Here is a 54,855-nt window from a genome sequence, read left to right on the forward strand (position 1 = left end):
CACAGGGTTGGATGTCCGCGACGATCTCGGGGGACTCAATCTCTCAACCGTCCCCAAGGTCTTCGTCGAATGCGGCAATATGCGTGATCCGAAGGACGCACAGCTGCTCACGTCGGAGACATGGCGGCAGAAGGCGGCCCAGGGGATCGCGGACGGCATCGCGACCTACCTCAAGGGGTAGAACCCGCGGGCGATAGATTCGCTCCGTACGATGGGGCAGCTCCGTGCCATCCCCCGTGCCATGACCCGAGCGCCACCCCGACGCGACGACCCGACGAAGGACTTCTTACGTGAATATCCGCTCCCTCACCCGAGGCGATGGCGTGCTGATCGGTGCAGCGGTGGTGCTGTTCATCGCCTCGTTCCTCGACATCAGCGGCTGCGACGCCGCCCCTGCGATCTGCGACCAGGTCCCGACCACGAACTCCTGGGAGATCTCCTACCTCGGCTGGGGCTCCTTCTTCCTCGGCATCGCCGGTGCCGCCCTCGTGATCGTCTCCCGCGGCCTGCCGCAGCAGCGCAAGGTGGCCGGCCTGGAGCTCGGCCAGGTCGGTGCCGCGTTCACCGTCGCCGCCGCGTGGACCCTGCTGATGTGGATCTTCGAGTCGGAGAACTCCGGCGCGGGCCTGGTCCTCGGCCTGATCGCCTCCCTGGTCCTGGCCGGTGCCGCCGTGGCCGGCCCGATGGTCCCCGCCCTCCAGGCCCCGCTCGTCGGCGCGCCCAAGCCGCAGACCCCGCAGCCGTACGGCATGCAGCCCGGCCAGCCCGGCCCGCAGGGTGTTCCCGGCGGCTACGGCTACCCGGGTGCGCAGCAGCCCTTCGGCGGACCGCAGGACCCCTCACAGGGTGCGGGCCAGCCGTTCGGCGCGCAGGCCGCCGCCGCCCCGCAGCCGCAGGCCCCGCAGCAGCCCGAGCCGCAGGCCCAGGCTCAGGCCCCGCAGGCGCCCGCGGCCGCGGACTTCACGCCGTTCTGGTTCGCGGTCCCGGTCGGCCGTGCGCTGTACGCGGAGGACGGCTCCCAGGCGCCGATCGCCGAACTGGCCCCGGGTACCTGGTACCTGGCGGTCGAGCAGCGCGGTTCCACCCTGGTGGCCCAGACGCAGGACGGCCGTCGTGGCGTGCTGCAGGACACCACGGGCATCCAGCGCGGCTGACCCGACAGACGGCTTCACGGCCCCTCGTCCGGAATCCCTTCCAGGCGGGGGGCCGTTGGCGTACAGTCCCCGCATCGCCTGAACTGACGGATCGTCAGAAAGGATGCGGGGCATGCGACTCGGACTCGCCCTCGGCTACTGGGGCCGCGGCCCCTCCGCCGCCCATCTCGACCTCGCCCGCGAGGCAGAGATGCTCGGCTACGACTCCGTGTGGACGGCGGAGGCCTGGGGCTCCGACGCCTTCACCGCGCTGACCTGGATCGCCGCCCACACCAGCCGCATCAGGCTGGGCACCGCCGTCGCGCAGATGGCCGCCCGCGCCCCCACTACCACCGCGATGCACGCGCTCACCCTCGACCACCTCTCCGGCGGGCGGGTCATGCTGGGACTCGGCCTTTCGGGGCCGCAGGTCGTCGAGGGCTGGTACGGGCGGCCCTTCCCCCGCTCCCCGCTGACCGCGACCCGGGAGTACGTGGACGTGGTCCGCCAGGTCCTGCGCCGCGAGGCCCCGGTCCGGCTCGACGGGCGCCACCACTCCCACCCGTACACCGGCGCGGACGGCACCGGCCTCGGCAAGGCGCTCAAGCCGATCACCCACCCGCTCCGCGCCGACCTCCCGATCCTGCTCGGCGCCGAGGGGCCGAAGAACATCGCGCAGACGCTCACGATCGCCGACGGCTGGCTGCCGCTGTACTGGACCCCCGACCGCTGGTCCGAGGTGTACGCCCTGCCCGAGCGGCTCCCCGAGGGCTTCCTGGTCGCCCCCATGGTCCGCGCCCAGGTCTGCGAGGACGTGGCGGCCGGACTGCTGCCGGTCAAGGCGATGCTCGGCTTCTACATCGGCGGCATGGGGCACGCGGCCCGCAACTTCCACGCCGACCTGATGGGGCGGATGGGGTACGAGAAGGAGGCGAGGCGCGTCCAGGAGCTGTTCGCGGCCGGGCGGCGCGAGGAGGCCGTCCTCGCGGTGCCGGACGCCTTCGCGGACGAGATCTCGCTCGTCGGCCCCCGGGAGCGGATCGCCGAACGGCTCGACGCATGGCGGCGAGGCCCGGTGACGGACCTCCTGGTCACCTCACCGGACCCCGCGACGCTCCGCCTGCTGGCCGAACTCAACGGCTGAACGGACGGATCAGCCGCCGCTGAGCTGCGAGGCGCTGGGCACCTTCTCGACGACCTCGGCGCCGGCGCTCTTGCCCGCGTCCTTGACGCTGTTGATGACGCTCTCGAAGGCGCCGACGTCCGCGTCTCCCACCTCGCCCTTGCGGAGCTTGGTCCCGAGCTCCTTGAGCGACTCGATACCGGCCGTGAGCGGCGCGACCGCCTTCGAGAGCAGCGGGTCGCCCTTGGCGTTGTTCACCGCCGCCTTGAGCCGGTTGTACGTGAACGCGCCCGCGAGGCCCGCCTTCACGAGGGCGAAGGTCCGGCCGTCCGCGCCCTTCTTGAACTTCCCCTCGCGGTACGGCTTCACGATCCACTGGTACGCGGCTCCCGCGGCCAGACCCGCGTTGGCCACGAACCGGGTCTTGGCGAGCTTCTGCTGCTCGAAACTGCTCGAAGCCGTCGGGGTCGCGCCCCCGCTCGCACCCGCGTCGTCGTCACCGTTGCAGGCGGCGGTGGTCAGCAGCAGGGCGCAGGACAGCAGCAGGGCCACGACACCACGGGACACGGACCGGGGTATGGATCTGGGCACGACGGGACCTCCCTGGGGGTAGTGGCGCCAGCCTCTCCGCAGCCCCACCGGGTCGCCACCCGGACGGCTCCGAACGGGTCCCGGCCGTCCCCGGATCTCCCCGGCCGTCCCAGGGACACCGCCGCACCTGGCCTTTCCGTCGACGGGGATCCGAAGGTGATGCCCAGCAGCCCTTCCGGGCCTCCTCCTTCCTCATCCCCTGGAGCACCCCATGAACAAGGCCCTGGCAGCCCTCGCGGCCGCCGGCATCGCCGCCACCTCTCTGATCGCCGTCGCGCCCACGGCCTCGGCCGCCGGGTGCGTGACGAGCCCGATCTGGACGGGCTACAAAGCGCCGGGCACGGTGGCGTACAAGGCTGCCAGCGCTTGCAGTGACCTGAACCTGACGTACGCCGACGACCAAACGATCGGCAACTGGGACGCGTACGCCGGTTTCTACAAGAACGCCTCCGGCGTCTGGACCATCGGTTCGCGCGGTTACATCGCGATAGCCGACAGCTCTTACGCCCTGGACAACTTCGTGCTGGTCTCCGACCTGACCCCCGGCCGGGCCTTCAGTGTCGCCAGCGCCAGTGAGGGCGGCGACTACGTCGAGATCACCCACTGACACCGGCATGGGCCCGCCGCACGACGCGGCGGGCCCACCGCCGTTCCCTCCTCGCACCCCGAGCCTCACGGAGAGAGCACCGACCATGCCTCGCGCCGCCCGCCGCCCACGCCGCCTCGGCGCCCTCGTCCTGTGTGCCGCCCTGGCCCCCCTCGTCGGCGCCTGCACGAGCACCCCGAACGCGGCCGGCCCGCAGGAGCGGCGGGCCTCCCCCGTGCCCGCCTCGGTGTCGTACGCCATGCCGGCGGACGTCGCCTCCCTGGTGCTGCCGACGACAGGAGAGGGCACTCGGTGGACGCAGGGCCTGGACGCCTTCGGCAGACTTGCCGCCGCGTGGGCGGTCGACGGCTGTGCGCGCCGGCTCGGCGAGACCGTGCCGGACTCCCCTCCGCCGATGTTCACCCGGTACTCCGGCCTTCCCGACCTGGACTTCCTCAGGACACACGGCTTCGGAGAGGGCACCGCCGTCCCGGGCACGCCGCCCGTGACGCACCCCACGACGGACCCGCCCACGGCACCGGGCCCGCGGCTTCAACGGTGCCTCGCCGAGGGAAGGACCGTCGGGCAGGAACTCACCCAGGTCTACGCCCGGTTGCACATGAGCTGGTTCGCGGAGATCGCACCGGTCGACCGCGCACCCGAGGTACGCCGGGCCTACGCCGGCCTCGGGCGGTGCCTTGCCGCACACGAGGTGAACGCCCGCGACGAGGCGGCCTTCTTCGCCCTCGTCGACCGGCGCCTGCAGGCCGCCGACACCGCCGGCACCCGAAGGCTGGGGGCCGTGTACGCGACGTGCATGAAGCCCGTGGAGGCCGCGCGGGTGCCGCTCCGCGAGAAGGCAGCGGCGACGTTCCGGGCCTCACACTCCGCCGAGATCGCAAAATTGCGCACCGAACTCCCCAAGAAAATCGGGGAGTTGGAACAGCGTTACCGCATCCGGATCTCCTTCCCCCAGGCCTGACCGCCGCGCCGGGACGGATCGGTACAGGGCCTGCCGTCCCACATCAGTCCCCCGGTGTCCCCGGGACGGCGGGAGGCCTGGCCGGACGACCCCCCGCGCCCCGAGGGTGAGGAACGCACCCGGAAGCGATCCGGATGCGTACGGGACCAGGAAGGGTCGCCTCACACCATGAGCGAGAACAAGGGCCTCCGCAGAAGGCTCGCCGCCGCCGTCACGTCCACCGCGCTGCTCTTCGGCGCCGGAGTCGCCACCGCGAGCACGGCCGCCGCGGCGGAGGGGCCCGAATGCGACGCCGGCTATCACTGCGCCTTCTACCTCTATGTCTTCGGCGGTGCCTCGCACCAGTACTTCAACAGCGACGCCAACTTCACCAACGACACCTTCGACGTCCACAACCAATTCGAAGGCTACGGATACGGCCAGGGGGTGAACGACCGGGTGTCGGGGGCCAGCAACTCCAGTACCGGCGGATACGAGAGCCACTACTACCGGGACATCAACTACGGCGGCGGGCTGGCCTTCTGCGTCAACCCTGGCAGCTCCGTGAGCAGCACCTCGATGTCCTCCTCCCAGATCAACGTGGCCAGCTCCCTTCTGCTGCGGCCCACGACCAGCGTCCATTGCTATTGATCCACCCCACCGAGGGTCCGGCGCGCAGGCGTGCGCGGGGCCCTCGCTCCTCCCTGTTCCGCAGAAAGGCAGCCGTCGCCATGCCCGGACCTCGCCGACACCGCCGTACCGCGCTCGCCCTCACCGCTGTCCTCGTCGGCGGGGCGGCGGTCGTCGGCGCGCGGGCCCTCATCGCCCCGCCCGACGCCGCTCGGGTCCCGACCGCCGCCACCGCGCCGCACGCGCTGCCTCCGGTGACCGAGCGCCTCTTCAGCTGGACCGATGTCGACTACCGCAGCGCCGAGGCGCAGCGCCGGTACGCCGTCGCCTGCATGGCCGAACACGGCTTCCGGTACGCACCGCCGGCCCCGCCCCAGCCCGGCATGAGCACCGACCAGCGGCCGCAGCCCTTCGGGCAGGAATCCGCGGCGCCGTCGGCCGAGACCCCGCCGCCCGCCGCGAAGCCGCCCGTACCCGGCAGCCCCGAGACCACGAAGGCGTACGGCCTGGCCCTCTTCGGGGACGAGAAGAAGCGGGTGAGCGCCAAGGGCAGCGGCCGGATGAAGGTCTCCCGGCCGGGGAACGGCTGTCTCGCCGAGGCCGAGACCAAGGTCCTCGGAGACGGCCGGATGCGCTGGCTCCAGGTGCGGATCATGCTGTTCGAGGCGCAGGAGGAGGCGCGCGGGAACCTGGAGAAGGACCCGGAGTTCCGGGCCCTGAACGGCCGCTGGCGGGCGTGCATGAACGAGGCCGGGTTCCGCGACGTGACCGATCCCGCGCGGCTGCTCGCCTCGCTGCGCACGGCGGACGCCCGCCGTGCCGACGCCTCGCTCGCCGCCGACCTGCGCTGCAAGGAGTCGACCGGCTACCTGCCCACGGCATACGCGCGCCTCGCCGTCGCCCAACAGCGCTGGCTGGACAGGCACCCGGACGTCGACCGCGACGGGACGGCCCTGCTGCGCCGCCAGGACGAGGCGACGCGCACGATTCCCGTACCGAAGGCCTAGGGCGCCTCGCGACACGACGGGAAGCCTTCTGGGCACGACGGGGCCTCCCCCGGGGACAGTGCCGCCGGCCTCGCCCGCGGCCCTCCAGCCCACCACCGGTGTGGCCCCGTAGGCGTTCCTCCATCCCCCGCTCCCGGCATCTTCCCAGGTCAGGACCGTGGGATATCCCTCCACGTCCCTGGGACGCCGCCGACCCTGGCACCGTCTCCCCGCCCTCCCGACAGTGGATCCCGCCCCGGGACGGACCCGGGCGCGAGAGTCCGAGGAGTCGATGGTGAGACGCCGCGTCTGTACGGGGGGCGGCCGGTGCCAGTGGTACTACGGGAGGCCTGACGCCCGGCTGGGGCCGGGCATCGGCACGTACCGGGGGTTCCGCTCGACGGCGGGCGTACCGCAGGAGCGGCTGGTGGTGCCGAGCGGGCGGGTGTCGCTGCTGATCGGTTTCGGCGGCGAGCTGAGGGTGCGCGGCGCGGGCCGGCACGCCTCACTGGTGTCGGGGTTGCACACCCGTGCGCGGGTCCTCGGGCACGGCGGCGACGTCCACGGCGTGGAGCTCGCCCTCGCCCCCTGGGCGGCGCACCGGTTCTTCGGCGGCACCCCGCTCGGGGAGCTCGCCGACGTCCTCGCCGACCCCGCCGAGGTGCTGGGCGACCGCGCCCGAAGCCTGTGCGAGGCCCTGGCGGACGCCCCGGGCTGGGCCGAGCGCTTCGCTCTGCTCGACGAGACGCTGCTGCGATGGGCCGCGGAGGCGGACACGGACGGCGGGCCCGCGCCGGCCGTCCTGGAGGCATGGCGACTCCTGGAGCAGTCCGCCGGGTCTCTGCAGATCCGCGAGGTCGCGGCGGCCACGGGCAGCAGCATGCGGCACCTGGAGCGCCGCTTCCGGGAACAGATCGGCCTCAGCCCGAAGCGGCTCGCACGGATCCTGCGCCTGAACCGCGCGATCCGGCTGCTCTCGGCGGGCGACGGGCCCGCCGACACGGCCGCCCGGTGCGGCTACTACGACCAGGCCCATCTCAGCCTCGAATTCAAGGCGATGACCGGGATGCCTCCCGGCCGTTTCCTCGCGGACCGGGGGACGTCGAGCACCTGGATCGCGGGCTGAGCCTCCGGATCCGGCGGTTTTCTCCAATACGGGACGGGGCGCCGGACGGAAGTCTTACGCCCGCGTGCGGTCGCGTACGCAACGTCGACACGAACAGAAGGAACGAAGCATGAGCATGGCCACGGGGCTCCGCAAGAAGGCCGCGGTCGTCGCCGCCACCACCGCGCTGCTCGTCGGCGGTGGTGTCGTCACCGCCACCTCGGCCTCCGCGGGCTACATGTGCGGCGCCGGCTACCACTGTGTGTTCTGGGGCAACCTGGGCGACAGCGCCTCGCACGACTTCTACAACAGCGACACCAACTTCACCAACGACTACTTCAGCAACACCGACTCGACGCCCGGCTCCGGTGAAGTCGTCAACGACAACGTCTCGTCCGCGAGCAACTCCAGCACCGGCGGCTACGAGAGCCACTACTACCGGGACATCAACTACGGCGGCGGCCTGCTGTTCTGCGTGAACCCGGGCAGCCAGGTCTTCATGGGCAGCCTCAACGCCACGCAGAGGGACTCCGCCAGCTCGCTCCAGATGCGCCCGTCGACGACCATCCACTGCTTCTGAGCCACCCCGCGCACCGCGCGTGAACGGGGCCCGGTGCTACTGGGGTGCACCGGGCCCCGCCCACCCCACCGCCGACGAAAGGCATCCGTCACCATGCCCGGCACCCGCCGCCCCCGCCGTGTCCTGCTCACCCTCACCGCCGTCCTGGCGGGCGGAGCGGCCGTCGTCGGCGGCACACTGCTGGCCTCCGCCGAAGGCGCGCCTCCGGTCTCCGACGAGGCCTACGCGTCGACGGCCGCCCTGGAGCGGCTGCACCGGCTGCCGCCCGTGACCGACCGCCTCTTCGCCTGGACCGACACCCAGGCCCGCAGCGCCGAGGCCCAACGCCGGTACTCCATCGACTGCATGGCACGCAAGGGCTTCCGCTACGCCCCGAAGGCCACTCCCCCGGCGGGCTCCGGCGAGGACGAACGGCCGCGTCCCTTCGGACTGGAGACGCCCCCTTCCTCGACCGCGCCCGCCCCGGCACAGCCCGGCGAGAAGCCCCCGAAGCCCGGCAGTCCCGAGGCCTCCCCCGCGTACGCGAAGGCACTCTTCGGTGACGAGAGCAAGCGGGTGACGGTCAAGGGCACACAGGGAACGAGCGTGTCCCGGCCGGGGAACGGCTGTCTCGCCGAGGCCGAGACACGCATGCTCGGCGACGGCCGGACGCGTTGGCTCCGGACGCGGATCCTGCTCTTCGAGGGGCAGGAACAGGGCCGTGCGGACCTGGAGAAGGACCCGCGGTTCCGGGACGCGACCGGCCGCTGGCAGCAGTGCATGGACCGGGCGGGCTTCCCGGGGCAGACCGACCCGCCGGCGCTGCTGAAGACGCTGCCCACCCAGCGGGCCCGCCTCAGCGGCCGCGACGTCCTGCGGGCCGATCTGCACTGCAAGAGCGAGACCGGCTATCTGAGCATCGCCTACACCCGGCTCGCCGCCGTCCAGCGGGACTGGCTGGACCGCAACCCGGCCCTCGCCAAGGACTGGACCGCACTGCTGGCCCGCCAGGACAGGGCCGCGCGCGAGGTGCTCGCGACCAAGGGGTGACGTGGCGAGGCCGCGAGCCCGGCCTGATCGGCACGACACCCCTCAGGGCTGCTGCGCCTTCTCCTCGCTCGGGATGAAGCGGCCGGTGCAACTGCGCCGGACGTCCTTCGGGAGGGCCGCGCACACCCAGACCGAACCGTTGTCGGGCGCCGCGATCAGTGGTGTGTAGACGTCCCGGTCGTAGTGCACGACGTCGGCCTGGGCGGCACCGTCGGAGTTGTTGACCACGACGGTGGCCCCGACCTGTGCGAAGGAGATCCGGCCCCAGGCGGCCCGGCAGGCCCGGCTGTAACGGAGCTCGATGACGAGGTCCTTGGGGATGGAACCGGTGCGCACGGTGACGGCGTCGGCGCCGCAGTTCATCTTCTTCGGGTCACGGCCCTCGCAGGCCGTGAGGGTGCAGCCGGTGGCCGGTCCCGCGACCGTCACGACGGGCTTCGGGCGAGGGGCGGCCGGCGGTTCGTCGGAGCCGGAGAGGGCGGCGTAGGAGATCGCGCCCACCCCCAGGAGGAGGGCCAGCACGAGCGACGCCCACTGGACGCGTCGCTTCCGGGGCGTCTCCGGCCCGGACTCCGCTCCGGCCTCGGATTCGGCCCCGGCCCCGGCCTCGGATTCCGGTGCCGCGCGCCGGGCGTCCTCCTCCGCCCAGAGGGCGAGCAGCGGAGCCGGATCGGTGTCGCAGAGCCGGGCGAGCCGCTCGACGGCGTCGCGCGGCGGGAACTGCTTGCCGTTGACCCAGCGTTCCCACGACGACTTGGCGTAGTGCGTCTTCTCGCTGAGCTGGACGAAGCTCGAACCCGACGCCTTCTTCAACGCGAGCAGCTCGCTCGCCAGGTCCTTGACCGACCCCGCACGGTCCATCTGTGACCGATTCCCCCTGATATGCATGTCCATGCCAGCCATGAACGTGCATATCCTAGAGCTCCGTAAGGGGTGCTCCACGCAATCGGACATACCTGCGCCAAGCGCCCATCAGGCCGGAATCAGCCGGGTGTTCAGGCGCAGCAGTCGGGACCCAGCCCGCTCGGCAGCCGCTCGCCGCCGAAGACGGCGACGGTCGCCTCCTCGCCGCCGAGGGCCGCCACCGCGAGGAGGAGGGAGCCGGCCGTCCAGGCCGTCTGCTCCTCGGGCCACATGGCCTTGTCGCTGTCGGTGTCGCCCTCGAAGACGTACCCCGTCCAGTACATGCCGTTCTCGGCGCGCAGGTGCTGGATGTCCTGGAGGATCGTGAGAGCGCGGTCCGATTCCCCCATCGCCCAGAGGGTGAGGGCGAGTTCGCAGCTCTCGCCGCCGGTGACCCACGGATTGGGGATCACGCAGCGCACGCCGAGGCCGGGCACGACGAACGCGTCCCAGTCGGCCTCGATACGGGTCTTCGCCTCGGGTCCGGTGACCGCGCCGCCGAGGACCGGGTAGTACCAGTCCATCGAGTAGCGGGACTTGTCGAGGAAGCGCTCGGGGTGTCGGCGTATCGCGTGACCGAGGGCCCCGGTCGCCAACTCCCAGTCGGGCTGCGGCTCTTCACGGGTCTCGGCGATGGCGAGGGCGCAGCGGAGTGCCTGGTGGATCGAGGAACTGCCGGTGAGCAGCGCGTCGTTCACAGGCGTGCCGTCGGGCTCGCGCTTCCAGCCGATCTGACCGCCGGGCTGCTGGAGTCCGAGGACGAACTCGACGGCCGCGTAGACGGTGGGCCACATGCGGTCGAGGAAGGCGTCGTCGCCGGTGGACAGGTAGTGGTGCCAGACGCCGACCGCGATGTACGCGACGAAGTTGGACTCCCGGCTCCGGTCGGTGACCTGGTCGGGCTCGCCGTCGTGGTAGGCGGCGTACCAGGAGCCGTCGCTGTTCTGGTGGCGGGCGAGCCACTCGTAGGCGCGGGCGGCGGCCGCGTGCTCGCCGGCCGCGTCCAGGGCCATGGCGGCCTCGGTGTGGTCCCACGGGTCGAGGTGGTGGCCCCGGAACCAGGGCAGGGCACCGTCCTCGCGCTGCACCGCGAGTATCCCGGTGACGGTCTCGGCGGCCTGCTCGGCCGTGAGCACTCCGGGCAGGACGAGGTGCTCGGCGATGCGCTCGGGAGAGGTCACTGGGTGTCGGCCTTGGGCAGGTGGGGCTTGGTCGCGTACGCCACGAAGCTCTTGCCGACGACCGGGTTGAGCAGTTGCTCGGTGACCCGGGTCAGGGCGGGCTTCTTCATGATGTCCCAGACCAGGAGCTTGTGGTACGCGCGGACCGGCAGCGCCTTGTCGTTGTCGACGCCGAAGGCGCACTTCAGCCACCAGTACGGCGAGTGCAGCGCGTGCGCGTGGTGGGTGCCGTACGGCTTGAGGCCGGCCTGCCGGATCTTGCCGAGGAGTTCGTCGGCCTTGTAGATGCGGATGTGGCCGCCCTCGACCTCGTGGTACGCGTCGGAGAGCGTCCAGCAGATCTTCTCGGGGCCGTAGCGCGGGACGGTGATCGCGATCCGGCCGCCCGGCTTGAGGACGCGGACCATCTCGGCGAGGACGCCCTTGTCGTCCGGGATGTGCTCCATGACCTCGGAGATGATGACGACGTCGAAGGACTCGTCGGGGAAGGGCAGGTTGAGGGCGTCGCCCTCCATCGCGGTGGCGGTCGCGCCCGCCGGGGCCTCCCCGGCCTCCTTCATGGCCGCGAACCACTTGGCGACCTCGCGGATCTCCTCGCCGTTCTGGTCGAGCGCCACGACCTGCGCACCGCGCCGGTAGCACTCGAAGGCATGCCGCCCCGCACCACAGCCCAGATCGAGCACACGGTCGCCGGGGGCGAGCGGGAAACGAGTGAAGTCGACGGTCAGCACGAGATCCTGCTTTCGCGGTTGGGGAGTCGGGGTGGGCGGGCGCCGCCGGGTTGTGGGCGGGTGTCGCCGATGACGGCCGGTTGTGGGCAATCGTTCCGCGGGGCGGAACGGGTGGGCACAACCCCACCACCGGGGTTCACCCGGCAACGGCGGCGAGGTGTCACCGGCGGGCTCCGGCTCCCTGACGGGCGACCGCCTCGCGGTACAGGTCAGCGGTGCCTTGGGCGGCGCGCGCCCAGGTGAACCGGGACAGCACCCGTTCCCGCCCGGCAGCGCCGAGCCGCGCCCGCAGGGCAGAGTCCCCCAGCACCCGACCCAGCGCCGCGGCCAGCGCCCCCGCATCCCCCGGCGGGACCGCAAGACACGTCTCGCCGTCGACCCCCGCGACCTCGGGAATCGCCCCGCCGGTCGTGGCGACCAGCGGCGTCCCCGTAGCCATCGCCTCGGCCGCCGGCAGCGAGAACCCCTCGTACAGCGACGGCACGCAGGAGACCTGCGCCGACCGCACCAGGTCGACGAGCTCCGCGTCGCTGATGCCCTTGACGAACTCGACGGCGCCGTCGAGCCCGTACCGCTCGATCGCGGCGGCGACGGGGCCGTCCTCGGCGCGCTTGCCGACGACGACGAGGTGCGCGTCGGGGTTCTCGGTGCGGAGCTTGGCGAGCGCCTCGATCAGGTGGATGAGGCCCTTGAGCGGGACGTCGGCACTGGAGGTGGTGACGATCCGGCCGGGGATCTCGGCGACGGAGGGGTCGGGCGACCAGAGGTCGGTGTCGGCGCCGATGTGGACGACCCGGATGCGGTCGTCGCGTACGCCGAGGTGGTCGACGATCTCCTGCCGGGAGGTGCCGGAGACGGTGAGCACGGACGGCAGCCGGCGGGCGACGCGCTTCTGCATGCGGGTGAAGGCGTACCAGCGGCGGACGGACGCGCGCCGCTTCCAGTCGGCGGCGGCGTCGATCTCCAGCTGCCGGTCGACGGTGATGGGGTGGTGGATCGTGGTGACGAGCGGGGCGCCGATCGCGCGCGGGCCGCCGAGGAGCCCGTACCCGAGGGTCTGGTTGTCGTGGACGACGTCGAAGTCGCCGCGGCGGGCGGCGAGCGTGCGCCGGGCCCGCAGGGAGAAGGTGAGGGGCTCGGGGAAACCGCCGGTCCACATGGTGGCGACTTCGAGCGCGTCGATCCAGTCGCGGTACTCGTCCCGCTTCGGCGTCCGGAAGGGGTCCGGCGAGCGGTAGAGGTCGAGGCTGGCGATCTCGGTGAGCGTGAGACCCGCGAGGTCCTCGCCCTCGTCGAGGACGGGGTACGGCTGGGAGCCGATGACCTCGACGCTGTGCCCGAGGCGGGCGAGTTCGCGGGAGAGGTGCCGGACGTAGACGCCCTGACCGCCGCAGAAGGGGTTCCCCTTGTACGTGAGGAGAGCGATCCGCAACGGACCGTCACCGGCAGCGGTGACGCCCTGTCGGGGGCTTGCCTCTATGGCCTCAGCGGTCATGCGCGACCCCCTTCGAGCGTGAGTTTCGCCGGAGCGTAACCGCTCGCGCTAATCTAGAACAAGTTACAGACTTGATCGTTCTTGATCTCTGGCTTGATCTCCTTGATCCTTCAAGGAGGACAGAATCTACCGGCAGGTAGCTCCGTGGTGAGAGCCGGAACAGGTGATTCGCGCCACGGCGCCCACACCGCCATACTGTCGCTCCCCACCGCACGGAACGGGACCTCATGACCGCAGACAACAGAGCGGACCTCAGACCCGCGTCGCCGCCCCTCACGGAGCGCCAGGAGGCGCGGCGCCGCCGCATCCTGAACGCCAGCGCCCAGCTCGCGGCGCGGGGCGGCTTCGACGCCGTGCAGATGCGGGAGGTCGCCGAGGCGGCCGGAGTGGCTCTGGGGACGCTGTACCGCTACTTCCCCTCCAAGATCCACCTGCTCGTGGCGACCATGCAGGACCAGCTCCAGCACATGCACACCACCCTGCGGAAGCGGCCGCCGGCGGGCGCCGACCCGGCGGAGCGGGTCGCGGAGACGCTGATGCGGGCCTTCCGCGCGCTCCAGCGCGAACCGCAGCTCGCCGACGCGATGGTGCGGGCGCTGACCTTCGCGGACCGCGGCGTGAGCCCCGAGGTCGACACGGTCTCACGCCTGACGACGGCGATCATCCTGGACGCGATGGGGGCGGAGCACCCGACGCCGGAGCAGCTCTCGGCGGTCCGGGTGATCGAGCACACCTGGCACTCGGCGCTGATCACCTGGCTGTCGGGGCGCGCCTCGATCGCACAGGTGAAGATCGACATCGAGACGGTCTGCAGGCTGATCGACCTGACGGCGCCGACACCAACGCCGTCGTAGTCGCGGCACAGTCGGGTCGCACGGGCGCAGTCGCCGCCCGAACTCCACCCCCACGCCCGTCCCCGCCGCGGAATCCATGGCGCGGAATCCATGGCGCGCCGATGACCGTCCCGCTCGCGCCCCCGGCGGTTGGCGCACCGGGGACGCGAGCGGCACCGGGTCAGGAGGTCTTGGCCTTCGCGTTGGCCTCCGCGATGACGGCCGCGCACGCCGGGCTGCTGTCGACGGCGACGAACATCACCAGCTTCAGCGGACCGGCCGAGTGGTTGCTGGCCTGGAGCTGCCAGCTGCTCTTCTTCAGGGACTTGATCACCGAACCGGCCGCCCCGGAGCTCCGCTCCTCGTTCCAGCCACCCTTGGTCAGGGTCGCGACCGTGGCCGTGTAGGACTTCGCCGGGTCCGTCGCCTTCTCACCGTCGGCCGTCCAGCTGACCATGCAGTCCTTGGCCTCGGCCGGGATCTGCTCGCCCGAGGAGTCCTGCGTGAAGCCGGCCCCCGTCGCCGCGTCGGTGATCTCCTTGGTGACCGCGGTCCCGGTGAGCCGCTCGTCGCCGCCCGAACCGCCGGAGCCGCCCGTGGCGCTCGAACCCGCCGACGACGAGCCGCCCTTGGCCGTACCGCCGCCCTCACTTCCGCAACCGGCGACCAGCAGAACCACTCCGGCGGCCGCGGCCACCCACTTCGCCTTGCGCACGACACTCCCAAAAAGGCATGTACGACGGCCTCTTGCCCCCGTTTTCAACGGCACAGTTTTGCACGTGGGAACGGGCGACGTGCGCAACGGCGCCCTATGTCAGGACTGTTCGGCGTCCGGCCCGAACAGTGTCTCCCGCTCCCCCTTGCTGAACTTGGCCATGCACGCGTCCTCCGAAGCCTGCAGGGAGATCATCTCTATGCTCATCGCCTGCTGCGCGCTGGTGTGACGGGCGTACAGCGTCCAGCCACGCTTCTTGAGCGAGACGAAGGTCAGGGTGCCCCCGTGCTCGTCGAGCTTCTCCACCTGGCGGTTCCCCTCGGTCCACTTCTCGCCGACGAGGGCGGCGACCGCCTTCTTGAAGCTGTCGCGCGAGCCGTCGACGGGAGGGCCGAGGTACTGCCATGCGGCGGTGCAGGCGGCGGCGCGCTCCGCGAGCCGCTCCCGCTCCGTGGACGGGGTGGGACCCGGCGTGGAACCCGTGGGGGTCGGCCCGCCGAGCCCCGGAAGGTCGGACTTCGGCAGTCCCGACTTCTCCACGGCGGCGACGATCTCCGCGTGCGCCGCCTCACGGCCGAAGGCGGAGGACCCGCCCCCGGCCCCCGCGCCGGTCCCGCATCCCGCCCCGAGGAGGAGCACCGCCGTCGCGCCCGCGACCGTCGCCCACCGTCTGTCCCGACCCCACATGCCTGCCCCGCTCCCTGCGCGTACGTACGTGTGCCGAGGGAGTGTCACACACGCGGTACGCGCAGGTCACGGCGGTTCCGGCCCGGAGGGTCCGGGGCGCGGCCGGGCCGGCTACTCCTCCGGTGGGAACACCGGCTCCCCGCTGTCCGCGACGGTGATCAGGATCGCCTCCACCGGGCACCCCTCGGCCGCCGCGAGCAGTGCCTCACCCGCGTCCGACTCCGCCTCCGCCGGGTGGGACTGGCGGGCGGTGTCGAGGCGGAAGCCGTCCGGGGCGTGGTTGACGCACATGCCGGAGCCGATGCAGATGCTCCGGTCGACCTCGACGTGCCAGCGGTCGCCCATCACGCGCCGCCCTCGTAGCCGCCCGGCAGGTGGATCATCTTGTGCTCCAGGTACTCGCCGAAGCCCTCGGGGCCGAACTCCCGCCCCAGGCCGGAGTTCTTGTAGCCGCCGAAGGGGCCGAGCATGTCCAGGCTGAAGGTGTTGACGTTGAAGGTGCCGGTGCGCACGCCCCGGGCGAAGTCGATGCCGTGCTCCACGTCCCCGGTCCAGACGCTACCGCTGAGACCGAAGTCGGAGTCGTTCGCGATCCGGTGTGCCTCGGCCTCGTCCCCGTACGGCAGGAGGCAGATGACCGGGCCGAAGATCTCCTCGCGGGCGATCCGCATGGAGTTGTCGACGCCGCCGAAGAGGGTCGGCTCGACGTACCAGCCGCGATCGAGCCCGGCGGGGCGTCCGCCGCCGGAGAGGACCTTGGCGCCCTCCTCCTGGCCGATCCGGATGTAGTCGAGGGAGCGCTGCTGCTGGCGCTGGGCGACGAGCGGGCCGACCTGGGTGGCCGGGTCGAGCGGGTCGCCGACGACGAGCGCGCCGGCCGCCGCGGCGAAGGCCTCGGCGATCTCCTCGTACCGGGAGCGGGGGACGAGGATCCGGGTCTGGGCGACGCAGGCCTGGCCGTTGTTCATCCAGGCGGCCGGGACGATCCCGGCGACGGCGGTCGCGAGGTCGGCGTCGGGCAGGATCACGGCGGCCGACTTGCCGCCGAGTTCGAGGGTGACGCGGGTGAGGTTGCGGGCGGCGACCTCCATGACGCGTTTGCCGGCGGCGACCGAGCCGGTGAAGGAGACCTTGTCGACGCCGGGGTGGCCGACGAGGTACTCGCTGACCTCGCGGTCGGCGGGCAGGATGCTGAGCACGCCCTCGGGCAGCCCGGCCTCGGTGGCGATGTCGGCGAGGATGTACGAGTCGAGGGGCGACTCCGGCGACGGCTTGAGGACCACCGTGCAGCCGGCCAGCAGTGCGGGCCCCAGCTTGGCGGCGGCGGTGAACTGCGGCACGTTCCACGGGACGACGGCCGCGACGACACCGACCGGCTCGCGCCGCACGAGCAGCGGCCCGAGGATGCCGCCCCGCCGCTCCTCGTACGTGAAGTCGCGGGCGACGGTGATCGCCGCGTCCCAGACCATCATCGCGCCGAGCGCCTGGGCGAGCACGGACCAGGAGTACGGGGAGCCGTTCTGCGCGCTGATGGAGCGGGCTATCTCCTCGTGGCGCACGGCGATCGCGTCCTTGATGCGGCTGACGACCGCGATCCGCTCCTCCACCGTCATCCGGGGCCAGGGCCCCTCGTCGAAGGCCCGGCGGGCGGCGGCCACGGCCCGGTCGACATCGGCGGCGGAGGCGTGCGGGACACGGCCGATGACCTCCTCGGTGTGCGGGGAGACGACCTCGATGACGTCCTCGCCGAGCGGGTCGGTCAACTCCCCGCCGATGAACAGCTTTCCGTGCTCCACAAGCTCGGTCATGACCGCCGCCTTCTGAGGGGAGTTAATTCCTGACGATGTCTCAGAACTGATACCAGTTCTAGTTATGATGGGCAACGGTCGAGCACGCTCCGTACCGCCGCGGAGAACTTCCGCACCGCCGTGGAGAGATGAGGATCCATGCAGGGACCCATGCCCCAGGTGACCGAGCACGGCGGAGGGGTCTGGTCGCTCCGGGTGCCCATCCCCGACAATCCCCTCGGCCACACGCTGGTCCACGTCCTCGACACCGACCGCGGTCCGGTCCTCGTCGACACCGGCTGGGACGATCCCGCGTCCTGGTCCGAACTCACCAGCGGACTCGATGCGTTGGGGATCTCCGTGCGGGACGTCCACGGCGTGGTCATCACCCACCACCACCCCGACCACCACGGTCTCTCCGGCCGGGTCCGCGAGGAGTCCGGGGCCTGGATCGCGATGCACGCCGCCGACACCGCCGTCGTCCGCCGCACCCGCGAGGCCGAACCCGGCACCTGGCTCGGCTACCTCGCCCGCAAGCTCGCCGCCGTCGGCGCCCCCGAGGACCACCTCGCCCCGCTGCGGGCCGCCCGCGACTCCGGCCGCATGCGCACCTTCCCCGGCCTGCGCTCCGCCCTCCCCGACCGGGAGATCGTCCCCGGCGAGCTCCTCGACCTGGCCGGGCGGCGACTGCGCGCGATCTGGACCCCCGGCCACACCCCCGGCCACGTCTGCCTGCACCTGGAGGAGGAGCACCCCTCCCGGCTGCCCGGCCACGGGCGGCTCTTCTCCGGCGACCACCTGCTGCCCGGGATCACCCCGCACATCGGGCTGTACGAGGACCCCGACGACGCCACCGAGACCGACCCCCTCGGCGACTACCTCGACTCCCTCGAACGCATCGGCCGCCTCGGCGTCGCCGAGGTCCTCCCCGCCCACCAGCACGCCTTCACCGACGCCGCCGGCCGGGTCGATGAGCTCCTCGACCACCACGAGGAACGGCTCACCGGACTCCTCGGCCTGCTCGCCACCCCGCTCACCCCCTGGCAGCTCGCCGAGCGGATGGAGTGGAACCGCCCCTGGGAACAGATCCCCTACGGCTCCCGGAACATCGCCGTCAGCGAGGCCGAGGCCCACGTCCGCCGCCTGGTGAAACTGGGCCGCGCGGAGGCGGTGCCGGGGACCGAACCGGTGGAGTACGTGGCGGTGTGAGCCGTCACGCCTTGAAGAGGCGGATGACCGACGCGATCAGGACCACCGGCGAGAGGCCCCCGCCGAGGACCATCACCGGCATCGCCACCCACCAGAGGTAGTGCCGGCCGCCGCCGTCCCCGTACGCGTAGCCGTTGTGCACGAACAGGAACCAGAGGAGGTGCAGGGTCAGCACCACGCACAGCGCGATCCAGTAGAGGGCGACACCGGCCGACCACAGCCGGACCCGGCCCGGTCGGGCCGTCCGCAGCCGTCGCCGGTAGCGGTGGAGCCCGACCATCGCGGCGATGAGGAGCAGGGTCGCGGGGACCCGCCACCAGTCGTTCATCGCCCACAGGTAGGGCCCCTGCTGCTGGTCGGAGAGCGAGGGGTGGTCGACGGCCCGGGTCATGAGGTTGGCCCCGCCCGCCAGGAAGGCGACCATCGGTACCAGATAGAACAGCCCGAGGACCGGCCGCCCGAGCCCTGCGGTCAGCGCCCGCAGGGCGATCTCGCGCGGCAGTGACACCCCCGCGGGGGAAGTCGAGGCGGCCCGGGCGCGCGGTACGGCGCCGGAACCACGGACGGGCTCCCGCGCGGGCAGGACGGCGGTGGGGGCGGGGGTCTCGGGCCGTGGGCGGGCCTCGGGATCCGTCAGGACCTCGGGCGGCCGGCGGGGCGCCGGCGGCGTGGGGGACGAGGGCGGGGTCTCCGGTGGAGCCGGTGCGGGCGGGTTCGACGACGGCAGTACGGCGGTGGTGGCGCCGGGGGCCGCGCCCGAGTCCGTCAGCGCGCCGCCCGCACCGGTTCCCCGCTCAGCCGCGCCGCCCGCACCGTTCCCCGCTCAGGCAGGCCGCCCGCACCGGGCTCCGGTCCGTCCTCCGCCTCCGCGTTGAGCAGCTCCTCCGCCTTCTGCGCGATGGCCGCGATCACCGGCGCCGGCAGCCACGTCCCCGCCTCCGCGCGGTGGGCGTCGGTGTCCGCGGCGGCCGCGAGTCCGGCCACCGTCGGACGGTCCTCGGGCCGCTTGGCCAGACAGCGCCGTACGAGCTCCCCGAAGGGCCCCTCCACTCCGGCGAGGTCCGGCTCGTGGTGCACCAGGCGGTAGAGGAGCTCGGCGACCGAGCCGCCCCCGAAGGGGCCGCGGCCGGTCGCCGCGAAGGCGAGGACCGCGCCCAGCGAGAAGACGTCCGCCGCGGGTCCGATCCTGCGCCCCTCCGCCTGCTCCGGCGACATGAACCCGGGCGACCCGACCACCAGTCCCGTCCCCGTCAGGGCCGTCTCGTCGGCGGAGCGCGCGATGCCGAAGTCGATGAGCAGGGGGCCGGACGGCGACAGCAGCACGTTGGACGGTTTGACGTCCCGGTGCACCAGGCCGGCGCCGTGCACCCCTTCGAGGGCGTGCGCGAGACCGGAGAGCAGGCGCCACAGGGCCGGAGCGGGCAGCGGCCCGTGTCCGGTCACCGCCTCGGAGAGCGCCGGACCGGGTACGTACGCGGTGGCCAGCCAGGGCACGTCCGCGTTCGGGTCGGCGTCCAGGACGGGCACGGTCCCCGCACCCCGTAAGGACTGGGCGGCCCGCACCTCGCGGGCGAAGCGCGTACGGAATCCGGGGTCTCCGGCGAGGGTGTCGTGCACCACCTTGAGGGCGACGGTCCGGCCGCCCCGCGACCGGCCGAGGTAGACCCGGCCCATGCCGCCCTCGCCCAGGCGGTAGAGCAGCCGGTAGGGACCGACCGCCCGTGGGTCGCTCTCGGTCAACGGCCGCATTCCGCACCCCCGTGAAGACGCCGTCCTCAGTCGCCAGGTCGGCGAGAGTCACCACAGTCACCACGCGCGCGCGTACGCCTGCGCCCGCGAGCAGCCGTCAGCATGGCACAGCGGCCGCTGCCCCGACAGCGCGTGCGGGAGGCTTCCGGAGCCCGGTGTCGGGCGCAGGGGCCGCCTGCCGGACGGCCCGGCGGGCGGCGGTGTGAGGCGCCTCGCACCCGCCCGGCGGCGGGCGTACGGGCCGGTAGAGTGGGCGGGTCGTCATCATGCCCGTGCGGGGGGAAGCCGGTGCGAATCCGGCACTGACCCGCAACCGTGAGCCGACTCCCCGCAGGGGAGCGGCCAGTCGGAATGCCCCGCCCGGGACGTGACCGCCGGCACCGTCGAGGAATACGGAGCCGGAGCCTGGTGCCCCTGAGGCGTGCCGGTGCCCGGCCGCAGGAGAGGGCCCCATGAACACCGTCCGCCGCAGCGCAGCCGCGCTCGCAGCCGCCACCGTCCTGCTCGGCACCGGAGCGGCCGGGGCGGCCGTCGCCGCTCCCGCCGCGCCCTCCCCTTCACCCTCGGCCGTCACGATCCCGCCCGGCCTGTACGGCACGAAGGACCCGACGTACGACGGTGTCTGGCGTCAGTCGCTCGCCTTCCTCGCCCAGCGCGCCACCGGCTTCCAGCCCTCCGACCAGGCCATCGGCTGGCTGCTCGACCAGCAGTGCGACGACGGCTCGTTCAGCTCGTACCGCGCGGACGCCAAGGCGCCCTGCGACGCCAAGACCATGCGGGACACCAACGCCACCGCCCTCGCCGTGCAGGCCCTCCGCGCGGTCCGGAAGCAGTCCACCTTCCCGGAGAAGGTCGACAAGGCCGTCACGTCGGGCACCGACTGGCTGCGCACCGTGCAGAACAAGGACGGCGGCTGGGGCTACAGCGCCGGCGGCGCCAGCGATGCCAACTCCACCTCGGTCGTCGTCGGCGCGCTCGCCGCGACGGGTGTGCGGCCGGGCTCGTTCACCTCCGCCGAGGGCCGTACGCCCTACGACGCGCTCCTCACCCTCACGCTGCCCTGCTCGGACAAGGCCGGCGCGGGCGCCTTCGCCTACCAGCCCGACAAGACCGGCAAGCTGCTCGCGAACGCCGACGCCACCGCCGCGGCCACCCTCGCGGGACTCGGCAAGAGCGTCGTCGCCACCAAGGCCTCCCCCGAGCAGCCGCCGGTCTGCAACGACCTGTCGAAGCCGACGATCGAGCGGGCCGCGCTCAACGGCGCCTCCTACCTGGCGAAGGCCGTCGCCAAGACCGGCCACCTGACCCTGCCCCCGATGCCGGGCGCCACCGACACGACCGAGCAGCCCGACGTCGGCAACACCGCCGACGCCGTCGTCGCGCTCGCCGCGTCCGGCGCCGCGAAGGAGGCGAAGCCCGCCCTTGAGTGGCTGGAGAAGAACTCCGCCGCCTGGGCGAAGGAGAGCGGCCCGGCCGCGTACGCGCAGCTGATCCTGGCCGCCCGCGCGACGGACACCGACCCGCGCGAGTTCGGCACGGCGGACCTGGTGGAGCAGCTCAACGCCACCGGCCCCGAGCCGAAGACCCCGGACACCTCCGCCTCCTCCACGAGTGACGACGAAGGCGGCCTGGGCTTCGACCTCTGGTGGATCATCGGCATCGGCATGGTCGTCGGCGTCGGCATCGGCTTCCTCGTGAGCGGCCGCAAGAAGTGACCGCCGCGAGACGGACGAGGCAGGCGAGGCGGAACCGTTCCCGTGTCGCGGGTGCGGCGGCCGGTGCGCTGCTGACGCTCACCGCGGTCGCCGCCGCGGCGGCTCCGGCGCAGGCCGCCGGCTACCGCTACTGGTCGTTCTGGGAGAGCGACGGCGGAAAGCCCTGGGCGTACGCCACCCAGGGACCGGCGACCGCCCGCCCCGCCGACGGCGACGCGATCGGCTTCCGCTTCGCGATCAGCAACGGCACGAACGACACCTCCCTGCCGTCCGTCGCCCCCGACTTCTCGGGGATCTGCGCGGGCGTGGAGAAGAAGGACGGCACGAAGCGGATCGCGGTCGTCGTCGACTTCGGCGGCCCCGCGGACGCGCCGCCCGGCGAGACCCCGCCGGAGAAGCTGGCCAAGGTCGGCTGCGCGCAGGTCCGCGAGGACGCGACGGGCGCGGAGGCGCTCGCCACGGTGGCGAAGCCGCTGCGGTACGACAGCGCGGCCATGCTGTGCGGGATCGCCGGCTACCCCGCGCGGGGCTGCGGCGAGCCGGTCGGCGAGCAGGCCCCGGCATCGGCCGCGCCGAGCGCGTCCGCGTCCGCCGGGGAAGGCGGCGGGGGCCCGTCCCTCGGCGTGCTCGTCGGCGGGGCGGCCGTCCTGGCGCTGGGCGGGGCGGCGATCTGGAAGGCCCGCCGTCGCGGATGAGCCCGGTATGAAGGTGGGTCCCGCCCTCCGCGCGCCCGTGGCGAGCCGGGCCAACGCCCTGCACGCCGGAGCCTGGTGGCTGTGGGCGCTCGGCCTGGCCGTGGCCGCCTCGCGAACCACCAACCCGCTCCTCCTCGGTCTGCTCGTCGGGGTCGCGGGCTATGTCGTGGCGGCCCGCCGTACGGACGCGCCCTGGGCGCGCTCGTACGGCGCGTTCGTGAAGCTCGGCCTGTTCGTCGTCTTCCTGCGCGTCGTCTTCTCCCTCCTGCTCGGCTCCCCGATCCCGGGGACGCACGAGCTGTTCACGCTGCCCGAGGTGCCGCTGCCCGACTGGGCGCAGGGGGTACGGATCGGGGGGCGGGTGACGGCCGAGCAGCTGGTGTTCGCGGTGTACGACGGCGCCAAGCTGGCCACCCTGCTGATCTGCGTGGGCGCGGCGAACGCGCTCGCCAACCCGGCGCGGCTCCTCAAGTCGCTGCCGGGCGCGCTGTACGAGGCCGGGGTCGCCGTCGTCGTGGCGATGACCTTCGCGCCGAACATGGTCGCGGACGTGGTCCGGCTGCGTACCGCCCGACGCCTGCGCGGCCGCCCCACGGGCGGAGTGCGGGCGGTGCTCCAGATCGGCCTGCCGGTCCTTGAGGGCGCGCTCGAACGGTCGATCGCGGTCGCGGCCTCGATGGACGCGCGCGGGTACGGGCGGACGGCACAGGTCCCGGCCTCCGTGCGGCGCACCACGAACGTCCTGACCCTGGGCGGACTGCTCGGGATCTGCGCCGGTTCGTACGGGCTGCTCGCGGCGGAGGGCGCGGGATACGGGCTGCCGCTGCTCGGCGCCGGGCTGCTCGCGGCCATGGCGGGGCTGCGGCTCGGCGGGCGCCGGACGGTCCGCACCCGGTACCGCCCGGACCGCTGGGGGCTCCGGGCCTGGCTGGTCGCGGGCTCCGGTGTGGCGGTCGCGGTCCTGATGATCTGGGCGAACCAGTACGCGCCGGAGGCGCTGCACCCCGGGGTCGTCCCCCTGGAGATGCCGGAGCTGCCGCTCTGGCCTGCGGTGTCGGTCCTGGTGGGCCTGGTGCCGGCGTACGTGGCCCCGGTCCCCGCCTCCTCCTCCGCCTCCGCCGCCGCCGTCCCCGCTTCCGTCCCCGCCTCTGCCTCCGCCTCCGTCCCCGCCTCTGCGTCCGTCCCCGCCTCCGCGTCCGCGTCCGTCGTTCCGAAGGAGAACTCGTGATCCGCTTCGAGAACGTCTCGGTGACCTACGAGGAGGACGCCGAGCCCACCCTGAAGGCCCTGGACCTCACCGTCCCCGAGGGCGAGCTGGTTCTGCTCGTCGGCCCCTCGGGCGTCGGCAAGTCGACCCTCCTCGGCGCGGTCTCCGGCCTCGTCCCCCACTTCACGGGCGGCACCCTGACCGGCCGGGTCACGGTCGACGGCCGCGACACCCGCACGCATCCGCCGCGCGAGCTCGCGGACCTGGTGGGCACGGTCGGACAGGACCCGTCCGCGCACTTCGTCACCGACACGGTCGAGGACGAGCTGGCGTACGGAATGGAATCCCTGGGCCTCGCACCGGACGTCATGCGGCGCCGCGTCGAGGAGACCCTCGATCTGCTGGGCCTCGCGGAACTCCGCGACCGCCCGATCGCCACGCTCTCCGGCGGCCAGCGCCAGCGGGTGGCGATCGGCTCGGTCCTGACCCCGCACCCGAAGGTCCTGGTCCTGGACGAGCCGACGTCCGCGCTCGACCCGTCGGCGGCGGAGGACGTCCTGGCGGTGCTGCAGCGACTGGTGCACGACCTGGGCACGACGGTGCTCCTCGCGGAGCACCGCCTGGAGCGGGTGGTGCAGTACGCGGACCAGGTGATGCTGCTGCCGGAGGGCGTGATGGGCTCGCCGGCCGAGATCATGGCGATGTCGCCGGTGCATCCGCCGGTGGTGGGGCTGGGGAGGCTGGCGGGGTGGACCCCGCTGCCCCTTTCCGTGCGGGATGCGCGGCGGCGGGCTGGTGAGCTGAAGGCGCGGCTGGCGGGGCGGGTGCCCGGGGGCCCTGCGGGGATTCCTTCCGTGCAGGCGGAGGATTCAGCCCCGCCGGCGATCGAGGCGCGGGGGTCCGGGGGCGGAGCCCCCGGTTTCGGGAAGGGGCGGGGTGGGGGACTCAACCTCTTCAGGCGGCGCCGCGCCGAGCCCGCACCCGCACCCACCTCCCTCGCCCTCATCGAAGGCCTCGCCGTCCGCCGCGGCCGCGTGGAGGCCCTTCGCCGCATCGACCTGACCGTCACCGCCGGCGAGACCATCGCCCTCATGGGCCGCAACGGCGCCGGCAAGTCCACCCTTCTCTCCACCCTCGTCGGCATGATCGCCCCGACCTCCGGCACCGTCCGGGTCGCGGGCCGGACCCCGCACACCACCAGCCCCCGCGAGCTGATCCGCCAGGTCGGCCTGGTTCCGCAGGAGCCACGGGACCTGCTGTACGCGGACACCGTCGCCGCCGAGTGCGCGGCGGCCGACGCCGACGCGGGCGCGGCGCCCGGGACCTGCCGGGCGCTGGTGTCCGAGCTGCTGCCGGGGGTCGCGGACGGTACGCACCCCCGGGACCTGTCCGAGGGGCAGCGGCTGACCCTCGCCCTCGCCGTGGTGCTGTCCGGCCGCCCGCCCCTGCTCCTCCTGGACGAGCCGACCCGCGGCCTGGACTACGCCGCGAAGGCCCGGCTGGTCGCCCATCTCCGTACCCTCGCCGCCGACGGCCACGCGATCGTGCTCGCGACGCACGACGTGGAGCTGGCGGCCGAGCTGGCGCACCGGGTGGTGATCATCGCGGACGGCGAGGTGGTGGCGGACGGGCCGACGGCGGAGGTGGTCGTCTCCTCCCCGGCGTTCTCGCCGCAGGTGGCGAAGATCCTCGCCCCACAGCCCTGGCTCACGGTCGAACAGGTGGAGGCGGCGCTGTGAGTACGGCGAGTTCCCGCCCGGTCCGGCTCGGTCCGCGTTCCGTCGCCGCGCTCGTCCTGGTCTCCTTCGTCGGGATCATCGCGATCGGCTGGCCGCTCCTCGCCGACGCGGACTCGGCGGTCACCGACCACGCGGCCGACGCCCCCTGGCTCTTCGCCGCTCTGCTGCCGCTGCTGATCGCGGTGGTGGTCGCCACGATCGCCGACTGCGGGATGGACGCCAAGGCGGTGGCGATGCTGGGCGTGCTCGCGGCCGTCGGCGCGGCCCTACGGCCGCTGGGGGCGGGGACGGCCGGTCTGGAGCCGATGTTCTTCCTGATGGTGCTGAGCGGCCGGGCCCTCGGCCCCGGCTTCGGCTTCGTCCTCGGCGCGGTCACCATGTTCGCGTCGGCCCTGCTCACGGGCGGGGTGGGGCCGTGGATGCCGACACAGATGCTGGCGATGGGCTGGTTCACGATGGGGGCCGGGTTGCTGCCGGGGCCGAGCCGGCTCCGGGGCCGGAGCGAGCTGCTGATGCTCTCCGCGTACGGCTTCCTGGCGGCCTTCGCGTACGGCACGGTCACCAACCTCTACGGCTGGGTGACGGTCGGTGGCGGGGAGAGCGCGGCGAGCGCCGGGGACGGGGGGATCTTCTTCCTTCCGGGCGCCCCCCTCCACGAGAACCTGGTCCGTTTCCTCGCGTACGTCATCGCCACCTCCCTGGGCTGGGACCTGGGCCGGGCCGTTCTCACCGTCGTCCTCACCCTCACCATCGGCGGCACGCTCCTCAGGGCCCTGCGGCGGGCCACGCGGCGGGCGAACTTCGAGGCCCAGGTCACATTCGGGGCCCCTGAGAAGCCCTCCCCGGGTGAGCCGCCCCACAGGACCTACGTCACGTACGAGCCGGAATAGTAGTCGGGCGGTACCCGCCCAAACCACCCACATCGGGGTATGACCTGCGCAAACGTCCCGGACGCACACCCCGGGACCTTGCGCCCGGGTCCGAACCTTCCTCGTACAGGGGGTCGTTGCATCGGCGTTCCGGCCCTGGTTGTCTGGTGGACGTCGCCAGGCAGCCGGTGCTCACCACAGCGCCTCGGTCGGCCGGTTCCCTCCAGTTCCCGGGTCCCCCGGGCTCTGGTTCCGGCTTGCCGAAATCGCCTGACGCAGCCCTTGTTCCCGAAGTTAGGTAGAAACCTTGATCCGCTCGATCACCACTCGTGTCGCTGCCCGCAAGAAGACCTTCGCCGCCTCCGCAGCCGTGCTGCTGAGCGCGTCCGGTGCGGTGCTTGGCACGACGGGCGCGGCCTCGGCCGCCAGCCCGCAGGACATCGCTCGGCAGATCGTTCCCGCTTCGCAGTACCAGTCCTTCAGCAAGATCGTGGCCCACGAGTCCGGCTGGAACCACAAGGCCACCAACTCCTCCAGCGGCGCCTACGGCCTCGTCCAGGCCCTTCCCGCCTCGAAGATGTCCTCGGCCGGTTCCGACTGGAAGACGAACCCCGCCACCCAGATCAAGTGGGGTCTCAACTACATGAACGAGCGCTACGGCTCCCCGAACGCCGCTTGGGCGTTCTGGCAGGCCAACGGCTGGTACTAAGAGTCACCGCCGCACAGCGCACCCGCAAGGCCCCGCCTCCCTCTCAGGGAGGGCGGGGCCTGCGGCGTTTCCGAGGCCGGCCGCCGCCTCCGCGAGGACGCCTGCGACCAGGGTGAGAAGGCTCCCCCGACTCCTGCGGCTCCCCGTCCGGTCGAGCGCCCGAGGGGTCCTACAGCCGCTGGATGATCGTCCCGGTGGCCACCGCCCCGCCCGCACACATCGTGATGAGCGCGAACTCCTTGTCACCGCGCTCCAGCTCGTGCAGGGCGGTGGCGATCAGCCGCGCCCCGGTCGCCCCCACGGGGTGGCCGAGGGCGATGGCGCCGCCGTTGACGTTCACCTTCTCCAGGTCCTGGTCGAAGACCTGCGCCCAGCTCAGCACCACCGACGCGAAGGCCTCGTTGATCTCGACGAGGTCGATGTCCCTGAGCGACATCCCGGCCTTGCCGAGGACGGCGCGGGTGGCGTCGATCGGTCCGTCGAGGTGGAAGTGCGGGTCGGCGCCGACGAGGGCCTGGGCGACGATCCGGGCACGGGGCTTCAGTTTGAGGGCGCGGGCCATCCGCTTGGAGGCCCACATGATCGCGGCGGCGCCGTCGGAGATCTGGGAGGAGTTCCCTGCGGTGTGGACGGCGGTCGGCATGACGGGCTTGAGGCGGGCGAGGCCCTCCATGGTGGTGTCGCGCAGACCCTCGTCCCGGTCGACGAGCCGCCACATGCCCTGCCCGGCGGCCTGCTCCTCCTCCGTGGTGGGGACCTGGACGGCGAAGGTCTCGCGCTTGAAGCGCTCCTCGGCCCAGGCGTTCGCGGCCCGTTCCTGGGAGAGCAGCCCGAGGGAGTCGACGCGTTCGCGGGTGAGGCCGCGATGGCGGGCGATGCGCTCGGCGGCCTCGAACTGGTTGGGCAGGTCGACGTTCCACTCGTCGGGGAAGGGCTTGCCGGGGCCGTGCTTGGACCCGGAGCCGAGCGGAACGCGGGACATGGCCTCGACACCGCAGCTGATGCCGATGTCGATGACACCGGCGGCGACCATGTTGGCGACCATGTGGCTGGCCTGCTGCGAGGAGCCGCACTGGCAGTCGACGGTGGTGGCGGCCGTCTCGTAGGGGAGGCCCATGGTGAGCCAGGCGGTGCGGGCCGGATTCATGGACTGCTCGCCGGCGTGGGTGACCGTACCGCCGACGATCTGCTCGACGCAGTCGGCGTGGATGCCGGTGCGACCGAGGAGTTCGCGGTAGGTCTCGCCCAGGAGGTAGGCGGGGTGGAGGTTGGCGAGCGCGCCTCCGCGCTTGCCGATGGGGGTGCGTACGGCTTCGACGATGACGGGTTCCGCGGCCATGAGCTCGTCCTCTCCTCGACCGGACGGGGCGTCCCGGCAGCCCGTCGGTCGGCGTCACGTGGGAACTAGTACGCGTTCTAGTTCTGAATGCAGTCTTATGACTGCTACCGCGGGTACGCAAGGGTCCGGGAGGCAACAGTTCCCGTTCCGGCCCTTGCTACTTGTAGAACTCGTTACTAACTTTCCCGGCAACTTCTGATGGTCCATCAGATATGGAGAGTGTTGCCGATGGCCGCCTGCCCCCATCTCCCCGCAGGGCACCTTCCCGAGGGGTTCGACGCCACCGACCCCGATCTGCTCCGCGACCGCGTCCCCTTCCCGGAGTTCGCCCGGCTGCGGCAGACGGCACCCGTCTGGTGGTGCCCCCAGCCGCCCGGCATCACGGGTTTCGCGGACGGCGGGTACTGGGCCGTCACGCGCCACGCCGACGTCAAGTACGTCTCCACCCACCCCGAGCTGTTCTCGTCGAACGAGAACACGGCCGTCATCCGCTTCAACGAGCACATCACCCGGGACCAGATCGAGGTCCAGAAGCTGATCATGCTCAACATGGACCCGCCCGAGCACACCAGGGTCCGCCAGATCGTCCAGCGCGGCTTCACCCCCCGGGCGATCCGGAACCTGGAGACCGCCCTGCGCGACCGCGCCCACTCCATCGTCGACGAGGCGAAACGCGGCGCGGACGCCGACGGCACCTTCGACTTCGTCACCCGGGTCGCCGTCGAACTCCCCCTCCAGGCCATCGCCGAACTCATCGGCGTCCCCCAGGAGGACCGTTCCCGGATCTTCGACTGGTCGAACAAGATGGTCGCGTACGACGACCCCGAGTACGCCATCACCGAGGAGATCGGCGCCGAGGCCGCCATGGAACTCATCGGCTACTCGATGAACATGGCCGCCGCCCGCAAGCAGTGCCCCGCCTCCGACATCGTCAGCCAGCTGGTCGCCGCCGAGGGTGAAGGCAACCTCTCCTCCGACGAGTTCGGCTTCTTCGTCCTGCTGCTCGCCGTCGCCGGCAACGAGACCACCCGCAACGCCATCAGCCACGGCATGCACGCCTTCCTCACCCACCCCGACCAGTGGGAACTCTTCAAACGGGAACGGCCGGCGACCGCCGCCGAGGAGATCGTGCGCTGGGCGACCCCCGTCGTCTCCTTCCAGCGGACCGCGACCCAGGACACCGAACTCGGCGGCCAGAAGATCGCCAAGGGCGACCGCGTCGGCCTCTTCTACTCCTCCGCCAACAACGACCCCGAGGTCTTCACCGACCCCGAACGCTTCGACATCACCCGCGACCCCAACCCGCACCTCGGCTTCGGCGGCGGCGGACCCCACTTCTGCCTGGGCAAGTCCCTCGCCATCAAGGAGATCGAGCTGATCTTCAACGCGGTCGCGGACGCCCTGCCCGACCTGACCCTCGCCGGCGAACCCCGCCGGCTGCGGGCGGCCTGGCTGAACGGCGTGAAGGAACTCCGGGTCCGCTCCTCCGCCTGAACGCGTGCGGTGGGGTGGGGCGGAACCGGAACCTCCCCGGCGAATCGGAACCTCGTCGGGAAACCCGAAGGTCACCGGGGAACCGGAAGGTCACCGCGTACGTCCCACCCCGCATGCGGGGGACACACAGAATTCTGACCACCATCGTCGCGCTGCTCGCGCTCCAGCTCGGCTCGCTCGTCGCACCGGCGTACGCCTGCGGCTGCGGCGCCATGATCCCGACCAAGGACCAGCGCATCGGCGTCGACCGCGAGGAGTCGGCCGTCCGCTGGGACGGACACACCGAGACCGTCGTCATGCGCTTCAACGTGCACGGCAACGCCGACCACGCCGCCTGGATCATGCCCGTGCCCAGCCGCGCCGACGTCACTCTCGGCGACCCCGAGCTCTTCGACTCGCTCGCCCGGCTCACCGAGCCCGAGCAGCGCGAGCGCCACTACTTCTGGCCGCGCGAGGGCGACTGGCCGTTCGACGTCGACTACGGGGACGGAGCCGGGGCCCCGCCGCCCGGCGCGGGCACCGGCGTCGGCGTCGTGGGCCGCGAACGGCTCGGCCCCTTCGACGTCGCCCGGCTGACCGCCACCGACCCGAAGGCCCTCGGCGACTGGCTGCGCGCCAACGGCTTCGAGCTGCCCGATCGCCTCACCGGCGCGCTCCAGCCGTACGTGGACCGGAAGTGGGAGTACGTCGCCGTCCGCCTCGCACCCCAGCAGAAGGACGCCGTCCTCCAGGGCGAGCTGACCCCGCTGCGGATCGGCTTCGCCTCCCCCGAACTCGTCTACCCCATGCGGCTGTCACGGCTCGCGAAGACCTCCCAGAGCCTCGGCCTCTACATCCTGGCCGAGCACCGGATGGAGCCCCGCTCCCCCATCGGCGGCGACGCCCCCGAGGTGACCTTCGCGGGCCGGATCGAGCCCGAGGGCCCCATCATCGGAATCGCCGGGCAGCAACCGGTCCAACTGACGGTCCTGGAGCAGGAGTTCCCCCACCCGGAGCGGATCGACGACGACCACCATCTGCGGGCCGTCGCCGACACCCCGTACCGCCGGGTCGAGTACACCGACCGGCTGCTGACCGTGGGCGACGGAATCCCCGTCTGGATGCTCACGGTCGGCGGCGGTCTGCTGCTCACCGCCTTCGCGACGCTGCTTGCCGTACGGGTGACAAGGCGCCGCCCGGAGCCCGGCCCCGGTGTACGTTCGGTCACATGACGAACCCTCAGGCGAACCCCCGGTGGTCGGAAGTCGACCACTACTTCGGCGAGACGATCGCCCCGGCCGACGAGGCGCTCACCGCCGCACTCGCCGACTCCGCGGCGGCCGGGCTGCCCGAGATCGCCGTCGCCCCCAACCAGGGCAAGCTGCTCCACCTGCTCGCCCGGATGCAGGGCGCGCGGACCGTCCTGGAGATCGGCACCCTCGGCGGTTACAGCACGATCTGGCTGGCCCGCGCCCTGCCCGCCGACGGCCGGCTGATCACCCTCGAATACGACCCGAAGCACGCGGACGTCGCCCGCGCCAACATCGCCCGCGCCGGCCTGGACAAGATCGTCGAGGTCCGTACGGGCGCGGCCCTGGACAGCCTGCCCCAGCTGGAGGCGGAGGGCGCGGGCCCCTTCGACCTGGTCTTCATCGACGCCGACAAGGTCAACAACCCGCGTTACGTGGAGTGGGCCCTGCGGCTCTCCCGTCCTGGCACGGTGATCGTGGTCGACAACGTGGTGCGGGGCGGGAAGATCACCACCCCGCACCCGGACGACCCGGCGGTCACCGGCACCCGTGAGCTGTTCGACGTGGTCGCCGCCGAACCCCGCCTGGACGCGACCGCCCTGCAGACGGTCGGCACCAAGGGCTACGACGGCCTGCTGCTCGCCCGCGTGGTCGACTGAGGACCCGCCGGGGTCAGGAGGAGACGGTCGTCCAGTCGCCGCTCTGCGAGGCGGGCACCCACGCGTTCGTCTCCCCGAAGTACGTGGCGAACGAGCAGGAGCTGCTCTTGTAGAAGGAGACATTCACCTCGCCCTTCCACCACCAGCCTCCGACCCACGTGTCCCTGCCCGGAGTGTTGAAGCACCCCGACACCGGGTCGCCGTTCTGGTTGTAGCCCTGGACGCGGATGGAGTAGACGAGGCCGCTGCTGTCGTGGAAGTGGATCTGCTGTCCGTTCGACGCGGCGAACGACTGCCCCGCGGAGCCCAGCACTCCGGTGAAGGCCAGGATGCCCGCTCCTGCGACGGTGGCGACCTTGTTGCGTACGTTCATTCCCGTGACTCCGTTCACGCTGGGGCGGTATCTCCAGCGGAGAACTTAGGCCCGCGCGGCCCGCGGTGGTGTGCGTGATGTGCAGTGTTTCTGTGCTCTGCGTGCGGCGGGGTGGTCCGGGACGACGCACGATGCTCGGTAGGGGTGATCCCGTAGGCCTCGCGGAACGCCCGGCTGAACCCGGTGGCGCTGGCGAAGCCCCACCGCGCCGCTATCGCCTGAACGGGCTGACCGCTCAGTTCCCCGCGTGCGAGGTCGGCGTGGGCGCGCTCCAGCCGGCTCTGGCGGATCCGTGCCGAGATGCTCAGGGGCTGGTCGTCGAAGAGGGTGTAGAGCCGCCGCAGGGACATGTTGTGCCGGTCGGCGATGGCCTGGGGCGTCAGTCCGGGGTCGCCGAGATTGTTCTCGATGAAGCGGTGGATCCGCTGCACCGTCTCCCGCGCACGCGCCTCGGCGGGCGCCTCCCTGGGGTCACCGAGCTGCTGCGCGAGGAACACGACGGCCAGGTCGAGGGCGATCGACCCCATCGCGCGCAGCTCCTCCGGTCGGCAGTGCGGGCCGCGCGCACGCAGGGTCCTCAGGAAGTCGGCGAAGATCGCCCCGGCCCCCGCGTCCGCGGCCAGGCCCCGTGCGAGGAGCCGGTCCACCCGGTCCGGGGCCAGCGCCAGAGCCTGACGGGGAATCTGCAGGACGACCGACTCGACCTGCCCGCCGATGCATTCCCCCTCACTCGGCCGTGAGGTGTCCGTGAGTACGAGTCCCCCCGCGACCACCGCGTCATTGCCCCGCTGGGAGATCCTGACGGCACCTTGGGTGACGAGGGCCAGCTGCAGATGCTCGGGGTCGCCCCGCCGGACATGAACCGAGGTGCGGCGCGAGACCACCGGCGAGCAGGCCAACGTGGACAGCCGCACCACGCCGAGATCCAGGTCCGTGACACTCGCCCGGAAGTCGGCCGCGTGCCGGGTGCTGAGCATGACGGGCATGACCTCGTTGGACACGGTCTGACAGAACCAGGCGAACCTGTCCTCACGCGCCCCGACAGCCTCCGACTCAACCAGCGATCCCATGCGGCCCCCACACCTCGACGCGGCAGCGATCCAGCCCCGTACTGGTTGCCGCACGGCTGTGCGTCACGCCCCCTGCCGCAGGGTCGATTATTTCAGGCACGCATTTTCGGCCACTGACCGGCACGTTCGAAGCCACTCCCCGGCGCCGTACCCCGGATCAGGTCGTCGGCGCGCTCTGCCGCCAGCCGGTGAAGAGGGGGACCTCGCCCGTGGTGTCCATGACGGCCACACCGAAGGGCCGGTCGAAGGCGATGCGCTCCACCACCTTGTGGTGGAGCGGGGCCGCACCCCGGGTCATCGTCACCGCGGTGACGGCAGCCGCCTCCACACCCTCCTCGGCGACCTCGACCATCGCCTCCTGCACCACCTTGGAGAGGAAGAGGTCGGCGGCGGAGAGGCCGAGGAAATCGGCCTCGTCGCGGCTCAGCGCCCGGCGGACGCCGAGCGCCGGCAGGTGGTCGTGGACATCGGCCCTCGTACGGAGGGTGAAACGCGGCAGGAGGAGTTCGGCCGAGTCCGCGACGAGCCCTTCACGCGCACCGGGCCCCGCCCAGGCGGCGGGCAGCACCTCGGCCGGCCCGGCGCCCTCGGGGCCGAGCAGGAACCGCACCCGGGCGCCCGCGTCCCCCTCGCAGGGCAGTTCGACGACGGCGACCCCGCCCACGTACCAGACCCAGGCCGCGGGGATCCGCTGCCGCATGGTGGGTACGGGCCGGGTGTCGCCGTAGCCGTCGGTGAAGGGCTCGTCGTGGGTGAGGTGCGCGGGGAAGGCGGCCAGCCAGGAGCCCTTCAGGGCGAGGGCGTTGACCAGAACGAGGTCCTCGGAACCGTCGAGTCGAAGCGGCAACCGCTGGATCCGGCCGCCGGTCGACTCCCGTACCCAGGCGTCGAGTTCGTCCTGGGCATCGGGAATCTCCCCCAGGGACATGCCGTCGGTCGCCCCGAACACCTCGTCGGGCAGCGCGAACCAGGCCGCGCCGGGCAGCACCCCGAACCGCACATCGGGCAGTCCTCGCCGGAAGGCGTCGAGCACCGGCATCGTGCTCCACACACCGGTCGCCAGCGCCACCCCCTCCGTCGCCCCGAGCCGCCGCCCGGCGCCGGTCACCGCCTCGGCGGCCGCGCCCCCGTCGGCCCCGAGCAGCTCCCGCAACTCCTCGGCGGTCCGCCCCCGCGCCCCGGAGGCCACGGCACCGAGGGCCAGCCACAGCCCGGCCGGAGAGCAGACGAAGTCGTCGTCACCGAGAAGGGGCAACCAACGCACGGCGAGGGCCTGTACGACGTCCGCCTCGAAGGCGGTGGGACCGGGAGTCATATCCTGCCTTTCATGAGCATCGTGAAGATCAACGTCCTGACCGTGCCGGCCGAGCAGCGTGAGGTCCTGGAGCAGCGGTTCGCCTCCCGGGCCGGGGCCGTGGAGGGCTCCGACGGCTTCGAGTGGTTCGAGCTGCTGCGTCCCGTCGAGGGCACCGACCAGTACCTGGTGTACACGCGGTGGCGCAGCGAGGAAGACTTCCAGGCCTGGATGAACGGTTCCATGAAGGCCGCCCACGGAGGCGGCGGCGAGGGCGGCGGCGAGCGGCCGAAGCCCGCGGCCTCCGGCTCCACGCTCTGGTCCTTCGAGGTCGTCCAGCAGGCGTCCCCGAAGAGCTGACCGTCCGAGTCGGGCACCGGAAGCCAGGGCCGCCCCAAGGTCCGGGCGCCGGAAACCCGGCTGCGTCCCAGGTCGTGCGCGCCGCACAATGGCACGCATGACCTGGACCTTCTCCCCGGAGCGCGTCGACACCCCGGACGCCGCCGCCCTGCGCCGCGACTACTACGGCGACGTCGCCGGCCGCTACTGGAAGCGCCCCGCGACGGAGGCGGAGATCGACCAGGGCCTGACCGACGACGGGGTCGAGCTGCTGACCCCGCCGACCGGACAGTTCCTCGTCGCGCGGTACGAGGGCAAGCCGGCCGGCTGCGGCGGTGTCCTCCTCCTCGACGAGGACCGCGCCGAACTGACCCGCGTCTTCCTCCGCCACGCCTTCCGCGGCCTGGGCGGCGCGTCCGAGCTCCTGACGACCCTGGAGGACGCGGCGCGCGAACTCAACGCCCGCCGCATGGTCCTCAACACACGCCTGGACCTGGTCGAGGCCCGCGCCCTGTACACCCGGCACGGGTACGCGGAGATCCCGGCGTACTGCACGGGCCCGTACATGGACATCTGGTACGGCAAGGGCCTCTGACCCGTCCCGGGGCAGGGTGGGCCGGGGCGAACCTCCGGTCAGCGGCTCCAGACGACGACGTCGAAGATGCCGCGCGTCTCGGTGGACGGGGCGGACAGTTCCTTGACGGTCAGGCGGGCGAGGCGGCCGTCGTTCGTGGCGGCGCAGAAGACCATGCCGGTCTTCAGCTCCGTCGCCGTCGAGGTGGCCATGGTGTCGATGTCACGCGCGCAGTCCTCGTACGAGGGCGTCTTGTTCGTCGAGTCCTTCCACACCAGCGCCTTGACCCCGTCCCCGGGCTGCAGCATGTGCCCGCCGAACGGGTAGACGGAGAAGTCGTTCTCGTCGCGGATCTCGGACTCCACGGGGGGTACGGAGTCCAGGTCCTTGTCATCCGTGAACGTGATCGCCAGGGGGCCCTGCCACTCGACCGTGCCGGCCGGCTTCGCGGGCGGGGTCGGCGTGGCCGCTGTCTCCGCGGGCGCCGAGGACTCCCCGCTCTGGGTGGCCTCGTCGCTCTGCGTGGCCTCCGGGCTCTGCGAGGAGTCCGAGGGGGCGTCGTCGCTGCCCCGGCTCTCCCCTCCGGACGGGGTCGCCGAGGTCGTCGCCGAGCTCTGCGCCGCGGGCGGGGTGCCGTTCCGGTCGCTGTTGCCGCTCACGAGGTACGTGCCGACGACGCCGATCACCGCCGCCACCAGTGTGGCTCCCGCACCGATCCAGGCGCCCCGGTGCGAGGACGTACGCGCCACGACGATCGGCGCCGGGGCGCCGTAGCCACCGCCGTACCCGTCGTATCCGCCGTTCGACGGACCGGTCGGCGGGTGTCCCGGAGGTGCCGGCCAGCCCTGACGTGGCTCTTCGCTGTTCATGCTGCCCATTCCCCCTGTGATGCGATCTTGAAGGGGACAGCGTACTGAGTGATGGTCATACAGGGCGTACGGCAGCCCAGTTACGTCTGCCGCCCGCGGGGCGGATCCGGATCGCGGGGCGGATCCGGCTGGTGGGGCGGATTCGGATGGTGGGGCGGCTGGTGGGGCGGATTCGAATCGTGGGGGCGCTCCGCGTCCGATCCGCTCAGTTCGGCGGTCAGTTCCTCCACCAGCTTCACCAGGTCGGTCGGCCGGTCCGGCCCCCACCAGTCGCCGAGCAGCTCGGCGAGCGACTCCTCGCGCGCCGTGGCGAGCCGGGTCGCCGCCTGCACGCCCTCCTCGGTGAGGATCAGCTGGAGCCCCTCCCGGGCGACCAGGCGCCGTTCCTCCACCTGCCGGGAGGCCTCCGTGATCACCCGCAGCGGCACGGGCACGTGCTCGGCGAGCCGAGTGGGTTCGACGGTGCCGTGGCGGCGGATGCGGAGCAGCAGCCAGCTCGCGGCGGGCAGCAGGTCGAGCCCGGCGCGGACGGTGATCTTCTCGTAGATCTCCCTGCGGCCCGCACGGGAGCCGAGGACGGACAGGGCGCGGGCGCACTCGTCGTACGAGGAGCGCTCGACGGGCTGGGAGGCGAGCGTCCGGCCGGCGTCGGGCGCGGTGACCGAGCCCCGCAGCTTGTCCTCCTTGAGGAACCAGGCGACGACGAAGGCGACCAGGACCACGGGCGCCGCGTACAGGAAGACGTCGGTGATGGACACGGCGTACGCGTGCAGGACGTCGGGGCGCAGCTCGGCCGGGAGCGCGGCGACGGTGCGCGGGTCGGCGGCGACCTGCTCGGGGCCGGTACCGGGCGGGAGGTCCTGACCGGAGGCGGTCGCGGTGGCGAACACGTCGTCGAGTGAATGGGTGAGCCGGGTGGTGAAGATCGTGCCGAAGACGGCGACGCCGAAGGAGGCCCCGATGGAGCGGAAGAAGGTGGCTCCGGAGGTGGCGACGCCCAGGTCCGCGTACGGGACGGCGTTCTGCACGACCAGGACGAGGACCTGCATGACCAGGCCGAGGCCGACGCCGAAGACGAAGAAGCAGACGCTCATCTCCCCGGTGGAGCTGGTCTCCGTCAGCCCGTGGAGCAGGAGCAGTCCGAGGCAGGTGACGGCGGTGCCGGCGATCGGGAAGACCTTCCAGCGGCCCGTGCGGGAGACGATCTGGCCGGTGACCGTCGAGGTGATCAGGATGCCGGCGACCATCGGCAGCATGTGCACCCCGGACATCGTCGGGGTGACGCCCTGCACGACCTGGAGGAAGGTCGGCAGATAGGTCATCGCGCCGAACATCGCGAAGCCGATGACGAAGCTGATGAGCGCGACCAGGCTGAACGTCCGGATCCTGAACAGCTTGAGCGGCAGCACGGGTTCGACCGCCCGCCGCTCGACCCGGACGAACCAGACGAGGAGTACGGCTCCGAGGACGGCGAGGCCGATGATCTGCGCCGAACCCCACGCCCAGGTGGTACCGCCGAGCGAGGCCACGAGGACCAGACAGGTGGCGACCGAGGCGATGAGGAAGGTGCCGAGGTAGTCGATGGTGTGCCGGGTGGAGCGCACCGGGATGTGCAGGACGGCGGCGATCACGAAGAGGGCGACGATGCCGATCGGCAGGTTGATGTAGAAGACCCAGCGCCAGGACAGCTGCTGGGTGAAGACCCCGCCGAGCAGCGGACCGAGGACGCTGGTGGTGCCGAAGACGGCGCCGAAGAGCCCCTGGTACTTGCCGCGCTCGCGCGGCGACACGAGGTCGCCGACGATCGCCATCGACAGCACGATGAGACCGCCGCCGCCGAGGCCCTGGACCGCGCGGAAGGCGATGAGCTGCGGCATGTTCTGGGCGATGCCGGAGAGCGCGGAGCCGATGAGGAAGAGGACGATCGCCGCCTGGAAGAGCTTCTTGCGCCCGTACTGGTCGCCGAGCTTGCCCCACAGCGGGGTGCCCGCCGTGGACGCCAGCATGTAGGCGGTGACCACCCAGGACAGGTGCTCCAAGCCGCCGAGCTCGCTGACGATGGTCGGCAGCGCGGTGGAGACGATGGTCTGGTCGAGGGCGGCCAACAGCATGCCGAGGAGCAGCGCGCCGATCGTGACGACGACGGTGCGGCGGCTCTGCCCCTCCCCGGGCGCGGGAGCGCCACCGAGCCCGGAGGTGCTTACTTCCTGGGCCATGGGCGTCTCCTCGGGGCGTCTCGTCGGGCGTCCCGCCGGACGACCCATGGGACGGCCTCTCCATCCTGGTCCGAATGTCCGGATATGGCCTGCGGAGGGGCACGCCTGTTCGCCCGCCGGAAGGGGGTGGGCTGCATAATCGCCAGCAGTTGTCTCGGGGAGGGGACCCATCATGACCGGACATGTCTGTCCTGAATGCGGTGTACAGAGACCTGGCTGCGCCTGCGCCCAGGCGGAGCTGGCGGCGGCCGAGGACTTCGATCCGCTCCGGATCAGGCCGTACGTGACGCTGGACGCGGCGGGGGACGGGGGCGGGGCGCGGGGCCCCGGCGCGTACGCGACGGACGATCCGTACGCTTCCCCCGGCGCGTACGGGACGGACGACCCGCCGACGGCCCAGCTGGCGGCGATCCGGGAGGACGGGGGGCCGGTCGGGGGGCCGGGTGTCCCGCACGAGGGGCCGGCGGGCGACCGTCGGTACGGGGGTCCGGGAGACGGTCGGTACGGGGAGCCGGGCCGGGATGCCGTCACGGTGCAGGAGCCGGGTGCCGGGGCTGGGGCTGGTACCTACGGGACCGAGGCGTACGGGACCGAGATCCTTCCGGGCGCGTCGCACCCGGGCGGCGACCCCTCCGAGACCATGCCGCTCCGGCTGCACGGCGTCGGCGACATTCCCCCGCCGCCCGGCCACGAGCGAGGGCACGGGCGGGGACAGGGGCGCAGGCGCGGCATGGTCGTCGCGGCCGTGGCCGCCGTCGCCGTGGCGGGCACCGCCGCCTTGGCGGCGGCCGTGCTCGGCAGCGGGGACGACCCCGTCGACCGGGCGGCCGTACCCGAGGTGACCACGAGCGCGTCCCTGAACCTCGCCGTGTCGGAAGCTCCGTCCCCTTCCTCCTCGTCGGAGAGTCCTGAGCCGACCTCGCCCTCCCCGACCCCGCGCAGGACGTCCGCGTCCCCGTCGGCCACCCCTTCCGCGAGCCGCACGACCACGACGCCGAGCGCCTCGGCGAACACGACCGGCGCGGCGCCGCCCCCGGCCGCCACCGCCTCGCCGACGCCGGCCACCGCCTCGCCGACGACGGCACCGGCCACGACGTCACCCCCGACGGGGTCGCCGGGGAACGGCGAGGAGGAGCCGGAGACCCTGAGCTTCGGCTCCAGCGGGCACGAGGTGCGGGAGCTCCAGCGACGGCTGACCGACGTGGGGGTCTACGAGGGCCGGATCAACGGCAGGTACGACGACGAGGTCTGGGAGGCGGTCTCCCTCTACCAGTCGTACATGTACATCCAGGACGACCCCGAGGGCGTGTACGGCCCGAACACCCGCGAGGTCCTGGAGCGATACACCCCTCACATCTGAGCCTCACAGCTGAGCCCCTCTGAGTCCCCCAAGCCCCGTGAGTCACGCGCACCCCCCGAGTCCCGTGAGTCCCGGCATGCGGACCGGTTGGCCAAGACGGCCCTCGGTTTTGTATCGTAGAAAAACAAAGTGGCCCCGCCCGCAATCCCTGACCGGTGGGCGGGACCGCTTCGTTCTCCGCACCACCCCCTCTGGAGACCCGATGCCTGCCACCACCCCGGCAACGCTCACCGCCCGCGCCCTCCTCCTCGACATGGACGGCACCCTCGTCAACTCGGACGCCGTCGTCGAGCGCTGCTGGCGACGCTGGGCGGAGCGGCAGGGCCTCGACGGGGAAGCCGTGCTCAAGGTGGTCCACGGCCGCCAGGGGTACGCGACGATGGCCGTCCTCCTCCCGGACCGCCCCATGGACGAGAACTACGCCGACAACCGGGTCATGCTCGCCGAGGAGACCGCGGACCTCGACGGCGTCGCACCCGTCCCCGGCGCCCCCGCCTTCATGGCCGCGCTCGCGGAGCTGCCGCACGCCCTGGTGACCTCGGCGGACGAGGCCCTCGCGCAGGCCCGGATGGGGGCCGCGGCGCTCCCGATGCCGCAGACCCGGGTCACGGCCGAGGGCGTCGGGGCCAGCAAGCCGGACCCCGAGGGCTTCCTGAAGGGCGCGGCCGAGCTGGGCTTCGACCCGGCGGACTGCATCGTCTTCGAGGACTCCGAGGCCGGCATCCAGGCGGGCCGCGCGGCCGGCATGCGGATCGTGGGCGTGGGCCCGCGGGCGGCGGCCTTCGCTCCGGACGTGCACATCGCCGACCTCACCCAGCTGCGGGTCGAGGCCGCGGCCGACGGTTCGATCACGCTGACCGTCCTTCCGTAGGCCCCACCACCCCAGCCTCCGCACCTCACGCTCAGCAGAACGAGACCCCGGACCGAGAACGGTCCGGGGTCTCGTTCCGTCCGCGCGCACCCACCCCCGTGACACCGGGCGGAACCTGTCACTCCATCAGAACACGTCCAACCCCTTGATGTGACGTGTCCATGTCGCCACCCTGTTACCTGGCGCACCCCCCACCGAAACCTGGCGCCGCCACGATGACCGGGCCATCGCCCGGCACCCCCACGGGGACGGCACCCAGCCAAGGTCCCCCCACCTCAAGGGAGCTCACATGCCCGCCGGCACCATCTACGCGCGTCGACTCGCTGTACTCGCCACCTCCGCCGCCCTCACCGTCACCGGCCTCCTCGCCACGGCCCCGGCCGCCCAGGCCGCCATGCCCACCCCGGTCAGCGCCGCCACCGCCCGCACCTACCTGGCCGCCCTCACCGTGAAGGCGGAAGGTTCCTCCTCGGGCTACAGCCGGGACCTCTTCCCGCACTGGATCACCCAGTCCGGTGCCTGCAACACGCGCGAGACCGTCCTCAAGCGCGACGGCGTGAACGTCGTGACGGACTCCAGCTGTGCCTCGATCAGCGGCAGTTGGTACTCGCAGTACGACGGCGCCACCTGGACCGTGGCCTCCGACCTCGACATCGACCACATGGTCCCGCTCGCCGAGGCCTGGCGCTCGGGCGCCAACGCGTGGACCACCTCGCAGCGCCAGTCGTTCGCGAACGACCTCACCCGGCCGCAGCTGATAGCCGTGACGGACAACGTCAACCAGTCGAAGGGCGACCAGGACCCGGCGGAGTGGCTGCCCTCGCGGACCGCCTACCGCTGCACGTACGCCCGCGCATGGGTGCACGTGAAGTACTACTGGAACCTCAGCGTCGACTCCGCCGAGAAGAGCGCCCTCCAGTCCGTCCTCAACGGCTGCTGACCGCCCCACCACTGACATCACGTCAACAACGGCCACCGGGAAGTGAACCTCACCACACACTTCCCGGTGGCCGAATGTTGAACTTGCAAGCACTACTGAGGGGTGCCTAACCTTACGGCCTCATCGGTTTCCGTCCCCCCGCTCCCCGTCCACCCCACGGACGAGGCCAGGCCGAAGGAGTCCCCCCATGAACACCCCGAACACCCTGAACACCCCACGCAATTCGAACGACGCGAAGAGCCCCGGCGGCGGTGCGAGCACCCTCTCGGGCCGCCTCGACCAGGCCCAGCCGTACGCGCTCGGCCTCTTCCGCATAGTCGTCGGCCTGCTCTTCGCCTGCCACGGCGCGGCCTCGCTCTTCGGAGTCCTCGGTGGCGCGATGGGCGGCGGCACGGTCCCGGCCGGCACCTGGCCGAGCTGGTACGCGGCCGTGATCCAGCTGGGCGCCGGTGGCCTGGTCCTGGCGGGCCTGGGCACCCGGAGCGCCGCGTTCCTCGCCTCGGGCTCGATGGCGTACGCGTACTTCAAGGTCCACCAGCCGGAGTCCCTCTTCCCGCTGCAGAACGGCGGCGAGACCGCGGCCCTGTTCTGCTGGGCCTTCGCGCTGCTCGTCTTCACCGGCCCGGGCGCGCTCGCTCTCGACCGGCTCTTCGGCAGCCGGGTCGGCGCGGGCTCCACGACGCGCAGGACGAGCGAGGAGCAGGCCGCCCCCGTCACGGCCTGAACGACGCCGCCGACCGGGTGAGGGGCCCCGCGGCCCCACAGCCTCTGTCGCCGCCGGTACAGGAAAGTGCCGTACAGCAAGCGCCGTACAGCAAGCGCCGTACAGCAAGTGCCGTACAGGAAAGGGCCGGGATACGCAGCACGCGTTCCGGCCCTTTCCCGTACCCCCACCACCCAGAACCGGCCCCTCGGGTCGGCCGCTTTCCCGCAGAGCCGCACAGCTTCGAACGGGTAGGGCCGGGCCCTCGGCCCCACCCGGGCCGGGCCCCCGGCACCCACCCGGCAGACGGCCTCCCGCCCCCGCGTAGGCTCTGCCCCTGTGAATCTGCTCGACAGCCTGGGCTCGCTGCGGTCGCTCACCGCCGGTCCATGGATCTACCCGGTGGTGGCGACGTCGATCCTGCTCGACGTCTTCCTGCCCGTGCTGCCGAGCGGCTTTCTGGTGATCACCGCCGCCACGGCGGCGGCATCGGCCACCGCGGCCACCCCCGACGTACCGTCCCTCATCCCGCTGCTCCTGTGCGCGGCCACGGCCTCGGTGCTCGGCGACTTCCTCGCGTACCGGCTGGCCCTGCGGGGCGGCGCCCGCCTGGACCGCACGATCGCCCGGTCGAGGCGCCTGTCCATGGCGCAGGAACGTCTCGGCACCGCACTGGCCCGGGGCGGCGGGCTGCTCGTGGTCCTCGCGCGCTTCGCCCCCGCGGGCCGCTCGGTGGTCTCGCTCGGCGCGGGCGCGGCGAAGCGGCGCGTCGAGGAGTTCCTGCCCTGGTCGGCCCTGGCGGGCATCACCTGGGCCTCGTACAGCGTGGGGCTCGGCTGGCTCGGCGGTCAGTGGCTGGGCGCGACCTGGTTCAGCGCGGGAGTGTCGACCCTCGCGCTCTTCCTGGCCGGCGGGCTCGCCGCCTATCTCATACGGCGTCCGCCTGAGGCTCCCGCGCCTGCCTCCTGACGGCGGGGTGCGCCCCGCGCACCTCCAGGCCGTCGAGAAGTCTCGCGGTCGCGTCGGCGATCTCGTCCACGGCCCGCTCGAAGACCTCACGGTTGTGGGCGGCGGGGTGGTGGAAGCCGGAGACCTTGCGGACGTACTGCAGGGCGGCGGCGCGGATGTCGTCCTCGGTCGCCTCCTCGGGCAGCGCGGGCGGTCGGAGCGTCTTGATGCTGCGGCACATGCCTCCAGTGTGGCGCGCCCCACTGACAACCGGGGTGAACCACTGCGCCGGCCTGCCGAGGACCATCGGAAGCGGCCCGGCACACAGCCCGTCCCAGCCCGGCACGGCCCGGCACAGCCCGCGAAGGAGCTCGTCGCGGCCGGAGCGGCCCGGCTCAGCGAGGCGCTCAGGCCCCGAGACCCCGCCGGCTACGCGCGTTGATCTCGGCGGCTCGGGCGCGCAGCTCACGCAGGGGCGTGGCGAGCTGGACGTCGGCGGGCTCCGCCTCCCACTCGGCGCCGCCGTGGACGGCCCGGATGAGAAAGCGCCCGGAGACGCTCTCCACGTAGAAACCGACCCGCCCGGTGGCGGCGTCGCGGACGAGGTCACCGACCTCGGGCAGTGGCTGCACGCATCCCCTCCGTCCCGATTCCTGAAGCGTTCCCGGAGTACTCCTGAAGCATGGGGACACCCAGAGAAGCGGCGCGGACCCGCCCTGTCAACGTATCTCTAGAGATGTCCCCCGATGGATGGATCGACCGGGCGGGGCGGCGTACACGTGTGCACCCTGGCCGCGGGGTGCGCCGTAGGGTGTCCCGCAGATGAAGGGAGTGGTCCACCCGTGACTGACCAGGACAGCGCTCGTCGGCCCAAGTACCAGCGCATCGCCGACGAGTTGAGAACCGCGATCCAGTCAGGCGCCTTCGCGCCGGGTGACCGGCTCCCCGGCGAGAACGACCTCATGACGACCTACGCCGTGGCCCGGATGACGGCCCGCCAGGCCCTCTCCGTGCTGCGCACCGAGGGGCTCGCCGAGGCCCGCAAGGGCGCCGGGGTCTTCGTCCGCGTCTTCCGCCCGTTGCGCCGCCGGGGCATCCCGCGCCTCTCGGGCGAGCAGTGGGGCAACGGCCGTTCGGTCTGGTCGGCGGACGTGGAGGACCGGGAGCTGGTGGTCGACCAGATCGAGGTCGGCGAGACGGAGGCAGGCGCGCGGGTCGCGGGGGCGCTGAACCTGACGCTGGGCGCGCCCGTGTGCGTCCGCAGCCGCCGCTTCGTGCTCGATGCGAAGCCGGTGCTGCTCTCGGTCTCGTACCTCTCGGCGGAGCTGGTCCGCGGTACGCCGATCGCCGAGCCGGACACGGGGCCGGGCGGGACCTACGCCCGGCTGACCGAGCTGGGCCACCGGCCGGTGCGGTTCCGCGAGGAGATCCGCTGCCGGATGCCGACGGCGGACGAGTCGGACCGGCTGGCCCTGGAGTTCGGCACGCCGGTGGTCCTCATCGGGCGTACGGCGTTCACCGGGCCGGGGATGGCGGTGGAGCTCAACGAGATGACGCTGGACTCGTCGTCGTACGTCCTGGAGTACGACTTCGACGCGTGACGTCGAACCGCAGTCCCGGGTCGGCGTGGACGACGTCCCCTTCGTACGCGGCGGCGGCCAGCGCGACGGCCTCCCCGGCCGTCACCGCCGCTCCCACATGGGTCACGACGAGCCGCCCGGCACCGGCCTCGGCGGCGCTCCGGCCGGCCTGCGCGGCCGAGTGGTGCCCAGGTACGTCTCCGTCCGCCTCGCACACGAACAGGTCGCAGTCGCGGGCGAGTTCGACGAGGGAGGGGCAGGGCTCGCAGTCGCCGGAGTAGACGAGCGAGCGCCCGTCCTCGCCCTCCACGCGCAGCGCGAAGGCGGGAAGCCCGTGCTCGACGGCCCGGGACGTCAGGGTCAGCCCACCGATCCGAACGACATGCCCGTCGTGCAACTCCTCGACGGCGAAAGCCCTTTCGACGGGGCTGCGCTCGCTCCCGTTGGTGAGGAACCCGGCGAGCCGATCGGCGATGCCGACGGGCCCGAACAGCGGCACGGGCAACGAGGGCTCAAGTCCCGAGTAGAGCAAGGCGTAGGAGAAGGTGAGCAGGTCGGCGGAGTGATCGGCGTGCAGATGGGAGATCCAGACGGCGTCGACGTCTCCGAGAGCGACGTACCGCTGGAGCTCGGCGAGGGTGCCGCTCCCGGCGTCCACCCAGACCCGGACTCCACCGCCCTCGACGAGATAGCCGGAGCAGGCGTTGCCCGGCCGGGCGAAGGGGGTGGCGGACCCGAGCACGGTGATCCGCAAGGACGCGTCGAACATAAGCCAAGATTAAATTACCCCTACGCCAACTCGCGCGAAGTTGTGCGGATGAGGTGAAGAGCGTGCGTATTCTGTGTGCTCGTCGGGACCCATCGGCGGGCTCCCGGCAGAAACTGAGGGACATTCATGCTTCGCGCACGCACGTTCGCGGCCGTGACCGCGGCCGCCGCCTCCGGCATCCTGCTGCTGCCCACGCAGGCACAGGCCGCCGGCTCGGTCCACCTGTACAAGATCTACTACGACAGCCCGGGCACGGACCGTCGCTCGAACACGAGCCTCAACGCCGAGTACGTGCAGATACGCAACACGACCGGCGCGGCGGTCAACCTGCGCGGCTGGACGCTGACGGACGCGGCGAACCACAAGTACACGTTCGGCAACTTCACCCTCGGCAAGGGCAAGATCGTGACGGTCCGCACGGGCCGCGGCACGAACACGTCCGCGAACGTCTACCAGAACCGTGGCGCGTACGTCTGGAACAACGACCGCGACACCGCGACGCTGAAGAAGTCGAACGGCGCACGGGTAGACACGTGCTCGTACAACTCGACGCGGGTCGACTACAAGTGGTGCTGACCCGGCACCGCAGGTAACGAAGGACGGGCCCCGGGAAACCCCCGGGGCCCGTGCTCATTTCCGGCCCGACTCCCCCGACTCGGCCGCCTTGGAAGACTCCGAGGACTCTGAGGACTCGGCCGCGCGGGCGGCCGGGATCCCGTGCTGCTGCACATCGGAGTTGACCTGCCCGCCGAGGGTCATGACATTCAGGGTCGCGGAGTTCTCGTTGGCGATGGCCTTCTCGACCCGGGCGACGAGCGTCGAGAACGCCTCCCGCTTGTGCAGGTTGTGGTACGGCCCGACCTTGGCCTCGAAGTAGACCCGCTCGTGCCCGAGCAGCTGCTCGGTGGACCGGTAGTTCTTCCACTGCTCGCGGTACCGGTACACGCTCTCCAGCGAAACGGCGGCGACGACCACGACGCTCAGCACAGTGGCGGTGACCCGGGCGAAGACCAGATCCAGATTCACGAACACGGGCACGAGCGCGCCACCGACGACGGAGACGGTCCGCATCCGCAGATGCATCGCCTTCATGCGGGTCGCCTTGGAGTCGTACCACTCCTGGTACTGCGAGAGCCTCGTCTCGATGTACCTCTGCGGCGTCATCTCGCCACCCTGCACCCCGGGTTCGGGCGCGTCCCCCACCTCAGCCATACGGCGAGTACACCCGCCCTGCCAGGTCCCCGTCAACTCTGCGCCCATTCCCCCACAGCCCGCCACAAGGTACGTTCATCCGACCGTCAACACCCCTTCGGCCACCGGAACTTCAGGGAGGAACCGTGGCGCAGCACCACCTCACCCACCCGACCACCGCCACCAAGGTCGGCATCGCCCTCGGCATCCTCGCCGCCGCCCTGATAGCCCTGGTGGGCCACACGACCACCGGCACGACCGAGGCCAGCAACCGCGAGACGGGCACGGTCAAGACAGAGGCAAGCGCGGGCGACAAGAAGGTCGAAGTGATCAAGGCCTGACGCGACCGCTCGTTCACCCGCGTCGCGAGGAACGCCGACCTCCGCGTCGTCCGGCTCCACGACGCCCGGCACGGTACGGCGACACTCCTCACCGCCACCGGCGTCCCGCCCCGCGTCGTGATGGAGATCCTCGGTCACCGTCAGATCGCCGTGACGATGAACGTCTACACCCACGTCGTCCAGGACACACGGCGCGAGGCCGTCATTCCCATGGATCGGCTGCTCAGGAGCCGTCCTCGCACTCAGGTCCTTCAAATGCAATTCGCCGGCTCGACTGATCGGCTGCCCAGCGGAGGACGGCATCACGGACTGCTGCCCGGGAAGTCGACCGCGTCCGAATGATCGGTCGGGCAGGCCCCAAAGCCCAGGTGACCATGGACGTTGATGTCAGATGTGGATGCCAAAGGCCCCCAGCCATGATCGGCTGGGGGCCTTTTCCCTGGTGGGCGCGGACGGTTTCGAACCGCCGACATCTGCTTTGTAAGAGCAGCGCTCTACCCCTGAGCTACGCACCCGTGGAAGAGGCAACAGCCTACATGGCGCATGGGTGGGTGCTGCAAACCGATACCTCCCGGTGGGGGGGTATCCCCACCCTCGGGACGGTGGGTCGCCGGATCGTGACGGCGGGTGGTGGGGTCGTACGGTCGGGGGACTGTTCGCGTTTCCGGGTTTCTTGTGGGGGTCTTGGCGTCATGGCTGTTGCACGTCGTCCGTTCCGGGTCTTGTTCGCCTCCGGTGGAGTGCTGGTCGCCTCCCTCGCGCTCGTCGGGTGCGGCTCGACCGATGTCGAGGGGGCGCCCGTGGAGCGGAAGACGTTCGCCTTCGGCGGGACCGCGCTCACCGTCGACTCCGACAACTCCGAGCTCGTGATCACTCCCGCCGACATCGACGACGTGCGCGTCGAGCGGCAGGTCGACGGGTGGGTGTTCATGGGATCGGGGCCCAAGCCCGAGTGGAAGCTCGTCGACGGGAAGCTGACCCTGCGGGTCAACTGCGACGGTGTCTCCTCCAACTGTGACGCCGTCCACCGGATCCAGGTCCCCCGCGACGTCGCCGTCAGCGTCGAGAACGACAACGGGCGCGTCACCGCCGAGGGCTTCGCCACCCCGATGAAGGTGCGCTCCGACAACGGCGACGTGGTCCTGCGCAAGGCCGGCGGGGCGCTGGACATCGGCACCGACAACGGTGCCGTCGCCGTCGAGGATGGGGCCACCTCGCCCGAGGTCGTCGCCCGGTCCGACAACGGCGCCGTACACATCGCCCTCGGCTCGGTCCCCCGCCGCGTCGACGTCGTCACCGACAACGGCGACGTCCAGGTCTCCCTCCCCACCGCCGCGTACAAGGTGACCGGTGCCAGCGGCAACGGCGAGGTCCGGATCGACGTCCCCCGCCGCGACGAGAGCAAGCACTCCGTGAACGTCCGCAGCGACAACGGTGACGTATCCGTCCTCACGGCGAACTGACCGGCCCGTGTGTTCGTCCTTACCGGGTGGGAGAATGAACCGGACCGGGCACGGCGGACACAGCACGGGAGAGGTACGTGGCGGCGAGCGACGCGAGGGGGGCGGGCGGCGTTCGGCGTCGTGATGCGCCAAGCCGAGGGCAGACCCACTCCGAGGACAGTCCGAGGCCGGGGATTTCCGGGCTTCGGCTTGCCCTTGCCCTTCCGCTGGTCCTCGGTGTCATGCTGCCGCACGCCTTCGCCGGTGGCGGTACCCGCCGCTGGTTCGGTGGGCGCGGTGAGAGTCAGCGGGCCGAGGCGCAGGCCGCCAAGGACGCCGCCGCCGCGGCCTTCTACGAGCTCGACACCGCCCAGCGCGGGCTGCGCATCTCCATCGAGACCATCACCGCCGTCGACAGCTCCCCCGAGACGCGCCGCGCCGTCGAGGGCTTCGAGGCCCTCGGGCGCCGGATCGACGAGGTCAGCCACACGTACATCAGCGCCGTCGACGCCCACGACCTCGACCGCGACGAGCTCGACGCCGCGACCGCCGGTCGGGCCCGCGCCGAACTGACCCGCGCCAAGGACGAGCTGGACCGGGTCAAGGGGGAGCTCGACCGGTTCGAGGCGGGCCTCGCTCCGCTGCTCGGGCAGGCCGAGACCCAGCTCGCCCGGCTCGCCCCGGCCGTCGAGCGCGCCCGCCAGGCCCTGCGCGGTGCGAGCGGCGCCCTCGACTCCGTACGGGAGAGCGGGCTGCGCGCGGACGACCTCGCCGCCCGGCTCGCCGCCCTCGGGCCCGAGCTCACCCGGCTCAACGAGGGCGCCGGCCGGCACGGCGTCCCCGAGACCCTCCAGCGCGCCGACCGGGTGCTGCGCGACGCCGAGGCCGTACGGGCCGAGGCCGAGCGGCTGCCCGCGCGGGCCGCCGAGATCGACCGGCGCCTCGTCTCCCTCCGTACCCGCACCGAGGCGCTCACCACCCGCACCGAGAAGGTCGAGCCGGTCCTCTCCGAGCTGCGGCGGCGTTTCACCGCCCCCTGCTGGCAGGACCTCCAGCACGTGCCCGAGCAGGCCGCCGCCACCCTCCGGCAGGCCGAGGAGCGGCTCGCCGAGGCCGGAAAGGCGCGCGCCGAGCAGCGCTGGCCGGACGCGACCTCGCTGCTCTCCACCGTCCGCGCGCTGCTCGACTCCACCGACGAGGCCGTCTCCGCCGCGGGCGACCGGCTGCGTCGCCTCGACGCCGTCGCCAAGGACCCCAAGGCGGAGATCGACCGCGCCCGGTTCGCGGTACGGGACGCCCAGCGCCTCGCGATGACCGGGCGGAACACCCCCGACCCGCGCCACGCCCGGCCCCTCGACGAGGCCGTCGCCCGGCTGGACCGCGCGGTCGACGGCCTGGAGGGTCGCCACCCGGACTACTGGCACTTCCTGACCGAACTGGAGGGCGTACGGGCCACGGCCGCGCACGTCGTCGGGCAGATCCGGGAGGACCGGGGCTCCGGGCATTGAGCCGCGGACGACCCGAGCGCGGGGCCGGGGCCGGAAGACCGGGGCACTCCGGGGTACCTGCCCGTGGCCCCCGGAGCACGGGGCCGGGACCGGGAGACCGGGGCAGCTGCCCGTCGCCGCCCCCCCGGAGCGCGGGACCGGGAGACCGGCGTACCTGCCCGCCGCCCCGGCCCGCGAGGTCGGGGCACCTGCCCCTGGCCGGGCGCAGGCTCTAGCCTGTTCCCATGCCTCGTTACGAATTCCGCTGCCGTACCTGCGGCGACACCTTCGAGCTCAGCCGTCCCATGGCCGAGTCCTCCGATCCGGCCTCCTGCCCCGCCGGGCACGACGACACCGTGAAGCTGCTCTCGGCCGTGGCCGTCGGCGGCTCGTCCTCAGCCCCCGCGCCGAGCGGCGGCGGGGGCGGTGGCGGGGGCGGCTGCTGCGGTGGGGGTTGCTGCGGCTGAGACGCCTCAGCCGGCGGCCGCCGCCCTGAAGCGGCGCAGGATCTCCTCCCCCGCCGCGACCCCGCGTTCCGCGAGGACGTCGAGGTGGGGGGCGGTCCAGTCGCTGTCGGCCAATTCGCCGTGGCCCGGGCGCCAGGCCCGGTCCGCGGCGAGCAGCAGGTCGGCGTCGAGGAGGGAGTCGCCCGCGGCCAGGGTGAGCGTGGCGCCGATGCGGCGGGCGACCTCGCGGACGGCCGCGCTCTTGGTGAGCGGTTTCGGCACGGCGTACACCTTGCGGCCCTGGAGCGAGACGGTCCAGCCGCGCTCCCCCGCCCAGTCGCCGAAGCGTCCCAGCCAGTCCTCGGGGAGCCGTTCCCGCTCGACGACGAGGTAGGCGAACAGGTCCTCGGCGACGCGATGCTTGCGTACCCAGGACAGGTCCGTGGTGGCGGTGAGGTAGGCGCGGATCTCGGAGAGCGGCGCGCATTCCTCGGCGAGCCTGCGCAGTACGGAGGCGTGCCAGTCGGCGTCGGTGACGCCGTCGACGAGGATGTGGCCGCCGTTGGCGCAGATCGCGTACTTCGGTGCGGTGCCGGGGAGTTGGATGCGCTGGTACTGCTTGCGCGTCCGGGTGGTGGTGGGGACGAAGACGGTTTCGGCGGTCAGCCGCGCGAGCAGGTCGGCCGCGTCCTCGGTCATGTAGGAGAGCGGCTTCGACTCGTGGACCTCGACGCAGAGCAGCCGGGGCGCCTGGGCGTCGGGCATGCCGAGGGCGAGGGCCGCGGACGAGTAGATGAGGGTGCGGTCGAGGTCGCTCGCGACGAGCGTCGACGCCGCCCGGGGGCTCGGGATCGTGCTCACTGGGACACCACCGCCCTGCCGTCGGCTCCTGTCGCACCCCTGGTGTACTGAGGGTGTATCAGGCCGACGCAGCTGTACGGGAGTTCGTCGACGAACTCGACCGGTACGCCGCGCTGCTCGGCGAGCAGCCGGACGTGCGCGAGGTCGGCGTCGGCGCCCCGCTTGGCGAGGATCTTCCAGGGAACCCGGCGGAGCAGGACGCGGGTGGTCTCGCCGACGCCCGGCTTGACCAGGTTGACGTCGTGGATGCCGTACTCCTCGCTGATCCGCTCCACGGCGGCCCAGCCCTCCCAGGTGGGAGTGCGGTCGGCGGCCAGGAGTTCCTTGGTGTCGGCGTCGACGGCTCCGCCGACCTCGTCGAAGCGGGCGGCGACGGCGTCGAGGAAGTCGTTGGAGACATCGGCGCCGGCCAGCTCGCGGTAGAACTTCCCGCCGTGGAAGTCGTCCGGTCCGACGAGGTCGGCGCGGAGGACCGTACGGGATATCAGGCCGGAGACCGTGGAGTTGAGGCAGGCGGAAGGGATGAGGAAGTCCTCGCGCGTGCCGTACGTACGGACGCAGGAACCGGGGTCGGCGAGGACCGCGATCTCCGGGTCGAAGCCCGTGACACCCTCGGCCGCCTCGAACTCCTTGATGGCATCGGCGAGTTCGCGGGTGATGGCACCCTTTCCGGTCCAGCCGTCGACGAACACGACGTCCGCCGGGTCGTGGTGGGCGGCGAGCCAGCGCAGGGCGTTGGCGTCGATGCCGCGGCCACGCACGATGGAGACGGCGTAGTGCGGGAGTTCGAGACCGTGGCGGGCCTGCGCCCAGCGGCGCATGAGGACGCCGACGGGGGTACCGGCCCGCGCGAGCGAGACGAGAACCGGGCGGCGGCCCGGCCGTTCTGCGAGGACGGTCTCGGTGACGGTGCCGACGGCGCGGGCGATCCGGGCGGCGGAGGTCTCCAGGGCCGTGTGGAACAGCTCCTGGTAGCGGTCGCTGGGCTGGTACTCGACGGGGAGCGACTCGGCGTAGTGCGCGCCGCCGCTCTGGATGGCTTCCTCGCGTTCCTCGGTGGGCGCCTCCAACTCGACGTCCGAGAGGTCCTGGAGCAGCCAGCCGACCTCCTCGGGTGCGTACGACGAGAAGGCGGGGCCGCGGAGGGGCTCGGGCAGCATGGAGCTCCTTTCGGGAGCTTCGGTGACCTGGGGCGGGTACGGAGAGGCGTTCGGCGTGGCCTCGTGTGCCTTGTGTGCCTCGTGTGCCTCGTGTGCCTCGTACGGGGAGTGCGGCGCGGGCGCCGGTGTGTACGAGGGGACGACGGCGAGCACGACGCGCGGGATGTGCGCGGCGAGCTGGGCGAGCAGGCCGTCCGGGGCGTGCAGGGCCGGGGTGTCGGCGGAGGAGTCGACGACGAGGGCGACGGCTTCGAAGCCCGCGCCGGCCACGTTGTAGGCGTAGCGCTCGCCGGGGCCGTCGGCGGGGTCGTCGTGGGCGGGGAAGACGAGCCGGGTGCGTATCGCGTAGCCGGGGTCGTCCACGGCGAGGACGGGCGAGCGGGTGGTGGTGGAGTAGCGGACGTCGAGTCCGGCGTCCTCCAGGGCGGTGCCGAGGCGCAGCGGCGCGTACATCAGCTCCTCGAAGCCGAGGACGAGGACGCGGGGTCCTGCGGTGCGGGGCCCTGCGGGCGGCGCGGCGAGGGTGCCGGTCCCTTGCTCCACGGCCGGACCGCCCAGCGCCTCGGCGATCCTGCCCGCCATGGCGGGCAGTGCCGCCTCCAGGCGGTCGCGCTGGTCGGGCGTGAAGCCGTGCCGTCCGCCGTCGGGTACGTCCTCCGGCCAGTCCAGCGCCACGCGCACGGGATCGTGCCGATGCGGGGCCGCGGCGGATCCGGCAGCGATCCCGGGCCCGGAGCCTGAAGCGGACACCGAGCCGTGGTCGGGACCGGGTCCGGATGCGGGCGTCGAGCTGCGGGCGAGCCCGGAGCTGGATGCGGAGCCGGCGGCGGACGGCCCTCCCGCGCTCGGCGGCTCGTACGCCCGCTCGTGTTCCGCCACCAGCGCCTGGCCCTTCTCCAGGACCCCTTCCGGGAGGCGTACGGTCCCGGCGGCGCCGGATATCAGGTCGACCCGGGCGCCTATCTCCGTGGCGAAGGCGTCCAGGCGGCCGAGGTCGGCGGCCGAGCGCATGTCGACGAGGGCGACGACGACGTACCGGTCGCGGGGGTAGCGCTCGTGCAGGGCCCGCACGGTGTTGAGGACGGTGTTGCCGGTGGAGAACTCGTCGTCGACGAGGACCAGCGGCCCGTCGCCCGCGAGGAGCTTGGGGTCCTCGGGCAGCAGCAGGTGCGAGGTGGCGTGCGAGTGGGACTCCTCGAAACCGCCCGCGCGGGCGACGCCGTCCACCGGCCGCCGGGTGGAGTGGAGGTAGGGGGCGAGGCCGAGGCCGTCGGCGACCGCGTGACCCAGGGCGGTGGCGGTCTCGGCGTACCCGAGGACGACGGAGCGCGCGGCCTCCTCGTCACCGAGGAGCGCGCGGACGCGCCGGCCGAGGTCGAGGCCGGAGCCGTACACCACCGAGGGGCGCTGGGGCACGTGCTTGCCGAGCACGCTGGAGACCAGCAGATGCGCACGCTTGGGGTTGCGACGCAGTGCGAGCCCCAACAGGGCCGGTAGCGCCTCGTCGCCGATCAGTTCGACGCCCAGTCGCTCCGCGACCCACGTTCCGGTCCACACCACGTCGTCGACGTCCCTTCGTCAGCCGGCAAGTCCGGCGGTGAGCAGATCCACGAAGCCGACGTCCTCGTTGGCGACGCCGAAGACCTCGGCGCGCAGGAGGGTGCGCTCGGCCCACGCGCGATGCGGCTTCACTTCGTTCATCTTGTTCGTGTAGGCGGAGCGGAGGACTCCGCCGCCGCCCTGTTCGGGCTGCAGGATGTCCTGGGCGTCGCACCACTCCTCGTGGCTGACCACGGAGAGGGCGTGCACCGGCACCACATGGGTGGGGTGGATGCAGGTCTTGCCGAGCAGCCCGTTGGCGCGGTCGAGTTCGATCTCGCGCAGCAGGCCGTCGAGGTCGTGCTCGATGAGGGCGGTGCGCAGGTCCTCGGCGCGGCCCTCCAGGAAGGGGCTGCGGCGCAGCTGGGGCTTGAACATGCGCTCGCCGAGCCGGAAGTACTCCCAGACGGGTCCGGTGACGGTGAAGCCGGTGCCGTCGGAGCGGCCGAGGACGTTGACGACGTCGGCGATGACGTTGGCGACGATCTTGATGTCGTAGGCGGTCATGTCGGGCGAGCGGCGGAGCCCGTACGCGGAGCAGAAGTCGGTGACGCCGAGGCGCAGGGCCAGGACGCGGTCGCGGTACTTGTCGGTGATCGAGGCGATGCCGGCGAGGGTCTCGGCCCGGGTCTCCAGGTGGAGGAGCTCGGGGGACTCCAGGACGGGCATGGCGAAGAGGCGCCGGCCGCTCGTCCGCTCGGCGTGGGTGAGCGCTTCGAGGAAGGCGCGGCCACGCGTCTCGGTGAACTTGGG

Annotated in this window: 58 protein-coding genes, 1 tRNA gene, 1 pseudogene and 1 riboswitch (2 of these 61 cut by a window edge); of the genes and pseudogenes, 35 read left to right on the forward strand and 25 right to left on the reverse strand. The window is 72.3% G+C overall.

The genetic code is table 11. The annotated features are described in order from the left end of the window. The 3 genes from OG514_RS05245 to OG514_RS05255 all read left to right on the forward strand — a co-directional run. On the forward strand, positions 1 to 181 hold the end of the coding sequence (locus OG514_RS05245; RefSeq protein WP_266891330.1) for an N-acetylmuramoyl-L-alanine amidase. 755 nt of this gene lie to the left of the window's left edge; only the last 181 of its 936 coding nucleotides appear in the window; its start codon lies beyond the left edge, outside the window; the stop codon is at positions 179 to 181. Between the two features lie 109 nt (positions 182 to 290). After that, entirely contained in the window at positions 291 to 1,154 is an 864-nt protein-coding gene (locus OG514_RS05250; RefSeq protein ID WP_266891332.1) for a hypothetical protein, read from the forward strand. Positions 1,155 to 1,266: 112 nt separating this feature from the next. Then, positions 1,267 to 2,277, forward strand: coding sequence for an LLM class F420-dependent oxidoreductase (locus tag OG514_RS05255; RefSeq protein ID WP_266891334.1), 1,011 nt, complete (start codon positions 1,267 to 1,269; stop codon positions 2,275 to 2,277). Between the two features lie 9 nt (positions 2,278 to 2,286). On the opposite strand, the gene OG514_RS05260 is transcribed toward OG514_RS05255, so the two are convergent. Continuing rightward, positions 2,287 to 2,847: a hypothetical protein gene (locus OG514_RS05260; protein WP_266891336.1), complete on the reverse strand. Its 561-nt coding sequence runs from the start codon at positions 2,845 to 2,847 to the stop codon at positions 2,287 to 2,289. A 211-nt stretch (positions 2,848 to 3,058) separates the two neighbouring features. On the opposite strand from OG514_RS05260, the gene OG514_RS05265 reads away from it, so the two are divergent. The 7 genes from OG514_RS05265 to OG514_RS05295 all read left to right on the forward strand — a co-directional run bounded on the left by OG514_RS05265 (position 3,059) and on the right by OG514_RS05295 (position 8,724). Beyond that, the gene (locus tag OG514_RS05265) at positions 3,059 to 3,454 is read left to right on the forward strand and encodes a hypothetical protein (RefSeq protein WP_266891338.1); all 396 of its coding nucleotides are present in this window, start codon (positions 3,059 to 3,061) and stop codon (positions 3,452 to 3,454) included. An 85-nt stretch (positions 3,455 to 3,539) separates the two neighbouring features. Further along, positions 3,540 to 4,415 (forward strand): hypothetical protein, encoded by an 876-nt coding sequence (locus OG514_RS05270; protein WP_266891340.1) that lies wholly within the window; start codon positions 3,540 to 3,542, stop codon positions 4,413 to 4,415. 168 nt (positions 4,416 to 4,583) lie between these two features. Further along, positions 4,584 to 5,045, forward strand: coding sequence for a peptidase inhibitor family I36 protein (locus OG514_RS05275; protein ID WP_266891342.1), 462 nt, complete (start codon positions 4,584 to 4,586; stop codon positions 5,043 to 5,045). An 80-nt stretch (positions 5,046 to 5,125) separates the two neighbouring features. Further along, a complete protein-coding gene (locus OG514_RS05280; protein ID WP_266891344.1) occupies positions 5,126 to 6,031 on the forward strand; it encodes a hypothetical protein in 906 nt (301 codons plus the stop codon). Positions 6,032 to 6,302: 271 nt separating this feature from the next. Continuing rightward, positions 6,303 to 7,136 (forward strand): AraC family transcriptional regulator, encoded by an 834-nt coding sequence (locus OG514_RS05285; RefSeq protein ID WP_266891346.1) that lies wholly within the window; start codon positions 6,303 to 6,305, stop codon positions 7,134 to 7,136. Between the two features lie 109 nt (positions 7,137 to 7,245). Beyond that, positions 7,246 to 7,695, forward strand: a complete 450-nt coding sequence (locus OG514_RS05290; protein WP_266891348.1) for a hypothetical protein — start codon at positions 7,246 to 7,248, stop codon at positions 7,693 to 7,695. Positions 7,696 to 7,788: 93 nt separating this feature from the next. Further along, a complete protein-coding gene (locus OG514_RS05295; protein WP_266891350.1) occupies positions 7,789 to 8,724 on the forward strand; it encodes a hypothetical protein in 936 nt (311 codons plus the stop codon). A gap of 42 nt (positions 8,725 to 8,766) precedes the next feature. On the opposite strand, the gene OG514_RS05300 is transcribed toward OG514_RS05295, so the two are convergent. The 4 genes from OG514_RS05300 to OG514_RS05315 all read right to left on the reverse strand — a co-directional run bounded on the left by OG514_RS05300 (position 8,767) and on the right by OG514_RS05315 (position 13,034). Beyond that, a complete protein-coding gene (locus tag OG514_RS05300) occupies positions 8,767 to 9,585 on the reverse strand; it encodes an XRE family transcriptional regulator (protein ID WP_266891352.1) in 819 nt (272 codons plus the stop codon). Positions 9,586 to 9,719: 134 nt separating this feature from the next. After that, positions 9,720 to 10,808: a prenyltransferase gene (locus OG514_RS05305; RefSeq protein ID WP_266891354.1), complete on the reverse strand. Its 1,089-nt coding sequence runs from the start codon at positions 10,806 to 10,808 to the stop codon at positions 9,720 to 9,722. Further along, complete coding sequence (locus tag OG514_RS05310; RefSeq protein ID WP_266891356.1) at positions 10,805 to 11,539, reverse strand: class I SAM-dependent methyltransferase; 735 nt, start codon at positions 11,537 to 11,539, stop codon at positions 10,805 to 10,807. Before OG514_RS05310 ends, OG514_RS05305 begins: the two co-directional genes overlap by 4 nt. Positions 11,540 to 11,699: 160 nt before the next feature. Further along, a complete protein-coding gene (locus OG514_RS05315) occupies positions 11,700 to 13,034 on the reverse strand; it encodes a glycosyltransferase family 4 protein (protein WP_266891358.1) in 1,335 nt (444 codons plus the stop codon). A 227-nt stretch (positions 13,035 to 13,261) separates the two neighbouring features. Between OG514_RS05315 and OG514_RS05320 the strand changes: the two genes are divergently transcribed. After that, a complete protein-coding gene (locus OG514_RS05320) occupies positions 13,262 to 13,888 on the forward strand; it encodes a TetR family transcriptional regulator (protein WP_266891360.1) in 627 nt (208 codons plus the stop codon). Between the two features lie 160 nt (positions 13,889 to 14,048). On the opposite strand, the gene OG514_RS05325 is transcribed toward OG514_RS05320, so the two are convergent. The 4 genes from OG514_RS05325 to OG514_RS05340 all read right to left on the reverse strand — a co-directional run bounded on the left by OG514_RS05325 (position 14,049) and on the right by OG514_RS05340 (position 17,077). Beyond that, the gene (locus OG514_RS05325) at positions 14,049 to 14,582 is read right to left on the reverse strand and encodes a hypothetical protein (RefSeq protein WP_266891362.1); all 534 of its coding nucleotides are present in this window, start codon (positions 14,580 to 14,582) and stop codon (positions 14,049 to 14,051) included. Positions 14,583 to 14,681: 99 nt separating this feature from the next. Then, on the reverse strand, positions 14,682 to 15,269 hold the full coding sequence (locus OG514_RS05330) for a hypothetical protein (RefSeq protein WP_266891364.1): 588 nt from the start codon (positions 15,267 to 15,269) through the stop codon (positions 14,682 to 14,684). Between the two features lie 111 nt (positions 15,270 to 15,380). Further along, positions 15,381 to 15,614: a ferredoxin gene (locus OG514_RS05335; protein ID WP_266891366.1), complete on the reverse strand. Its 234-nt coding sequence runs from the start codon at positions 15,612 to 15,614 to the stop codon at positions 15,381 to 15,383. Continuing rightward, positions 15,614 to 17,077, reverse strand: coding sequence for an aldehyde dehydrogenase (locus OG514_RS05340; RefSeq protein ID WP_266891368.1), 1,464 nt, complete (start codon positions 17,075 to 17,077; stop codon positions 15,614 to 15,616). The genes OG514_RS05335 and OG514_RS05340 overlap by 1 nt, the downstream gene beginning before the upstream one ends. A gap of 150 nt (positions 17,078 to 17,227) precedes the next feature. Between OG514_RS05340 and OG514_RS05345 the strand changes: the two genes are divergently transcribed. Next, positions 17,228 to 18,265, forward strand: coding sequence for an MBL fold metallo-hydrolase (locus OG514_RS05345; RefSeq protein ID WP_266900754.1), 1,038 nt, complete (start codon positions 17,228 to 17,230; stop codon positions 18,263 to 18,265). 4 nt (positions 18,266 to 18,269) lie between these two features. Here OG514_RS05345 and OG514_RS05350 read toward each other — a convergent pair whose 3' ends face one another. After that, positions 18,270 to 18,773, reverse strand: a complete 504-nt coding sequence (locus tag OG514_RS05350) for a hypothetical protein (RefSeq protein ID WP_266891370.1) — start codon at positions 18,771 to 18,773, stop codon at positions 18,270 to 18,272. A gap of 257 nt (positions 18,774 to 19,030) precedes the next feature. After that, positions 19,031 to 20,005, reverse strand: coding sequence for a serine/threonine-protein kinase (locus OG514_RS05355; protein ID WP_266891372.1), 975 nt, complete (start codon positions 20,003 to 20,005; stop codon positions 19,031 to 19,033). Positions 20,006 to 20,292: 287 nt separating this feature from the next. Next, positions 20,293 to 20,371: riboswitch (cobalamin riboswitch) on the forward strand. 95 nt (positions 20,372 to 20,466) lie between these two features. Here OG514_RS05355 and OG514_RS05360 point away from each other — a divergent pair. The 6 genes from OG514_RS05360 (at position 20,467) to OG514_RS05385 (ending at position 26,948) form a co-directional block, all read left to right on the forward strand. Further along, positions 20,467 to 21,729: a prenyltransferase/squalene oxidase repeat-containing protein gene (locus OG514_RS05360; protein WP_266891374.1), complete on the forward strand. Its 1,263-nt coding sequence runs from the start codon at positions 20,467 to 20,469 to the stop codon at positions 21,727 to 21,729. Continuing rightward, complete coding sequence (locus OG514_RS05365; protein ID WP_266891376.1) at positions 21,726 to 22,424, forward strand: SCO2322 family protein; 699 nt, start codon at positions 21,726 to 21,728, stop codon at positions 22,422 to 22,424. The genes OG514_RS05360 and OG514_RS05365 overlap by 4 nt, the downstream gene beginning before the upstream one ends. Before the next feature lie 7 nt (positions 22,425 to 22,431). Next, positions 22,432 to 23,652 (forward strand): energy-coupling factor transporter transmembrane component T, encoded by a 1,221-nt coding sequence (locus tag OG514_RS05370; RefSeq protein WP_266891378.1) that lies wholly within the window; start codon positions 22,432 to 22,434, stop codon positions 23,650 to 23,652. Beyond that, positions 23,649 to 25,370, forward strand: a complete 1,722-nt coding sequence (locus tag OG514_RS05375) for an ABC transporter ATP-binding protein (protein WP_266891380.1) — start codon at positions 23,649 to 23,651, stop codon at positions 25,368 to 25,370. Before OG514_RS05370 ends, OG514_RS05375 begins: the two co-directional genes overlap by 4 nt. Beyond that, positions 25,367 to 26,260, forward strand: coding sequence for an ECF transporter S component (locus tag OG514_RS05380; protein ID WP_266891382.1), 894 nt, complete (start codon positions 25,367 to 25,369; stop codon positions 26,258 to 26,260). Before OG514_RS05375 ends, OG514_RS05380 begins: the two co-directional genes overlap by 4 nt. Positions 26,261 to 26,546: 286 nt before the next feature. Next, a complete protein-coding gene (locus OG514_RS05385; RefSeq protein ID WP_266891384.1) occupies positions 26,547 to 26,948 on the forward strand; it encodes a transglycosylase SLT domain-containing protein in 402 nt (133 codons plus the stop codon). Positions 26,949 to 27,117: 169 nt separating this feature from the next. Here the strand turns inward: OG514_RS05385 and OG514_RS05390 are convergent, their stop codons facing one another. Beyond that, a complete protein-coding gene (locus OG514_RS05390; RefSeq protein WP_266891386.1) occupies positions 27,118 to 28,287 on the reverse strand; it encodes a steroid 3-ketoacyl-CoA thiolase in 1,170 nt (389 codons plus the stop codon). A 228-nt stretch (positions 28,288 to 28,515) separates the two neighbouring features. On the opposite strand from OG514_RS05390, the gene OG514_RS05395 reads away from it, so the two are divergent. The 3 genes from OG514_RS05395 to OG514_RS05405 all read left to right on the forward strand — a co-directional run bounded on the left by OG514_RS05395 (position 28,516) and on the right by OG514_RS05405 (position 31,669). Next, on the forward strand, positions 28,516 to 29,781 hold the full coding sequence (locus OG514_RS05395) for a cytochrome P450 (protein ID WP_266891388.1): 1,266 nt from the start codon (positions 28,516 to 28,518) through the stop codon (positions 29,779 to 29,781). 113 nt (positions 29,782 to 29,894) lie between these two features. Further along, the gene (locus OG514_RS05400; protein WP_266891390.1) at positions 29,895 to 30,992 is read left to right on the forward strand and encodes a DUF2330 domain-containing protein; all 1,098 of its coding nucleotides are present in this window, start codon (positions 29,895 to 29,897) and stop codon (positions 30,990 to 30,992) included. Continuing rightward, positions 30,989 to 31,669 (forward strand): O-methyltransferase, encoded by a 681-nt coding sequence (locus OG514_RS05405; protein ID WP_266891392.1) that lies wholly within the window; start codon positions 30,989 to 30,991, stop codon positions 31,667 to 31,669. Before OG514_RS05400 ends, OG514_RS05405 begins: the two co-directional genes overlap by 4 nt. Before the next feature lie 13 nt (positions 31,670 to 31,682). Here OG514_RS05405 and OG514_RS05410 read toward each other — a convergent pair whose 3' ends face one another. From OG514_RS05410 to OG514_RS05420, 3 genes are all read right to left on the reverse strand, one after another. Then, positions 31,683 to 32,042, reverse strand: a complete 360-nt coding sequence (locus tag OG514_RS05410; protein ID WP_266891394.1) for a hypothetical protein — start codon at positions 32,040 to 32,042, stop codon at positions 31,683 to 31,685. A gap of 14 nt (positions 32,043 to 32,056) precedes the next feature. Beyond that, positions 32,057 to 33,112, reverse strand: a complete 1,056-nt coding sequence (locus OG514_RS05415; protein WP_266891396.1) for a helix-turn-helix domain-containing protein — start codon at positions 33,110 to 33,112, stop codon at positions 32,057 to 32,059. A gap of 157 nt (positions 33,113 to 33,269) precedes the next feature. Beyond that, entirely contained in the window at positions 33,270 to 34,427 is a 1,158-nt protein-coding gene (locus OG514_RS05420) for a serpin family protein (protein WP_266891398.1), read from the reverse strand. 12 nt (positions 34,428 to 34,439) lie between these two features. Here OG514_RS05420 and OG514_RS05425 point away from each other — a divergent pair, with 12 nt between their 5' ends. Both OG514_RS05425 and OG514_RS05430 read left to right on the forward strand, forming a co-directional pair. After that, a complete protein-coding gene (locus OG514_RS05425) occupies positions 34,440 to 34,766 on the forward strand; it encodes an antibiotic biosynthesis monooxygenase (RefSeq protein WP_266891400.1) in 327 nt (108 codons plus the stop codon). An 88-nt stretch (positions 34,767 to 34,854) separates the two neighbouring features. Beyond that, positions 34,855 to 35,340, forward strand: coding sequence for a GNAT family N-acetyltransferase (locus OG514_RS05430; protein WP_266891402.1), 486 nt, complete (start codon positions 34,855 to 34,857; stop codon positions 35,338 to 35,340). A 38-nt stretch (positions 35,341 to 35,378) separates the two neighbouring features. Here the strand turns inward: OG514_RS05430 and OG514_RS05435 are convergent, their stop codons facing one another. Next, entirely contained in the window at positions 35,379 to 36,188 is an 810-nt protein-coding gene (locus tag OG514_RS05435) for a hypothetical protein (RefSeq protein ID WP_266891404.1), read from the reverse strand. A gap of 80 nt (positions 36,189 to 36,268) precedes the next feature. After that, entirely contained in the window at positions 36,269 to 38,404 is a 2,136-nt protein-coding gene (locus OG514_RS05440; protein WP_266891406.1) for an MFS transporter, read from the reverse strand. Positions 38,405 to 38,576: 172 nt separating this feature from the next. Between OG514_RS05440 and OG514_RS05445 the strand changes: the two genes are divergently transcribed. From OG514_RS05445 to OG514_RS05465, 5 genes are all read left to right on the forward strand, one after another. Further along, a complete protein-coding gene (locus OG514_RS05445) occupies positions 38,577 to 39,764 on the forward strand; it encodes a peptidoglycan-binding protein (protein ID WP_266891408.1) in 1,188 nt (395 codons plus the stop codon). A gap of 202 nt (positions 39,765 to 39,966) precedes the next feature. Beyond that, a complete protein-coding gene (locus OG514_RS05450) occupies positions 39,967 to 40,635 on the forward strand; it encodes an HAD-IA family hydrolase (protein WP_266891410.1) in 669 nt (222 codons plus the stop codon). A gap of 289 nt (positions 40,636 to 40,924) precedes the next feature. Further along, positions 40,925 to 41,575 carry an HNH endonuclease family protein gene (locus OG514_RS05455; RefSeq protein ID WP_266891412.1) on the forward strand — a complete coding sequence of 217 codons (651 nt, stop codon included), beginning with the start codon at positions 40,925 to 40,927 and terminating at the stop codon, positions 41,573 to 41,575. A 187-nt stretch (positions 41,576 to 41,762) separates the two neighbouring features. Next, positions 41,763 to 42,299, forward strand: a complete 537-nt coding sequence (locus tag OG514_RS05460) for a DoxX family protein (RefSeq protein ID WP_266891414.1) — start codon at positions 41,763 to 41,765, stop codon at positions 42,297 to 42,299. 324 nt (positions 42,300 to 42,623) lie between these two features. Next, positions 42,624 to 43,247, forward strand: a complete 624-nt coding sequence (locus tag OG514_RS05465) for a DedA family protein (protein ID WP_266900755.1) — start codon at positions 42,624 to 42,626, stop codon at positions 43,245 to 43,247. Here OG514_RS05465 and OG514_RS05470 read toward each other — a convergent pair. Both OG514_RS05470 and OG514_RS05475 read right to left on the reverse strand, forming a co-directional pair. Beyond that, positions 43,207 to 43,467 carry a DUF2277 domain-containing protein gene (locus tag OG514_RS05470; protein ID WP_266891416.1) on the reverse strand — a complete coding sequence of 87 codons (261 nt, stop codon included), beginning with the start codon at positions 43,465 to 43,467 and terminating at the stop codon, positions 43,207 to 43,209. The two genes, OG514_RS05465 and OG514_RS05470, sit on opposite strands and share 41 nt — an antisense overlap. A 166-nt stretch (positions 43,468 to 43,633) precedes the next feature. Then, the gene (locus tag OG514_RS05475) at positions 43,634 to 43,858 is read right to left on the reverse strand and encodes a hypothetical protein (RefSeq protein ID WP_266891418.1); all 225 of its coding nucleotides are present in this window, start codon (positions 43,856 to 43,858) and stop codon (positions 43,634 to 43,636) included. 210 nt (positions 43,859 to 44,068) lie between these two features. Here OG514_RS05475 and OG514_RS05480 point away from each other — a divergent pair, with 210 nt between their 5' ends. Next, positions 44,069 to 44,827, forward strand: coding sequence for a GntR family transcriptional regulator (locus tag OG514_RS05480; protein ID WP_266891420.1), 759 nt, complete (start codon positions 44,069 to 44,071; stop codon positions 44,825 to 44,827). Here OG514_RS05480 and OG514_RS05485 read toward each other — a convergent pair. After that, entirely contained in the window at positions 44,769 to 45,575 is an 807-nt protein-coding gene (locus tag OG514_RS05485; protein WP_266891422.1) for an MBL fold metallo-hydrolase, read from the reverse strand. The genes OG514_RS05480 and OG514_RS05485 overlap by 59 nt on opposite strands. 126 nt (positions 45,576 to 45,701) lie before the next feature. Here OG514_RS05485 and OG514_RS05490 point away from each other — a divergent pair, with 126 nt between their 5' ends. After that, the gene (locus tag OG514_RS05490) at positions 45,702 to 46,151 is read left to right on the forward strand and encodes a lamin tail domain-containing protein (protein ID WP_266891424.1); all 450 of its coding nucleotides are present in this window, start codon (positions 45,702 to 45,704) and stop codon (positions 46,149 to 46,151) included. A 54-nt stretch (positions 46,152 to 46,205) separates the two neighbouring features. Here OG514_RS05490 and OG514_RS05495 read toward each other — a convergent pair whose 3' ends face one another. Beyond that, positions 46,206 to 46,787, reverse strand: a complete 582-nt coding sequence (locus OG514_RS05495) for a DUF4231 domain-containing protein (protein WP_266891426.1) — start codon at positions 46,785 to 46,787, stop codon at positions 46,206 to 46,208. Between the two features lie 125 nt (positions 46,788 to 46,912). On the opposite strand from OG514_RS05495, the gene OG514_RS05500 reads away from it, so the two are divergent. Together OG514_RS05500 and OG514_RS05505 are read left to right on the forward strand one after the other, a co-directional pair. Then, on the forward strand, positions 46,913 to 47,107 hold the full coding sequence (locus OG514_RS05500; RefSeq protein WP_266891428.1) for a hypothetical protein: 195 nt from the start codon (positions 46,913 to 46,915) through the stop codon (positions 47,105 to 47,107). Between the two features lie 6 nt (positions 47,108 to 47,113). Then, a pseudogene (locus OG514_RS05505) lies at positions 47,114 to 47,344 on the forward strand (tyrosine-type recombinase/integrase); the annotation flags it as partial. 203 nt (positions 47,345 to 47,547) lie between these two features. Here the strand turns inward: OG514_RS05505 and OG514_RS05510 are convergent. Continuing rightward, a tRNA-Val gene (locus tag OG514_RS05510) sits at positions 47,548 to 47,622 on the reverse strand. A 177-nt stretch (positions 47,623 to 47,799) separates the two neighbouring features. Here OG514_RS05510 and OG514_RS05515 point away from each other — a divergent pair. The 3 genes from OG514_RS05515 (at position 47,800) to OG514_RS05525 (ending at position 50,503) form a co-directional block, all read left to right on the forward strand. Next, entirely contained in the window at positions 47,800 to 48,570 is a 771-nt protein-coding gene (locus OG514_RS05515; RefSeq protein ID WP_266891430.1) for a DUF4097 family beta strand repeat-containing protein, read from the forward strand. A gap of 173 nt (positions 48,571 to 48,743) precedes the next feature. Next, entirely contained in the window at positions 48,744 to 50,057 is a 1,314-nt protein-coding gene (locus tag OG514_RS05520; protein ID WP_266900756.1) for a hypothetical protein, read from the forward strand. 224 nt (positions 50,058 to 50,281) lie between these two features. Then, positions 50,282 to 50,503: a zinc ribbon domain-containing protein gene (locus OG514_RS05525; RefSeq protein WP_266891432.1), complete on the forward strand. Its 222-nt coding sequence runs from the start codon at positions 50,282 to 50,284 to the stop codon at positions 50,501 to 50,503. A gap of 6 nt (positions 50,504 to 50,509) precedes the next feature. On the opposite strand, the gene OG514_RS05530 is transcribed toward OG514_RS05525, so the two are convergent. The 3 genes in view from OG514_RS05530 to OG514_RS05540 are tightly spaced (at most 18 nt apart) and all read right to left on the reverse strand, a layout consistent with a single transcriptional unit that may run on beyond the window. Further along, positions 50,510 to 51,343, reverse strand: coding sequence for an HAD family hydrolase (locus tag OG514_RS05530; RefSeq protein ID WP_323181478.1), 834 nt, complete (start codon positions 51,341 to 51,343; stop codon positions 50,510 to 50,512). Continuing rightward, entirely contained in the window at positions 51,340 to 54,063 is a 2,724-nt protein-coding gene (locus OG514_RS05535; RefSeq protein WP_266891434.1) for a phosphoribosyltransferase, read from the reverse strand. The genes OG514_RS05530 and OG514_RS05535 overlap by 4 nt, the downstream gene beginning before the upstream one ends. 18 nt (positions 54,064 to 54,081) lie before the next feature. Further along, on the reverse strand, positions 54,082 to 54,855 hold the 3' portion of the coding sequence (locus tag OG514_RS05540; RefSeq protein WP_266891435.1) for an HpcH/HpaI aldolase/citrate lyase family protein. Its footprint extends 423 nt past the window's final position; the window shows 774 of its 1,197 coding nt (coding positions 424-1,197); the start codon falls outside the window, past its right edge — the gene reads right to left on this strand; its stop codon occupies positions 54,082 to 54,084.

Source organism: Streptomyces sp. NBC_00572 (genome assembly GCF_026341815.1).
Classification (GTDB): Bacteria; Actinomycetota; Actinomycetes; order Streptomycetales; family Streptomycetaceae; genus Streptomyces.

Bases quoted from the DNA above. Each gene is read 5' to 3' on its own strand.
- OG514_RS05515 (WP_266891430.1), top strand. From the start codon at position 47,800: ATGGCTGTTGCACGTCGTCCGTTCCGGGTCTTGTTCGCCTCCGGTGGA.
- OG514_RS05275 (WP_266891342.1), top strand. From the start codon at position 4,584: ATGAGCGAGAACAAGGGCCTCCGCAGAAGGCTCGCCGCCGCCGTCACG.
- OG514_RS05470 (WP_266891416.1), bottom strand. From the start codon at position 43,467: ATGTGCCGCAGCATCAAGACGCTCCGACCGCCCGCGCTGCCCGAGGAG.
- OG514_RS05410 (WP_266891394.1), bottom strand. From the start codon at position 32,042: ATGAACGTACGCAACAAGGTCGCCACCGTCGCAGGAGCGGGCATCCTG.
- OG514_RS05320 (WP_266891360.1), top strand. From the start codon at position 13,262: ATGACCGCAGACAACAGAGCGGACCTCAGACCCGCGTCGCCGCCCCTC.
- OG514_RS05390 (WP_266891386.1), bottom strand. From the start codon at position 28,287: ATGGCCGCGGAACCCGTCATCGTCGAAGCCGTACGCACCCCCATCGGC.
- OG514_RS05330 (WP_266891364.1), bottom strand. From the start codon at position 15,269: ATGTGGGGTCGGGACAGACGGTGGGCGACGGTCGCGGGCGCGACGGCG.
- OG514_RS05490 (WP_266891424.1), top strand. From the start codon at position 45,702: ATGCTTCGCGCACGCACGTTCGCGGCCGTGACCGCGGCCGCCGCCTCC.
- OG514_RS05290 (WP_266891348.1), top strand. From the start codon at position 7,246: ATGAGCATGGCCACGGGGCTCCGCAAGAAGGCCGCGGTCGTCGCCGCC.
- OG514_RS05445 (WP_266891408.1), top strand. From the start codon at position 38,577: ATGACCGGACATGTCTGTCCTGAATGCGGTGTACAGAGACCTGGCTGC.
- OG514_RS05315 (WP_266891358.1), bottom strand. From the start codon at position 13,034: ATGACCGCTGAGGCCATAGAGGCAAGCCCCCGACAGGGCGTCACCGCT.
- OG514_RS05460 (WP_266891414.1), top strand. From the start codon at position 41,763: ATGAACACCCCGAACACCCTGAACACCCCACGCAATTCGAACGACGCG.
- OG514_RS05435 (WP_266891404.1), bottom strand. From the start codon at position 36,188: ATGAACAGCGAAGAGCCACGTCAGGGCTGGCCGGCACCTCCGGGACAC.
- OG514_RS05335 (WP_266891366.1), bottom strand. From the start codon at position 15,614: ATGGGCGACCGCTGGCACGTCGAGGTCGACCGGAGCATCTGCATCGGC.
- OG514_RS05455 (WP_266891412.1), top strand. From the start codon at position 40,925: ATGCCCGCCGGCACCATCTACGCGCGTCGACTCGCTGTACTCGCCACC.
- OG514_RS05255 (WP_266891334.1), top strand. From the start codon at position 1,267: ATGCGACTCGGACTCGCCCTCGGCTACTGGGGCCGCGGCCCCTCCGCC.
- OG514_RS05440 (WP_266891406.1), bottom strand. From the start codon at position 38,404: ATGGCCCAGGAAGTAAGCACCTCCGGGCTCGGTGGCGCTCCCGCGCCC.
- OG514_RS05360 (WP_266891374.1), top strand. From the start codon at position 20,467: ATGAACACCGTCCGCCGCAGCGCAGCCGCGCTCGCAGCCGCCACCGTC.
- OG514_RS05525 (WP_266891432.1), top strand. From the start codon at position 50,282: ATGCCTCGTTACGAATTCCGCTGCCGTACCTGCGGCGACACCTTCGAG.
- OG514_RS05450 (WP_266891410.1), top strand. From the start codon at position 39,967: ATGCCTGCCACCACCCCGGCAACGCTCACCGCCCGCGCCCTCCTCCTC.
- OG514_RS05415 (WP_266891396.1), bottom strand. From the start codon at position 33,112: ATGGGATCGCTGGTTGAGTCGGAGGCTGTCGGGGCGCGTGAGGACAGG.
- OG514_RS05295 (WP_266891350.1), top strand. From the start codon at position 7,789: ATGCCCGGCACCCGCCGCCCCCGCCGTGTCCTGCTCACCCTCACCGCC.
- OG514_RS05285 (WP_266891346.1), top strand. From the start codon at position 6,303: ATGGTGAGACGCCGCGTCTGTACGGGGGGCGGCCGGTGCCAGTGGTAC.
- OG514_RS05485 (WP_266891422.1), bottom strand. From the start codon at position 45,575: ATGTTCGACGCGTCCTTGCGGATCACCGTGCTCGGGTCCGCCACCCCC.
- OG514_RS05420 (WP_266891398.1), bottom strand. From the start codon at position 34,427: ATGACTCCCGGTCCCACCGCCTTCGAGGCGGACGTCGTACAGGCCCTC.
- OG514_RS05270 (WP_266891340.1), top strand. From the start codon at position 3,540: ATGCCTCGCGCCGCCCGCCGCCCACGCCGCCTCGGCGCCCTCGTCCTG.
- OG514_RS05425 (WP_266891400.1), top strand. From the start codon at position 34,440: ATGAGCATCGTGAAGATCAACGTCCTGACCGTGCCGGCCGAGCAGCGT.
- OG514_RS05370 (WP_266891378.1), top strand. From the start codon at position 22,432: ATGAAGGTGGGTCCCGCCCTCCGCGCGCCCGTGGCGAGCCGGGCCAAC.
- OG514_RS05495 (WP_266891426.1), bottom strand. From the start codon at position 46,787: ATGGCTGAGGTGGGGGACGCGCCCGAACCCGGGGTGCAGGGTGGCGAG.
- OG514_RS05430 (WP_266891402.1), top strand. From the start codon at position 34,855: ATGGCACGCATGACCTGGACCTTCTCCCCGGAGCGCGTCGACACCCCG.
- OG514_RS05300 (WP_266891352.1), bottom strand. From the start codon at position 9,585: ATGGACCGTGCGGGGTCGGTCAAGGACCTGGCGAGCGAGCTGCTCGCG.
- OG514_RS05400 (WP_266891390.1), top strand. From the start codon at position 29,895: ATGCGGGGGACACACAGAATTCTGACCACCATCGTCGCGCTGCTCGCG.
- OG514_RS05395 (WP_266891388.1), top strand. From the start codon at position 28,516: ATGGCCGCCTGCCCCCATCTCCCCGCAGGGCACCTTCCCGAGGGGTTC.
- OG514_RS05280 (WP_266891344.1), top strand. From the start codon at position 5,126: ATGCCCGGACCTCGCCGACACCGCCGTACCGCGCTCGCCCTCACCGCT.
- OG514_RS05265 (WP_266891338.1), top strand. From the start codon at position 3,059: ATGAACAAGGCCCTGGCAGCCCTCGCGGCCGCCGGCATCGCCGCCACC.
- OG514_RS05345 (WP_266900754.1), top strand. From the start codon at position 17,228: ATGCCCCAGGTGACCGAGCACGGCGGAGGGGTCTGGTCGCTCCGGGTG.
- OG514_RS05405 (WP_266891392.1), top strand. From the start codon at position 30,989: ATGACGAACCCTCAGGCGAACCCCCGGTGGTCGGAAGTCGACCACTAC.
- OG514_RS05340 (WP_266891368.1), bottom strand. From the start codon at position 17,077: ATGACCGAGCTTGTGGAGCACGGAAAGCTGTTCATCGGCGGGGAGTTG.